The sequence below is a fragment of the Vibrio variabilis genome, from assembly GCF_003263785.1.
GTDB classification, from domain to species: domain Bacteria; phylum Pseudomonadota; class Gammaproteobacteria; order Enterobacterales; family Vibrionaceae; genus Vibrio; species Vibrio variabilis.
The window spans coordinates 1-49089 of the sequence record NZ_JYJK01000003.1; the positions used below are offsets into that span (position 1 = coordinate 1).

The 49089-nt window shown below is 46.5% G+C and carries 34 protein-coding genes, 13 pseudogenes, 1 riboswitch and 1 other annotated feature; of the genes and pseudogenes, 30 read left to right on the top strand and 17 right to left on the bottom strand.

The genetic code is table 11. The annotated features are described in order from the left end of the window. Nucleotides 1-25 precede the first annotated feature (25 nt). Both TZ48_RS00430 and aat read right to left on the bottom strand, forming a co-directional pair. A pseudogene (locus TZ48_RS00430) lies at nt 26-253 on the bottom strand (arginyltransferase); the annotation flags it as partial. Beyond that, nucleotides 250-977: pseudogene (gene aat, locus TZ48_RS00435) on the bottom strand (leucyl/phenylalanyl-tRNA--protein transferase). The pseudogenes aat and TZ48_RS00430, both read right to left, overlap by 4 nt. A 192-nt stretch (nt 978-1169) precedes the next feature. Here aat and aroA point away from each other — a divergent pair. Beyond that, nucleotides 1170-2450 (top strand): 3-phosphoshikimate 1-carboxyvinyltransferase, encoded by a 1281-nt coding sequence (gene aroA / locus TZ48_RS00440; protein ID WP_112477849.1) that lies wholly within the window; start codon nt 1170-1172, stop codon nt 2448-2450. A 114-nt stretch (nt 2451-2564) separates the two neighbouring features. Here aroA and TZ48_RS00445 read toward each other — a convergent pair whose 3' ends face one another. Beyond that, nucleotides 2565-2810: a YciN family protein gene (locus TZ48_RS00445; RefSeq protein ID WP_112460458.1), complete on the bottom strand. Its 246-nt coding sequence runs from the start codon at nt 2808-2810 to the stop codon at nt 2565-2567. A gap of 334 nt (nt 2811-3144) precedes the next feature. On the opposite strand from TZ48_RS00445, the gene topA reads away from it, so the two are divergent. Then, on the top strand, nt 3145-5781 hold the full coding sequence (topA, locus tag TZ48_RS00450) for a type I DNA topoisomerase (RefSeq protein ID WP_112477850.1): 2637 nt from the start codon (nt 3145-3147) through the stop codon (nt 5779-5781). A gap of 165 nt (nt 5782-5946) precedes the next feature. On the opposite strand, the gene TZ48_RS24550 is transcribed toward topA, so the two are convergent. Beyond that, nucleotides 5947-6114, bottom strand: coding sequence for a hypothetical protein (locus TZ48_RS24550; RefSeq protein ID WP_239670621.1), 168 nt, complete (start codon nt 6112-6114; stop codon nt 5947-5949). Nucleotides 6115-6529: 415 nt separating this feature from the next. Between TZ48_RS24550 and htpX the strand changes: the two genes are divergently transcribed. From htpX to TZ48_RS00500, 9 genes are all read left to right on the top strand, one after another. Next, nucleotides 6530-7405 (top strand): protease HtpX, encoded by an 876-nt coding sequence (htpX, locus tag TZ48_RS00460; RefSeq protein ID WP_112477852.1) that lies wholly within the window; start codon nt 6530-6532, stop codon nt 7403-7405. A 186-nt stretch (nt 7406-7591) separates the two neighbouring features. Then, nucleotides 7592-8011: a nuclear transport factor 2 family protein gene (locus TZ48_RS00465; protein ID WP_042501824.1), complete on the top strand. Its 420-nt coding sequence runs from the start codon at nt 7592-7594 to the stop codon at nt 8009-8011. Between the two features lie 4 nt (nt 8012-8015). Continuing rightward, on the top strand, nt 8016-8741 hold the full coding sequence (locus TZ48_RS00470) for an SDR family NAD(P)-dependent oxidoreductase (RefSeq protein WP_112477853.1): 726 nt from the start codon (nt 8016-8018) through the stop codon (nt 8739-8741). A gap of 21 nt (nt 8742-8762) precedes the next feature. Then, nucleotides 8763-10061: an NAD(P)/FAD-dependent oxidoreductase gene (locus TZ48_RS00475; RefSeq protein WP_112477854.1), complete on the top strand. Its 1299-nt coding sequence runs from the start codon at nt 8763-8765 to the stop codon at nt 10059-10061. After that, entirely contained in the window at nt 10061-10834 is a 774-nt protein-coding gene (locus tag TZ48_RS00480; protein WP_112477855.1) for a DUF1365 domain-containing protein, read from the top strand. Before TZ48_RS00475 ends, TZ48_RS00480 begins: the two co-directional genes overlap by 1 nt. A gap of 11 nt (nt 10835-10845) precedes the next feature. Beyond that, the gene (locus tag TZ48_RS00485; protein ID WP_112477856.1) at nt 10846-12102 is read left to right on the top strand and encodes an SAM-dependent methyltransferase; all 1257 of its coding nucleotides are present in this window, start codon (nt 10846-10848) and stop codon (nt 12100-12102) included. Between the two features lie 26 nt (nt 12103-12128). Continuing rightward, the gene (locus tag TZ48_RS00490) at nt 12129-12644 is read left to right on the top strand and encodes a DUF2878 domain-containing protein (RefSeq protein ID WP_112477857.1); all 516 of its coding nucleotides are present in this window, start codon (nt 12129-12131) and stop codon (nt 12642-12644) included. Beyond that, the gene (locus TZ48_RS00495) at nt 12634-13185 is read left to right on the top strand and encodes a chalcone isomerase family protein (RefSeq protein WP_112477858.1); all 552 of its coding nucleotides are present in this window, start codon (nt 12634-12636) and stop codon (nt 13183-13185) included. Before TZ48_RS00490 ends, TZ48_RS00495 begins: the two co-directional genes overlap by 11 nt. 12 nt (nt 13186-13197) lie before the next feature. Then, nucleotides 13198-13734: a DUF3833 domain-containing protein gene (locus tag TZ48_RS00500; RefSeq protein WP_112477859.1), complete on the top strand. Its 537-nt coding sequence runs from the start codon at nt 13198-13200 to the stop codon at nt 13732-13734. Nucleotides 13735-13882: 148 nt separating this feature from the next. On the opposite strand, the gene purB is transcribed toward TZ48_RS00500, so the two are convergent. From purB to mnmA, 3 genes and pseudogenes are all read right to left on the bottom strand, one after another. Continuing rightward, nucleotides 13883-15253 (bottom strand): adenylosuccinate lyase, encoded by a 1371-nt coding sequence (purB, locus tag TZ48_RS00505; RefSeq protein ID WP_112477860.1) that lies wholly within the window; start codon nt 15251-15253, stop codon nt 13883-13885. Between the two features lie 186 nt (nt 15254-15439). Next, a pseudogene (gene hflD / locus TZ48_RS00510) lies at nt 15440-16056 on the bottom strand (high frequency lysogenization protein HflD). Nucleotides 16057-16091: 35 nt separating this feature from the next. Beyond that, entirely contained in the window at nt 16092-17201 is a 1110-nt protein-coding gene (gene mnmA, locus TZ48_RS00515; RefSeq protein WP_112460464.1) for a tRNA 2-thiouridine(34) synthase MnmA, read from the bottom strand. 250 nt (nt 17202-17451) lie between these two features. Here mnmA and TZ48_RS00520 point away from each other — a divergent pair, with 250 nt between their 5' ends. Beyond that, nucleotides 17452-18756 (top strand): inosine/guanosine kinase, encoded by a 1305-nt coding sequence (locus TZ48_RS00520; RefSeq protein WP_112477861.1) that lies wholly within the window; start codon nt 17452-17454, stop codon nt 18754-18756. A 52-nt stretch (nt 18757-18808) separates the two neighbouring features. Here the strand turns inward: TZ48_RS00520 and TZ48_RS00525 are convergent, their stop codons facing one another. Then, a complete protein-coding gene (locus tag TZ48_RS00525) occupies nt 18809-19216 on the bottom strand; it encodes an H-NS family histone-like protein (protein WP_112477862.1) in 408 nt (135 codons plus the stop codon). 561 nt (nt 19217-19777) lie between these two features. Then, nucleotides 19778-19960, top strand: a riboswitch (Lysine riboswitch). 118 nt (nt 19961-20078) lie between these two features. Between TZ48_RS00525 and TZ48_RS00530 the strand changes: the two are divergent. The 9 genes and pseudogenes from TZ48_RS00530 (at nt 20079) to hisIE (ending at nt 29300) form a co-directional block, all read left to right on the top strand. Continuing rightward, nucleotides 20079-21679 (top strand): annotated as a pseudogene (locus tag TZ48_RS00530) (Na+/H+ antiporter NhaC family protein). A gap of 230 nt (nt 21680-21909) precedes the next feature. Then, nucleotides 21910-22046 (top strand) — a sequence feature (His leader region). Between the two features lie 42 nt (nt 22047-22088). Next, complete coding sequence (gene hisG / locus TZ48_RS00535; RefSeq protein WP_112477863.1) at nt 22089-22985, top strand: ATP phosphoribosyltransferase; 897 nt, start codon at nt 22089-22091, stop codon at nt 22983-22985. A gap of 3 nt (nt 22986-22988) precedes the next feature. Then, nucleotides 22989-24286 (top strand): annotated as a pseudogene (gene hisD / locus TZ48_RS00540) (histidinol dehydrogenase). A gap of 25 nt (nt 24287-24311) precedes the next feature. Beyond that, a complete protein-coding gene (gene hisC, locus TZ48_RS00545) occupies nt 24312-25364 on the top strand; it encodes a histidinol-phosphate transaminase (protein ID WP_112477873.1) in 1053 nt (350 codons plus the stop codon). Between the two features lie 31 nt (nt 25365-25395). Next, nucleotides 25396-26469 (top strand): bifunctional histidinol-phosphatase/imidazoleglycerol-phosphate dehydratase HisB, encoded by a 1074-nt coding sequence (gene hisB, locus TZ48_RS00550; protein ID WP_112477864.1) that lies wholly within the window; start codon nt 25396-25398, stop codon nt 26467-26469. Then, nucleotides 26469-27084: pseudogene (hisH, locus tag TZ48_RS00555) on the top strand (imidazole glycerol phosphate synthase subunit HisH). Before hisB ends, hisH begins: the two are co-directional and overlap by 1 nt. Before the next feature lie 85 nt (nt 27085-27169). After that, entirely contained in the window at nt 27170-27907 is a 738-nt protein-coding gene (gene hisA, locus TZ48_RS00560; protein WP_112460470.1) for a 1-(5-phosphoribosyl)-5-[(5-phosphoribosylamino)methylideneamino]imidazole-4-carboxamide isomerase, read from the top strand. After that, on the top strand, nt 27889-28662 hold the full coding sequence (gene hisF, locus TZ48_RS00565; RefSeq protein WP_112460471.1) for an imidazole glycerol phosphate synthase subunit HisF: 774 nt from the start codon (nt 27889-27891) through the stop codon (nt 28660-28662). The genes hisA and hisF overlap by 19 nt, the downstream gene beginning before the upstream one ends. Beyond that, the gene (hisIE, locus tag TZ48_RS00570) at nt 28659-29300 is read left to right on the top strand and encodes a bifunctional phosphoribosyl-AMP cyclohydrolase/phosphoribosyl-ATP diphosphatase HisIE (RefSeq protein ID WP_112477865.1); all 642 of its coding nucleotides are present in this window, start codon (nt 28659-28661) and stop codon (nt 29298-29300) included. The genes hisF and hisIE overlap by 4 nt, the downstream gene beginning before the upstream one ends. A 72-nt stretch (nt 29301-29372) precedes the next feature. Here the strand turns inward: hisIE and TZ48_RS00575 are convergent, their stop codons facing one another. The 3 genes and pseudogenes from TZ48_RS00575 to TZ48_RS00585 form a co-directional block, all read right to left on the bottom strand. Further along, nucleotides 29373-29468 carry a MetS family NSS transporter small subunit gene (locus TZ48_RS00575; protein ID WP_112477866.1) on the bottom strand — a complete coding sequence of 32 codons (96 nt, stop codon included), beginning with the start codon at nt 29466-29468 and terminating at the stop codon, nt 29373-29375. Between the two features lie 2 nt (nt 29469-29470). Continuing rightward, nucleotides 29471-30966: pseudogene (locus tag TZ48_RS00580) on the bottom strand (sodium-dependent transporter). A gap of 471 nt (nt 30967-31437) precedes the next feature. Continuing rightward, on the bottom strand, nt 31438-32040 hold the full coding sequence (locus TZ48_RS00585; RefSeq protein ID WP_239670622.1) for an outer membrane protein: 603 nt from the start codon (nt 32038-32040) through the stop codon (nt 31438-31440). A gap of 156 nt (nt 32041-32196) precedes the next feature. Between TZ48_RS00585 and cydH the strand changes: the two genes are divergently transcribed. The 4 genes and pseudogenes from cydH to TZ48_RS00605 all read left to right on the top strand — a co-directional run bounded on the left by cydH (nt 32197) and on the right by TZ48_RS00605 (nt 36020). Then, complete coding sequence (cydH, locus tag TZ48_RS00590) at nt 32197-32289, top strand: cytochrome bd-I oxidase subunit CydH (protein WP_112460475.1); 93 nt, start codon at nt 32197-32199, stop codon at nt 32287-32289. Nucleotides 32290-32297: 8 nt separating this feature from the next. Further along, nucleotides 32298-33486, top strand: a pseudogene (locus tag TZ48_RS00595) (patatin-like phospholipase family protein). A 260-nt stretch (nt 33487-33746) separates the two neighbouring features. Further along, nucleotides 33747-34963 (top strand): annotated as a pseudogene (mlc, locus tag TZ48_RS00600) (sugar metabolism global transcriptional regulator Mlc). Nucleotides 34964-35081: 118 nt separating this feature from the next. After that, nucleotides 35082-36020 carry a chemotaxis protein CheV gene (locus TZ48_RS00605; protein WP_112477867.1) on the top strand — a complete coding sequence of 313 codons (939 nt, stop codon included), beginning with the start codon at nt 35082-35084 and terminating at the stop codon, nt 36018-36020. Between the two features lie 301 nt (nt 36021-36321). Here the strand turns inward: TZ48_RS00605 and TZ48_RS00610 are convergent, their stop codons facing one another. Genes TZ48_RS00610 through imuA form a run of 3 tightly spaced genes read right to left on the bottom strand, consistent with a single transcriptional unit; the run spans nt 36322 to nt 41576 of the window. Next, entirely contained in the window at nt 36322-39399 is a 3078-nt protein-coding gene (locus TZ48_RS00610; protein ID WP_112477868.1) for an error-prone DNA polymerase, read from the bottom strand. Nucleotides 39400-39431: 32 nt separating this feature from the next. Further along, nucleotides 39432-40874 carry a Y-family DNA polymerase gene (locus TZ48_RS00615; protein ID WP_239670626.1) on the bottom strand — a complete coding sequence of 481 codons (1443 nt, stop codon included), beginning with the start codon at nt 40872-40874 and terminating at the stop codon, nt 39432-39434. Between the two features lie 6 nt (nt 40875-40880). Further along, on the bottom strand, nt 40881-41576 hold the full coding sequence (gene imuA / locus TZ48_RS00620; protein ID WP_112477870.1) for a translesion DNA synthesis-associated protein ImuA: 696 nt from the start codon (nt 41574-41576) through the stop codon (nt 40881-40883). Nucleotides 41577-41817: 241 nt separating this feature from the next. On the opposite strand from imuA, the gene TZ48_RS24555 reads away from it, so the two are divergent. The 4 genes and pseudogenes from TZ48_RS24555 (at nt 41818) to glpQ (ending at nt 45684) form a co-directional block, all read left to right on the top strand. Further along, complete coding sequence (locus TZ48_RS24555; RefSeq protein ID WP_239670623.1) at nt 41818-42372, top strand: patatin family protein; 555 nt, start codon at nt 41818-41820, stop codon at nt 42370-42372. 29 nt (nt 42373-42401) lie between these two features. Continuing rightward, nucleotides 42402-42989: a DUF6363 domain-containing protein gene (locus TZ48_RS24560; RefSeq protein WP_239670624.1), complete on the top strand. Its 588-nt coding sequence runs from the start codon at nt 42402-42404 to the stop codon at nt 42987-42989. Nucleotides 42990-43214: 225 nt separating this feature from the next. After that, a pseudogene (gene glpT / locus TZ48_RS00630) lies at nt 43215-44607 on the top strand (glycerol-3-phosphate transporter). Nucleotides 44608-44626: 19 nt separating this feature from the next. Then, nucleotides 44627-45684 (top strand): annotated as a pseudogene (glpQ, locus tag TZ48_RS00635) (glycerophosphodiester phosphodiesterase). 97 nt (nt 45685-45781) lie between these two features. Here the strand turns inward: glpQ and TZ48_RS00640 are convergent. Next, a pseudogene (locus TZ48_RS00640) lies at nt 45782-46524 on the bottom strand (YciK family oxidoreductase). Between the two features lie 85 nt (nt 46525-46609). Between TZ48_RS00640 and sohB the strand changes: the two are divergent. Next, on the top strand, nt 46610-47671 hold the full coding sequence (sohB, locus tag TZ48_RS00645) for a protease SohB (protein WP_112477871.1): 1062 nt from the start codon (nt 46610-46612) through the stop codon (nt 47669-47671). Between the two features lie 117 nt (nt 47672-47788). Here the strand turns inward: sohB and TZ48_RS00650 are convergent, their stop codons facing one another. Continuing rightward, entirely contained in the window at nt 47789-48175 is a 387-nt protein-coding gene (locus TZ48_RS00650; RefSeq protein WP_239670625.1) for a hypothetical protein, read from the bottom strand. Between the two features lie 184 nt (nt 48176-48359). After that, nucleotides 48360-49089, bottom strand: a pseudogene (locus tag TZ48_RS00655) (SpoVR family protein); the annotation flags it as partial.

The following is a 49089-nucleotide window of genomic DNA, read 5'->3' on the forward strand; positions in this document are numbered from 1 at the left end:
TTTGGATCTTTGGGTTGGCTTAAATCGGCACGGAGACACGCAGGGCTTGGCATGCCTGACATGTATCGCACTGCGGTTTGTACAAGGTATTACCGCTGCGACGAAACCCATTAGCGAGCAGCATTTCGAAATTGTCGCTATTGTGCATCTCTTTTTCCAGCACGATAGCGACACGCTCTTCCTTGGTTGTAATGTAACTGCAAGGCTGTTTGCGGCTAAGCCCAATTCGGATTTGTTGCACGGCCATTGTCATTGATTCTCACCTCTGTCTATAGCCAATGATAGCGTTTGCGGTGAAAAACAGGAAAGATCCATGGCAGATTGTTGATGTTGCTGCAAACGTGACAGGAACTCATCACGACTCATTTCTATCGCACCGAGGGACTCCAAGTGTGGGTTCATCACTTGGCAGTCAATCAGCTTCCCACCAAGCTGAGTGAAATGATGACAGAAATACCAAAGGGCGATTTTTGATGCATTGGGGCAAGGGAGAACATGGATTCACCACAGAAAACTTGGCCAATTGAGAGTCCATAAAGTCCGCCAATGAGTTCATCGTCTCGCCATACTTCAACCGAGTGACAGTAGCCCATCTTAGCCAGTGTGATATAGGCGGCACGCATGTCGTCGTTGAGCCATGTTTCCTCTAGTGGGCGGGTGCTTGAGCAGTAGCCGATGACCGCTTCGGTATTATGGTTGATAGTGACGCGATACTGATGCTTGCGCTGAAACTTTTTAAGGCTTTTTGATGGCTTGTAAATTTCAGGCTTAAATACAGCACGTGGAGATGGGCTCCACCAAAGCAATGGCTCATTGGGTCCAAACCACGGAAATACACCATTCTTGTAAGCACTGATTAGACGCTCTGGGCGTAAATCGCCGCCAAATGCAAGCAGTCCGTTGGGCTCGTCTAATGCTTCATATGGCGAGGGGAAGCTTAGGTCTTCGACATCCAACTCGGGAAGATAAATGGTCATACGAAAGTGGCTCTGTGTTCTAGGTTTTTGCTATGTACTAGTTAACTAGTATTTGTTTGGTTGTTTTTTGACCCCTAATGGTATGATTAGGGGTAGCGCTTGGTCACTATTTTCGATAGTCTGCCAGTACGAAGAATTATAGAGGATACTTCACGTTAGGATCGAAGTATCGACAAAGGATTAAACACCCCAATGGAAAGCTTAACATTACAACCTATTCAGAAAGTATCGGGAACCGTTAATCTTCCTGGTTCGAAAAGCGTTTCCAACCGTGCCTTACTTCTTGCAGCACTTGCTGAAGGCACGACAACACTGACTAACCTACTCGATAGTGATGACATCCGTCATATGCTTAACGCGCTTACTAAACTTGGCGTTGAGTATCAGTTATCTGACGACAAAACTCAATGTGTGGTCAAAGGTTTAGGTAAGGCGTTTACCGTAGATGCAGCCACAGAATTGTTTTTGGGCAATGCAGGTACCGCAATGCGCCCCCTTGCTGCAGCTCTGTGTTTAGGACAAGGTGAGTTTGTACTTACTGGTGAGCCTCGCATGAAAGAGCGACCAATTGGTCACTTAGTCGATGCGCTTGTCGAAGCGGGCGCGGATATTACTTATCTTGAGAGCGAGCATTACCCTCCGTTAAAAATTAACGGCACTGGATTAAAAGGTGGCCACGTTAAAATCGATGGATCTATCTCAAGCCAGTTCCTGACCGCCTTTTTGATGTCAGCGCCTCTTGCGAAAGCGGATGTGACGATTGAGATTGTTGGTGACTTAGTGTCTAAGCCATACATCGATATTACTCTACACATCATGAAGCAGTTTGGCGTTGAAGTTGAAAACCAAAACTATCAGCAATTTGTTGTGAAAAGTGGTCAACAATACCGCTCACCGGGTCAATTCTTGGTGGAAGGGGATGCATCATCGGCCTCTTACTTTCTTGCTGCTGCGGCAATCAAAGGTGGTGAAATTAAAGTCACAGGTATTGGTAAAAATAGTATCCAAGGTGACATTCATTTCGCTGACGCGCTGGAAAAAATGGGCGCAGACATTGAATGGGGTGATGATTACATTTTGTGCCGCAAAGGTGAGTTAGTCGGCATTGATATGGACTACAACCATATCCCCGATGCTGCGATGACTATCGCGACAACGGCGCTATTTGCAAAAGGCACCACGGCCATTCGCAATGTTTACAACTGGCGTGTAAAAGAAACCGATCGACTTGCTGCGATGGCGACAGAACTACGTAAAGTAGGCGCGAAAGTCGAAGAGGGGGAAGACTACATTATTGTCGAACCGACATCGGAGCTTAAACATGCCGCCATTGATACTTATGATGATCACCGTATGGCGATGTGTTTCTCGCTGGTCGCATTGAGCGACACACCAGTGACGATCAATGATCCTAAATGTACGTCAAAAACCTTCCCGGACTACTTTGACAAACTAGCCGGACTTAGCCAGTAATTTTTAAAGCGCCTTATCGAAAGATAGGGCGCTTTGGTTTTGAAGACCGAGTTTTAAAGATCTCGTTTTTGAAGGCCTAGATTTTGAAGAACTCGTTTTTACAGATGCCGACAATTATTTGAGCGTGAACTCTTTAGAAAGATGGTGAGCTAGGTATTTAAACATATTGAAAACTGCCGTCGTTTTCTCAGTCGGTAAACCATTGTCATCCAAAAAATAGTTGCCTTTAAAGACCAATACTCCGTCTTTCTCCTCTACGCTATCAGCGCGCATGCCATCTAGGTAGTCGTCATGCTCTTGGATGACTTGGTTAGCAATTAACAAAAGGTCGAATGGTGAGATAGGCGTTTTTTGTGACATATTGATGTCCTCTATATATATGGCTTTGCCGTAGTGTATGAGCGACACCGCATTTTGCAAGGGTAAATATCTCAGCTATAGTTAGCAGCAATTTGTGATTTGCGACAAACTTTGCTTAATGTTGCTGGTCAAGCTGGGTAAATGACGTTTAATATTGCGCCATTTTTCAAATAGCGAGCCTGTATCGATCGGACATTTGTCGACCAATTAGCTTCTGATTGTAAAAAAACAGGTTGATCTTCTTTTGTTCTCGCTCAATAGTAAAAAAAGAAGCATACATTTCGAACATCGTGCGATTAAATGTCGCAATGTGATATAGGACGTTAGTGTCATTATGGGAAAGTCACTAGTTATAGTGGAGTCACCTGCTAAAGCTAAAACCATTAATAAGTACCTCGGTAAAGACTTTATTGTTAAGTCGAGTGTGGGTCACGTTCGTGATTTGCCAACTGCCGGTCAGAGTACAGGTAAAAAAGCGGCTGCGGTGTCTACCAAAGGCTTAAGTGCTGAAGAAAAAGCACGAATTAAAAAAGAAAAAGACCGTAAGGCACTCATCAAAAAGATGGGTATCAACCCATTCGACGATTGGGCGGCAAACTATCAAGTGCTACCTGGCAAAGAAAAGGTAGTCGCTGAGCTGCAAAAGCTTGCCAAAGACGCTGACCACGTTTATCTCGCAACCGATTTGGACCGCGAAGGAGAAGCTATCGCATGGCACCTTCGTGAGATCATCGGCGGCGATGAAGAGCGATATAAGCGTGTGGTCTTTAATGAAATTACTAAAAATGCTATCCAACAAGCGTTCCAGGATCCTGGCGAGCTGAATATGGATGGTGTTAATGCTCAGCAAGCGCGTCGTTTCCTCGACCGAGTTGTGGGCTTTATGGTGTCTCCGTTACTTTGGAAAAAAGTCGCTAGGGGCTTGTCTGCTGGCCGCGTACAGTCGGTTGCCGTTAAGCTGCTGGTAGAGCGTGAGCGTGAAATCAATGCGTTTATTCCAGAAGAGTTCTGGGATATTCATGCAGACACCAAAACAACAGACAAAACTGACTTCCGTTTACTTGTTGCTCAGAAGCAAGGCAAGGCATTTAAGCCTGTTAACGAGGCGGAAGCGAAAGCGGCGGTCGCAACACTCGATAAGGCCGTATACGAAGTTTGCAAACGTGAAGATAGACCAACACAGAGCAAACCGTCAGCGCCATATATCACGTCAACACTGCAGCAGGCGGCAAGTACGCGTCTAGGCTATGGTGTGAAAAAGACCATGATGCTCGCTCAAAGGCTCTATGAGGCGGGTTACATCACATATATGCGTACTGACTCGACTAACCTCAGTGCAGAAGCTGTGGATGCGGTACGTGGCTTTATTGATAGTGAATTCGGTGACGCTTACCTACCGGCTAAGCCAAACTTCTACGGTAGCAAAGAAGGGGCGCAAGAAGCGCACGAAGCGATCCGTCCATCAGACGTGAATGTTAAAGTTGACGATCTGAAAGGGATGGAAGCGGACGCTCACAAACTGTATGCGTTGATTTGGAATCAATTTGTTGCGTGTCAAATGACGCCAGCGAAATACGATTCGACGACCATCAGTGTTAAAGCGGATGACTACACGCTAAAAGCGAAAGGCCGAATTCTTAAGTTTGATGGTTGGACTCGCGTGCAGCGTCCAATGGGCAAAAATGAAGATGCGATTCTTCCAGCCGTTCAACTGGGTGATAAGCTCGACTTAGTCGCACTGGATCCAAAACAGCACTTCACTAAGCCGCCAGCGCGCTTTACTGAAGCTGCATTGGTTAAAGAACTTGAGAAACGTGGCATTGGCCGTCCGTCGACCTATGCTTCTATCATCTCTACGATCCAAGATCGCGGTTACGTGAAAGTGGATCAGCGTCGTTTCTACGCAGAGAAGATGGGTGAGATCGTTACAGACCGTCTGGATGACAGCTTTACCGATTTGATGAACTATGACTTCACTGCTCGTATGGAGCAGAAGCTAGACCAGATCGCAGAAGGTGAGACCAACTGGAAGCAAGTTCTGAATGACTTCTTTGCCGAGTTCACCACCGACCTTGGTAAAGCGGAGCTTGATGAAGAGCATGGCGGTATGAAGCCAAACCACATCGTTGAAACTGACATCGAGTGTCCAACATGTGGTCGCCCAATGGGCATCCGTACAGCGTCAACAGGTGTATTCCTAGGTTGTTCTGGTTATGCGCTGCCGCCGAAAGAGCGTTGCAAAACGACCATCAACCTTGGTGACGAAGAAGGCATTATCAACGTTCTAGAAGAAGACGTTGAAACCGCTGCACTTCGCGCTAAGAAGCGTTGTCCAATCTGTGAAACGGCGATGGACGCGTACCTGATTGACGACAAGCGTAAGCTTCATGTGTGTGGTAACAACCCGAACTGTGAAGGTTATGTGGTAGAGCACGGCGAGTTTAAGGTGAAAGGCTATGATGGCCCAACCGTTGAATGTGATAAATGTGGCTCTGAGATGGTATTGAAAAATGGCCGTTTTGGTAAGTACATGGATTGCACCAGCGAAACCTGTAAGAACACACGTAAGATCCTTAAGAACGGTGAAATCGCACCGCCTAAAGAAGATCCTGTGCATTTCCCTGAGTTGCCTTGTGAAAACTCAGATGCGTATTTTGTATTGCGTGACGGTGCTTCTGGCCTGTTTATGGCGGCAAGCAACTTCCCTAAATCACGTGAAACCCGTGCCCCGTTGGTGAGTGAGCTTGCTCGCTTTAAAGAGCGCTTATCACCTAAGTTTGTTTACTTAGCTGACGCGCCAACAGAAGACCCAGATGGTCGCCCAACGGTTGTTCGCTTCAGTCGTAAGACCAAAGAGAACTACATTCGTTCAGAGATTGATGGCAAGCCATCTGGTTGGACAGGCCTCTATGTTGATGGCAAGTGGGAAATCACTGACAAACGCAAGAAGCCTAAAGAGTCGAAAGCGTAACAGCGCTTAGTGACCCTAGAGTGTTAATAAAACCTGATGTGTCGTTTGATACATCAGGTTTTTTATTAGTTTGAAAACATCCTGCTATTTACAACAAAACACAAAAAGCAAAAGAGCCGCATCACTGCGGCTCTTAAATGTCTTTCGCTTGTCTTTCGAGCGGGGTTACTTGTCTTCTGACAAACCCACAAGCGCCGACTGAGTTTCCATAATATGAGCATCGATATCACTGCTATCGCTGATACCCAGTTGCTCGCGAGCCTCATCTTCACTGATTCCCAAGTGGCAGCACAGCAAATCGATGGCCATCTGAAAGTTGTTGTTTTCTACCATGGTGGTTTCCTTTTCCTATGGGCTTTGACCTGCTTGGACTTTATCTTGTCAGTGCCAGAGTCACAATAAGACCAAAGTCTAAGGCCTCAAAGCCCGATCTCCTCACACAACAATGTTGCATTGCATCTCTCCAGCGGCACATAATGAGCGTGCTGGAGATTGCTTCACTATTTCAATACGTTATTCTTTATAAAGTAGTCAAAAGATTAATGCTTTGTTGCAATTTAAAGCTTAACCTTGAATTTCAAATCCACGACACTATGTATATATTGAATGTGAAAAATGCCACTTGGATCTCAAAGTAGTGTTGATACTGCGAGCAAGATAACAATCACCAAGAGAAAAACACAAAGGCATGATGCTCAAGTAACATTGAGTAGATAGAAAAATAGCTTCTTAATCTGGAGAAATGTAAATGAAGCGAGTAGCACTCTTTTTAGCGACTAACCTTGCGGTAGTTTTGGTATTGAGTATTGTCCTCAATATCGTCTACGCGGTGACAGGTATGCAGCCTGGTAGCCTATCAGGGTTACTCATTATGGCTGCAGTATTTGGCTTTGGTGGCTCGTTTATCTCTTTGATGATGTCAAAGAGCATGGCGCTGCGATCAGTCGGCGGAATGGTGATTGAAAGTCCACGCAACGAGACAGAGCATTGGTTACTGGAAACAGTGAGCCGTCAGTCACAGCAAGCAGGCATTGGTATGCCAACGGTTGCGATCTATGACTCGCCTGACATTAATGCATTTGCAACGGGTGCAAAGCGTGATGATTCGCTCGTTGCGGTATCTTCAGGTCTGCTACACAACATGACTCGTGATGAGGCAGAAGCGGTTCTGGCGCACGAGGTAAGTCACATTGCCAATGGTGACATGGTTACCATGACGCTGATGCAAGGCGTGGTGAACACCTTTGTTATCTTCTTGTCGCGTTTTATTGCCAATATCGTCGCATCAAACAACTCCGATGAAGAAGGCGAGGGTGGCAGTAACATGATGGTTTACTTCGGTGTGTCGTTTGTTCTTGAAATGGTATTTGGCTTCCTAGCAAGCTTTATTACCATGTGGTACAGCCGTCATCGTGAGTTCCATGCTGATGCTGGCGCGGCAAGCCTGGTTGGTAAGCAGAAGATGATTGCGGCGCTTGAGCGTCTGAAAATGAGCCAAGAATCTCAGCTTGAGGGCTCAATGATGGCATTTGGTATCAATGGTAAGCGTTCTATCACAGAACTACTGATGAGCCACCCACCGCTAGAAAAACGTATTAATGCACTACGTAGCGAACAGTACTAGTACTGAACCTTAAACAACCCGAACCTATTAAAAAGCTTGGAAAATTTTCCAAGCTTTTTTTTGATCTTTTCAAAATTGCGACCCGTAGTAGTTATACAAAAAATTGAAAATGCAAAAACTTGTATAAGTTTTGGGATGTACTAACTTGTACAGTAGGAATAAATGTATAACTAACAAAGGGTTGTTATGAATATCGAAGCCGTCAGTGAGGTTTACGGAAAACTGAGCAAAGACAACCTGTATTTGCTCGAAGACATTTATCACAAGGACGTGGTGTTTGAGGATTCGGCTCACCGTTTCGAAGGCTGGGATCAACTCTCTGCGTATTTCGACTCTCTTTATACCAACGTCATTCAATGTGACTTTCATATTCGTCATCATCAGCAAGTTGAAGACACGGGTTTTCTGACTTGGACAATGAAGCTTAAGCACCCAAAACTCAACGGGGGACAGCCTGTAGAGGTTAACGGGGTCAGCCAGATCCGCTTTAGCGGCGACCGCGTGATCTACCATCGCGACTATTTCGATTTAGGCGAAATGCTGTATGAGAACATACCGCTACTTGGTGTGGTCATCAGAAATATCAAGCAAAGGCTAGGGAAGTAGCACCATGGAGCATCAGTCGGTATTCATCACAGGCGCCTCTTCGGGCATAGGACGGCAATTGGCTGAAGATTATGCCGCAACGGGTATACATGTCTACGCGTGTGGGCGCTCGGAAATGAAACTCGAGGAAGTGAAAGCAGGGCGAGACAACATTACTACTTTGAGCTTTGACGTGACTGACAAAGAGCAGGTGAACCAAGCCATCAGCGTTTTAACTGAGGCACCGACGCTTTGGATAGTGAACGCTGGGGACTGTGAGTACATTGATAATGGCGAGCTTGATGCTGCGCTGATCGCGCGAGTAATGGACGTCAACGTCAATGGCAGCGTGAATGTATTAGCAGCTATCCAAGACAGACTGGATGAGCGTCACCACGTTGTTGTCGTGAGCTCTATTGCCGGTGAACTGGCTCTGCCACGCGCCGAAGCGTATGGCGCATCGAAAGCCGCGATTACCTATTTAACCAGAACATTACAGCTTGATTGGCAGCATAAGGGCGTATTGGTGAGTTGTGTGTTTCCTGGCTTTGTCAAAACGCCGCTCACCGACAAAAATGATTTTGATATGCCAATGATCGTCTCGACAGAAGAGGCGTCTGTGGCAATACGCGAAGGGATTGAGAAGCGCCAAACGACGATTTATTTCCCGAAAAAGTTTACCTCTATTCTCAGGGCAATTGCAGCTTTGCCCTACCGTTGGCAAACCAAAATAGTGGCTAAACTTCTATAAAAGAAACTAAGGATAATAATAATGAAGATTGCAATTGTAGGAACCGGAATATCAGGCTTAACGTGTGGCTATTATTTACATAAAGACCACGAAGTCACGTTATACGAAGCGAACGATTATATTGGTGGTCACACCGCGACTATTGATATCGAACACGAGGGCAAGCACTACGCCGTCGACACTGGCTTTATCGTCTATAATGACCGCACTTATCCAAATTTCATCAAAATGATGAACGAAGTTGGGGTGAGAGGTAACCCAACTCAAATGAGCTTCAGTGTCAAGAACGCAGCGAATGGGCTTGAATATAACGGCCACACTATCCCGACTCTGTTTGCACAAAAACGCAATCTACTTAACCCGACCTTCTACCGCTTCATCTTCGAGATTTTAAGGTTTAACAAACTGGCTAAAGCGTCTGCCGATGACGACAGCTTAGTAGAGCAAACTCTGGGTGAGTTTTTGCAATCGAACGATTTTTCGGACTACTTCACTCAAAACTATATCTTGCCAATGGGCGCCGCGATTTGGTCTTCGACGTTAGCGGACATGCGCGCGTTCCCGCTTCGCTTTTTCCTACGTTTCTTCTTGAACCACGGGTTACTTGACGTGGTGGATCGCCCGCAGTGGTATGTGATTGAGGGTGGCTCGCGTGCCTATATTGAACCGTTAACTCAAGGCTTTGCGAATTGTATTCGACTGAACTCACCAGTCAGTCGTGTTGAACGTGATGATAACGGCGTTAGTGTCACATCAAACGGTGCGACTGAACGTTTTGACAGAGTCATCTTCGCTTGTCACAGCGATCAGGCTTTGGCGATGATTGATGATGTTTCAGATGAAGAGTGCGAAATTCTCGGTGCAATGGCCTACCAAGATAATGAAGTCGTTCTGCACCGAGACACTAGCGTACTGCCAAAGCGTCAAGCGGCTTGGGCTTCATGGAATTATGCCTTAGATGGTGGCGAAGACGAGCAGCAACGCTTGCCGACGCTAACCTACAACATGAACATCTTGCAGCATATCGATTCAGACACCACCTTCTGCGTGTCACTCAACTCAGCAGAAAAAATCCAGCAAGACAAGATACTGCGTACCTTTAATTATAGCCATCCAGTATTTACTACTGAGAGTATCGCCGCTCAGCAGCGACGTGAGGAGCTTTGGGGCAAGCGCAATACTTGGTTCTGTGGTGCTTATTGGTACAACGGTTTCCATGAAGATGGCGTTCGCAGCGCACTAGATGTGGTGAACGGAATCGAGCAAGAGGTTTTGCAAACCGCGCCCGCTGACGAAACGTTGGCGCGAGGAGCGGCGTAATGTCTGTTTCAAGCCGCTTGATGATTGGTGAGGTCGGGCATCGGCGATTTACACCGACTAAGCACCACCTCAGTTATCCGCTGTTTATGCCCGCTATCGATCTCGACGAGGTCGATGAACTCCAACGAAGAGTATGGGGCTTTGGACGTCGCTGGTGGCATTGGGCTCGGTTTAAGCGTGACGATTACATTGGTGATGGTGACTTAAAGTTAGCGGTGCAAGACAAGGTTTTTGAACTGACTGGTGAGAGGCTCAGTGGCAAAGTCATTGCGGTCTGTCACCTTCGCTACCTAGGTTTGTATTTCAGCCCAGTCAACTTCTACTATTTATATGATGATCAAAACCAATGGCGATATTTACTGGCAGAGGTGAGTAATACGCCCTGGAATGAAAGGCACTATTACGCCATTGCCGCTGAATCTGGCGATGAAAACGTTAATTGGCAGCATGACAAAGCGTTTCACGTCTCACCGTTTAATCCGATTGACCAACGTTATCACTGGAAGCTGAAACCTTTGAGTGACAGGGTATTTGTTCATTTAGAGTGTCATAAACCCAATAAAGTCTTTGACGCGACACTTCAAATGAAAGCGCAGCCGTTCACGTCATCTTCTTTGTTAAAACAATTGGTCAAAACACCAATAATGGCCGTAAAAGTGGTGGCTGGAATCTATTGGCACGCCTTTAAGCTTTGGCGAAAAGGGGTGCCAATATACGACCACCCAGGAAAGAACAATAACGAATTTTCGCAGCAATCGAATTCTAAGAATTAGGGAGAATTCCAATGTTACAAACCACGTCCCTAGACGTGCCAAAGACGCTCACTGGCTTACAAAAAACCGCTAAAGGTGTGGCTTTTAGTTGTTTACAGAAACTGGAAATTGGCACATTAACCATCATCGAGAGCTTTTCTAGCGACGGTGAGAGCAATCGTCAGGTGGAGGAGCGTTTCGGTGCACCGCGTTCTAACGAGCCTGCTGCGGTGATCGAAGTCAAACACCCCGAGTTTTACCGACGCTTACTTCAGGGCGGGAGCATTGCCGCCGGCGAGGCATATATGGATGATTGGTGGGAGAGCCCAGACCTTTCTGCACTAATGGAGTTGATGGCGCTCAACCTTGCCGCGTTAGACTCGATCGAAGATAAATCGAGCCTGCTGACCCGTATTATGTACAAACTCGGTCACTGGGTGAATCGCAACACGGTCTCTAAATCGAAAGAGAACATTGAGGCGCACTACGACTTGGGGAACAGCCTTTATGAAACCTTCCTCGATGAGCGAATGCTGTACTCCTCAGGCATCTATCAGCAGGATACAGATACCTTAGAGCAAGCGCAGATCAACAAAATGGAGCGTTTATGCCAGCAGTTAAAACTGCAACCCAGTGACCATGTGATCGAAATTGGCACGGGTTGGGGCGGAATGGCGATTTACATGGCGAAAAATTATGGTTGCCGTGTCACCACGACCACGATCTCGGAAGAGCAGTATGCGTACGCCCAACAAAGAGTGGCTGAAGAGGGACTGGCGGATAAAATCATCCTGCTAAAACAAGACTATCGCCTACTAGAGGGGCAATTCGATAAGCTGGTGTCCATTGAAATGATTGAAGCGGTGGGTAAGCAGTTTTTAGTTTCCTACCTTAAAAAGTGCCAATCGCTACTAAAACCAAAAGGTTTGATGGCGATACAAGCGATTACCATCGCGGATCAGCGCTACGATTATTATTCTGACAATGTCGACTTTATTCAGAAATACATTTTCCCAGGTGGCTTCTTGCCTTCCATAACTGCGCTAACGTCAAACACCACCAAGCACACGGATTTGATCGTCCGCGACTTATTCGACATTGGTCAAGATTATGCGAAAACTCTTGTGGATTGGCGCCTTCGTTTCGAAGCGGCGTTAACACGGGTGCGTGAGCTTGGATACGATGAGCGCTTTATCCGTATGTGGCGTTACTACTTCTGCTACTGTGAAGGTGGCTTTAGAGCGAAGAGTATCAGTACCGTCCATATCACGTTTCAACGCGGCCAATAGTTAGAGCTAAATGGAGTAGAGCGGTCATGAGTCGTGGTTGGAAGCTGTTAATAGTGAGTACTTGGTTCGAGCTGATGTGGGCGCTATCTGTATTGGGTCAGGAGCGGTTTCAATGGCTCGCACTTGCGCTTGCTGCAATTACTGTTGTGACCACCTTTAACAAGCTCAACCTGTCACTGCCCATCTGGGGTGCCATTGTTGGCCTTGGTTTAATTGTGGATAGCACAAATGCACTGACTGGCGTGTTGGTCTTTGATTCAGCGCTGCTTCCAATTTGGCTGGTGGCTCTATGGCTTATTTTTGCTTGGTATGCGTACTTTCTTGCTAGTTTTCTGACTTCTTATCCGATTTCCATCGTAGTAATAGTGGGTGGTGTGGCCGGAGCGCTGAGTTACTTCGCAGGGTTTAAACTCGGCGCTGTGGATACACACCTTTCTATTTTTACGATGATGGCGCTACTTTTCTTGCAATGGGTTGCCATCGTGTTCGTTGTGCTTCGATTGAGCACATACTCGGAGCGGAAGGTGAGTCATGAAAGCTAAAGTATTACTTGGATTATGTTTAGCGTTGGCGGTAGGTAACGCCTCTGCAACCAGCGATAGACCGGTGAGTTATGAAGGTTGGGGACAATGGAAAGTCGTCGGCGAGGCACAGCTGTCATGGCTCTTCTTTGATATTTACCGCTCACAGCTGCTTGCGCCTCAAGGCACTTATGCGTTGGGCAACGATGTATCCCCTCATCCTATCGCGCTGCGCATTGAATACCAGCGTGACATTAGCCGAGAGCAACTTTTAGAAGCGACGCTCGACCAATGGGAGAAAATGGGTGTCGACAAAGCGACTCGGAGCCAATGGATCGCCAAGCTGTATGATATTTTCCCAAGCGTTGCTGATGGTCATCAGCTTATCTACGTGACCGACGGTTCAACAGGTAATTTCTACTATTTGAACAGTGACAAACCGATGCAGAAAGTAGGGCGTATTGAGGACGAGTCACTCAATGATGGCTTTCTGTCTATTTGGCTAGGCAATAATACTCAATATCCTAAGCTGCGCGCCCAGCTGATAGGTATGAATCGTTAATAAGGAATAATAATGAAACGTATGCGGTGGTTGGCTTCATCTTTGATGCTTCCTTTTATCCTACTGCTCAGTGCTTGCAGCGCGGATTTAAAGGACTATCAAGGTTCTAATCCTGAATTCAATTTGTTTGAGTATTTTGAAGGTGAAACTAAAGCTTGGGGGATGGTGCAAGATTACACCGACAAACAAACTCGCCGCTTTGAAGTCGTGATCGTTGGAACCGTGCAGGGAGACCAGATCACTCTGATTGAGGACTTTGTGTTCGACGATGGCGAGTTCGATCAGCGTATTTGGACGATAGACAGACTGGCTGACGGAACCTACAAAGGCCGCGCGGATGACATCATCGGTGAGGCGACTGGAGAGGTAGTCGGTAACGCGCTGCGATGGCAATACGATTTTGAATTGGAAGTCGACGGTTCAACGTACACGGTGGCGTTTGACGATTGGATGTACCGCCAAGATGACAAGCATTTATTTAACCTAACTAGCATCCGCAAGTTCGGTATGGAAGTGGGTACGATAACCCTGTTTTTTCAAAAGCAGTAGTTTTTCAAGAACAGAAGCTTTTCAAAATCTGTGGCTCTGTCACTATAAGAGGCTAGTGCACAAACGTAAAAACGGCGGCGACATCACTATCGCCGCCGTTCTGTTTTGCACTCTAACTAGCGCTATCGCTAAGCTGAGTCGGCAAGCCTTACAGCTTGTCAGTTAGCTCGATAGCTTGACCGATGTAGTTCGCTGGTGTCATCTGTTTTAGACGCTCTTTCTCGTTTTCTGGAAGCTCTAGGCCGTCGATGAAGTTACGCATCGCTTCACCGTCAACACGCTTACCACGAGTCAGCTCTTTTAGCTTCTCGTATGGCTTCTCGATGCCGTAGCGACGCATCACTGTTTGTACAGGCTCTGCCAATACTTCCCAGTTGTTGTCTAGTTCAGCAAGAAGCGCTTCACGGTTTACTTCTAGTTTGCTAATGCCTTTAAGCGTAGATGTGTAAGCGATGATCGCGTAGCCACAGCCAACACCTAGGTTACGAAGTACTGTTGAGTCAGTAAGGTCACGCTGCCAGCGCGAAACAGGCAGTTTTTGTGCTAGGTGAGCGAATACTGCGTTTGCTAGACCTAGGTTACCTTCTGAGTTTTCAAAGTCGATTGGGTTAACTTTGTGCGGCATGGTTGAAGAGCCGATTTCGCCAGCGATGGTCTTCTGCTTGAAGTGGCCAAGTGCGATGTAACCCCAAACGTCACGGTCGAAATCGATCAGAATTGTGTTGAAACGTGCAATTGCATCGAATAGCTCAGCGATGTAGTCGTGTGGTTCGATCTGAGTTGTGTATGGGTTCCAAGTTACGCCAAGAGACTCAGTGATGAACTCTTCGCTGAACTTGTGCCAGTCTAGCTCAGGGTATGCAGAAAGGTGAGCGTTGTAGTTACCTACTGCGCCGTTGATCTTACCTAGGATTTCTACAGACTCGATTTGCTTGTATTGACGTTCCATACGGTAAGCAACGTTCGCCATCTCTTTACCCATGGTAGTCGGAGATGCTGGCTGGCCGTGCGTACGAGAAAGCAGTGGAATATCACGGTACTCTTCAGCGAGTTTGCTGATAGCGTCGATGATGTTACGGATTTCAGGAAGAACAACGGTGTCACGAGCTTCTTTAAGCATGAGCGCGTGAGACGTGTTGTTGATGTCTTCAGAAGTACAAGCGAAGTGGATGAACTCGTTTACAGCGTGAAGCTCTGGTACACCCGCTACTTTTTCTTTTAGGAAGTACTCAACCGCTTTAACGTCGTGGTTCGTTGTACGTTCGATTTCTTTAATGCGAGCTGCGTCTTCTTCGCTGAAGTTAGCCGCTAGTTCATCAAGAAACTGGTTCGCTTCTGCACTGAATGCTGGAACTTCTTTGATTGCATCCGTTGCTGCGAGTTTTTGCAACCAACGAATTTCAACGATAGAGCGGTACTTTAGTAGGCCAAACTCACTAAAGATGCTGCGAAGTGCAGTTGTCTTACTACCGTAACGGCCGTCTACTGGTGAAACAGCAGTCAATGCTGACAGTTCCATGATGTTCTCCTGAATTGGGTTTCTAAATTTCGTGAGCTTTATACCAATAACTGCGGCATTTGTCACGAACATTGCGCAAACGTTTGCGCTAAATGTATTTTGGTAGAAAAAGTAAACTCGCACAGGGTGCGAGTTTACAGTGATTCGTATGAGTAATAGTGACTCGAGTCGCTATACCGTTGTCTATTACATACGAGCAAGCAGAATCTGTGCTTGTTCAATCATTTTCTTGCGTCCGAACACTAAGTGTCTGCGCTTACCACCTACTTGGCGCCATAAAACAGCACTACGAATGCCAGACAGTAGCAGAGCGCGTACTTTCTGTTGAGTCGAGGTTTGCTGAAGTACCGCTGGAGTCCCGGTCACTTGAATGCGAGGTCCAATTGGCTGATGACGTCTAAGTAAACGCTGGCGAGGTTGCTGATCATTTGCTCATCGAGTAGCTCGTAGTGATCAAGTTGACGCTCAACCATTTGCAAGCGATCACCAAGCTGCGCCATAGCATCGTTGCGAGAGTTTAGTTTACGCTCTAGAGCCATCAAGCTAATGATATAGCGGGTGATTTCGCTGCCCGTAGGGGTGCTGTCGATCCCATTCACTAGACACTCGAGTCCAATTTTTAGATCAGACTCGATCCCGAACACGTCGAGTGTACTCGACGGGTTCATGTTAGTGATCGCTTTGATTGAGGTTTCAAACGCGTCTGAATCACAGTAACCGTCTTTAGCAACACGTTGAACGAGGGCAACGGCTTGGCAAATCCCTGCAAACGCTATAGTACGGTCATAAAGTGTATTAGCCACGTAGTTCTCCTAAGAAAATAATCTGCGAATTGTGTTTAGATGCGCTCTTCGATGATGCCGCCACCGAGACAAACATTGCCGCTGTAGAATACCGCAGATTGACCTGGGGTTACTGCGACTTGTGGCTCATCAAAGATCACTTTAATGTTTTCATCGTCGATAGGAATGATAGTACAAGGAATATCCTGTTGACGATAACGGGTTTTCACTGTGCATTGTAACGGCTGCGTGATCGCTTGACGATCGACCCAGTGTAGTTGCGAAGCGCGAAGTCCATTAGATTTTAGCAGTGGGTGATCAGCACCTTGTACCGCGATAAGGACATTACGTTTCAGGTCTTTCTCTGCAACGTACCAAGGCTCTTCGTTACCACCGCCGCCTTTTTGGCCGCCAATATGCAGGCCTTTACGTTGACCAAGCGTGTGGTACATAAGACCTTGGTGTTCACCGATTTCTTTGCCTTCAGGCGTTTCAATTTTACCCGGTTGTGCTGGCAAATAGCGAGACAAGAAGTCTGTAAATTTGCGCTCACCGATAAAACAAATACCCGTAGAGTCTTTTTTCTTGGCCGTAATCAGACCTTGCTCTTCAGCAATGCGTCGTACTTCAGGTTTCTCAAGCTCACCTACTGGGAACAAGCTGCGAGCAACTTGGTCGTGGCTTAGCGTATAAAGGAAGTAGCTTTGGTCTTTATTGCTGTCTAGGCCACGTAACATTTGTGGCGCTTCACCGTTCTCAGGGAAGGTGCGGCTTACATAGTGCCCCATGGCAATATAATCAGCATCTAGCACTTCATCTGCAAACTCTAAGAACGCTTTAAACTTGATTTCTTTGTTACAAAGAATGTCTGGGTTTGGCGTACGACCCGCTTTGTATTCGGCAAGGAAGTATTCGAAAACATTGTCCCAGTATTCAGCCGCAAAGTTGATCGTATGCAGGTGGATACCTAGCTTGTCACAAACCGCTTGTGCGTCGGCAAGATCTTCCGCTGCTGTGCAGTATTCCTCGTTATCATCTTCTTCCCAGTTCTTCATGAACAGGCCTTCTACTTGGTAGCCTTGCTGTTTCAGAAGATAGGCAGAAACAGAGGAGTCTACACCGCCGGACATCCCGACAATCACTTTCTTTTGGCTGTTATCAGACATGTATAAATACCACCTAATTAAATTGGACGCCGATTCTAGCAGAAACCAAACCAGCAATACAGTTCCGCGAACTGAATCACACTTTTATAAACACCTGAAGTGCGTCCTGATTGGGAGAAAAACAAGGCTTATGACAAAAAAATTGATACGTAAACGTTTGCTAAAATTGCGTATGTTGCCGAGGTAATCTATACAGAGGTAGAATCGCCGCCCTTAACCCTTCTTATTTACTTATGACGAAGACAACCGTATGAAATTCCCAGGCCAAAGAAAGTCAAAGCACTACTTCCCTGTCCATGAGCGAGATCTGCTAGTTAGCCAATCGCAGGTCAGTAAAAAAATGTCCCGCACGCACATCATTGGTATTGACCAAACATTAGTAGACATTGAAGCAAAAGTTGACAGCAGTGTGATCGATAAGTTTGGCCTAAGTAAAGGGCATTCGTTGGTGATTGATGACCAAGCGGCGGAAGCTTTATATAACGAGCTGAAGGAAAAAGAGCTGATCACTAATGAATACGCTGGTGGAACCATTGGTAATACTTTGCACAATTACTCTGTCTTAGCAGACGATAAATCGGTACTGCTTGGTGTTATGAGTGCTGATATTAAGATTGGTAGCTATGGTTACCGCTATCTTTGTAATACGTCTAGCCGAATGGATCTTAATTATCTTCAAGGTGTGGAAGGGGCAATTGGTCGCTGCTTTACCTTGATCACTGAAGATGGCGAGCGCACTTTTGCTATCAGTGAAGGGCAGATGAACCATCTTCGCGCAGACAGTATTCCTGAAAAAATCTTCAAAAAAGCGTCGGCTTTGGTTTTAACCGCGTATTTGGTGCGCTGTAAAGATGGCGACCCAATGCCAGAAGCAACGATGCAAGCCATTGAGTACGCCAAAAAATATAATGTTCCTGTTGTATTAACGCTCGGTACACGCTTTGTTATTCAGGACGATCCTGAATATTGGCGCGATTTCTTGAAACAGCATGTTTCTGTTGTTGCAATGAATGAAGATGAAGCGGAAGCGCTCACCGGTGAAAAAGATCCACTAGCCGCTTCAGATAAAGCGCTTGATTGGGTTGATTTGGTACTTTGTACTGCGGGTCCTGTCGGATTGTACATGGCGGGTTACACAGAAGATGCATCTAAACGTGAAACGAGTTTGCCTCTTTTACCTGGTTGTATTGCTGAATTTAATCGTTTTGAATTTAGTCGACCAGCGGTTAAAGATGCCTGTGATAATCCTATTAAAGTTTATTCACATATTGCGCCTTATATGGGCGGCCCAGAAAAGATTAAGAATACTAATGGTGCGGGTGATGCTGCGTTGTCTGCATTGCTACATGATATGGCAGCTAATAAATACCATAAAGAAAATGTGCCAAACTCAAGCAAGCACCAGCATACTTTCTTGACGTATTCATCGTTCTCACAAGTGTGTAAGTACTCGAACCGTGCAAGCTACGAAGTATTGGTTCAGCACTCACCACGCCTTTCTAGAGGTTTACCCGAAAGAGAAGACAGCCTTGAAGAGGCTTATTGGGAAAGATAAAAAAAGCGCCAATTATTGGCGCTTTTTTTATAAATGACTAAAGGGCTTTGAATTAAATTTCAAAGTCTTCTAGAGATTTGCCTGCGTCTAGTGCTGCTTGGATAACAGAAGGTGTACGACCTTGACCTGTCCAAGTTTTTTCTGCACCAGTTGCGTCTACATACTTATATTTAGCAGGACGTGGAGCACGCTTAGCTTTTGTTTTGCCTTTAGACTCACCAGAAAGCGCTGCAATAAGATCTTCAACGTCGATACCATCTTTAGCAATCATTTGTGCGTATTCGCTAAGTTTCGCTTCACGAGCTTCTTTTGCTGCACGCTCTTCTGCTTCCGCTTCTTGTCTTTCACCAACAACAGTGGTGAGTTTTTCTAGTGCTTCTTCCAGTTGCTCAAGAGTAAGTTCACGAGCAAATGCACGCAGGCTACGAATATTAAGTAGAGTTTTAGTTAATTCAGACATGACATTCCCATGAGTTATTTATTTGGTTTCGATTAATAATAAACATCAAATTTAAAATTGACAATATTTTCATCGTGTCAAAACAATAAAAATAAGAATTCTTACAAAAACTTGATAATTGATGATGATTAACGTGCTCAAAACCTGGCGCTCGGGAAAGATTGGCGCAATATTGATTCAATTGTGAATCTTTCTTCATAAAAGCCATTAAATTTTTGGACTTTGTTGCATATTGTACTAGAAGCTCGATTTGTAGAGTGTATCAATAGAGATAAAGTAATTATTCAACTTACAACTGATGTATTTATGACTGCAATGTCATTGAAGAGTTTATAAAACAATATGGATTACGTCGCATAAATCGCTAGTAGTGTGATTGAGCTTGCTAAAATGCATCGAGATAGCTTTGATACTGCGATGTTCACAAACAGAGTCAATTCTTTACCAAGTTGTAACATCATTCATGTTGCAATTGACGATTTCATAAGTACAATGGCTCGCACCTAATGCAAGAGAAAGCACATTATTTCACTCTAGTTGCTCTGACTAGTGAATGATTTCTCTTGATGTAGAGGCGCGATAATGATCAGTAACCATCGTTGGGGTGATACCAATGAACGGTGATGAAAGGCATTGTCGCCGAAGTGAGAAAGACCATCAATCTTCCTCGCTGGGGTTGTCTTCGAAAGGAACAACACTGCCATAGTCTATTATATTGTTAAACTATGGAGCGCTACTGTAGGGTTGGGTGAAGTGTTCGCTTCCCTTTCGCTTAGTTCAACGTTTGCGTCTGGACTTCTCGTCTATTGACGCATGTCTGCAGTAGATCTCTGACCATAATAAAAACTGGTTTTTGAAGATCATGAATTTAATCGATTTTGCTACATCACCATTATCACTGCTACCGCCGATCGTAGCATTGAGTTTGGCTATTATTACCCGTCGCGTTTTACTGTCTTTGGGTGTTGGTATCGTTTTGGGTGCCTTCTTACTCAATGACTATTCTGCAGTCAACGCTGCTGGTTATGTGTTCGACACCGTTTCTGGTGTGGTTATTGAAGATGGTGGCCTGAATACTTGGAATATGAGTATTGTTGGCTTCTTATTGCTATTGGGCATGATGACTGCGTTGCTGACGCTGTCAGGTGGCACTAAAGCTTTTGCTGAATGGGCGCAGGCTCGTGTGAAAAGCAAGCGTGGTTCAAAGCTACTGGCAGCATTTCTAGGCGTATTTATTTTCGTTGATGATTACTTTAACAGCCTAGCAGTCGGTGCGATCTCTCGTCCTGTTACTGACCGTTTCTACGTATCACGCGCGAAGCTCGCTTATATTCTTGACTCTACTGCCGCGCCAATGTGTGTGCTCATGCCAGCATCAAGCTGGGGTGCGTACATCATGACTATCGTTAGCGGTATCTTGGTCGCTCACGGTATTACAGAATACTCCGCAATTGGTGCTTACGTTCGCCTTATTCCGATGAACTTCTACGCGGTATTTGCTCTCTTGATGGTATTTGCCGTTGCTTGGTTCCAACTTGATGTGGGTCCAATGCGCAAGCATGAGCTGAACGCGAAACAAGGTCTTGGTTTCGACAAGGATAAAGAGAACGACGCAAAAGAAGCGCATGAACTGAATGAAGAGCTGGATATTAAAGAAAGCGATTTTGGTTCTGTTTCTGACCTAGTACTGCCTATCTTAGTTCTAATCGGCGCTATGATTGCTGCGATGATATACACCGGGGGCCAAGCTCTGGCTGCGGATGGTATTGCATTTAACTTACTTGGTGCATTTGAAAATACCGATGTAGGCACTTCGCTTATTTACGGTGGTTCTGCAGGTCTTCTAACGGCGGTATTTACGGTTGTTAAACAAAAACTGTCTGCTGCTGATATCGCAACGACCATGTGGATTGGTGCAAAATCCATGTTTGGCGCCATTCTTATTCTATTCTTTGCTTGGTCTATCGGTTCCGTTATCGGTGACATGAAGACAGGTGCGTACCTATCGTCAACAGTACAAGGCAACATCAATGTACATTGGCTACCAGTTATCCTGTTCCTGTTGTCTGGCCTGATGGCGTTCTCTACAGGTACATCTTGGGTACATTCGGCATCATGCTACCAATTGCAGGTGACATGGCAGGCGCAACAGATATTGCAATGATGCTGCCTATGTTAGGTGCGGTACTCGCGGGTTCTGTGTTCGGTGACCACTGTTCGCCAATTTCAGATACAACGATTCTCTCTTCAACGGGCGCACGTTGTAATCACATTGACCACGTATCGACGCAGTTGCCATACGCGCTATCTGTTGCGTTGGTATCATGTGTTGGCTTTATTACGCTTGGTATGACAACGTCAGTCGCGATTTCTTTTGCGGCGGCTACAGTGACGTTTATTGCTGTATGTTTCGTGCTGTCTGCACTTTCTAAGGCAAGAATGGCGAAAGAAGCAAACGTGTAAGCAAATCATTTGATTTCTCAAGGAGCCCAAAAATTGGGCTCCTTTTTTTTATTTATTGCTTAGGGACATCCCGTAAGGGCAGTTATTTCCATACTAATTAGCGAGTACAAAAAAAAATTAGCACGATCTGGAAAATAGGGGTTGAAAATCGGCATGAGCTTAGTTAGTGTGAGGGTACAGATACAAAGGAACCCAGTAATAAGTATGCAAAACTTTGATATGAAAATTCATCATCATTACCATCACCCAGCTTAGTCTTTCGGGAGATGTCTGCATACCCGAGAGCTAGGTAAAACTCTCGGAGGTTCGATTTAAGATTTAAAGAATGAAACCCTCGGGAGACCAAAACTCCCGAGGGTTTTTTTCGTTTTATAATTTCAAAATCAATAATTTGCACAGGGATACAGCAATGCAAACACAACGCCTAAGAATTGCGATTCAAAAAAAGGGTCGCCTAAGTAAAGAGAGCCAAGACCTGCTGAAAAAGTGTGGTGTTAAGTTCAACGTGATGGGTGAACGTCTTGTTGTACACTCACTAAATATGCCAATCGATCTTCTGCTTGTTCGAGATGATGACATCCCTGGCTTAATTATGGATGGCGTGGTGGATCTTGGCTTCATCGGTGAGAACGAACTGGAAGAAGTGCGCCTTGACCGTAAAGCACTGGGTGAGGCAAATGAGTTCAAAACACTTCGCCGTCTAGATTTTGGTGGTTGCCGCTTATCTATCGCCATTGATAAAGACGAGACCTATAACGGCCCTCAAGATCTTGCTGGTAAACGTATCGCCACCACCTACCCACAACTTCTTAAAGCGTACATGGATGAGCAAGGCGTCGACTTTAGTGCATGTATGCTAACTGGCTCTGTTGAGGTTGCGCCGCGTGCAGGCCTTGCGGACGCGATTGCAGACTTAGTTTCAACTGGGGCGACGCTTGAAGCGAACGGCCTAAAAGAGGCTGAAGTCATCTTCCGCTCGAAAGCGACACTTATTCAGCGTATGGGCGAGTTTGATGCTGACAAACTTGCACTTATCGACAAGCTTCTGACTCGTATGCAAGGTGTTCAACAGGCGAAAGAGTCTAAATACATCATGCTGCACGCGCCAGTTGAGAAATTAGAGCAAATTAAATCATTGCTTCCTGGTGCAGAAGACCCAACTGTCTTGCCACTATCGACAGATAAAGAGCGCGTAGCGGTTCACCTAGTGAGCACAGAGAACTTGTTCTGGGAAACGATGGAGCAGCTTAAAGAACTGGGTGCAAGCTCTATTCTTGTCCTTCCAATTGAGAAGATGATGGGGTAATCGATGAGAATGGTAGTTTGGCAACACTTAAGTCAATCTCAGCAAGAATCCGTGCTTGAGCGCCCGGCTATTACTGAAGGTGCAAACATTACGGCCGCCGTGACTGAGGTCATTAATCAAGTTCGTAGTGAAGGTGACAAAGCGCTGCTTGATCTTACTGAGAAGTTTGACCGCGTGCGTCCGGAATCGATTCGAGTTTCTGCTGAAGAGATTGAAGCGGCGTCTGGTCGCTTATCTGAGAAGATGAAGCAAGCACTTGAACAAGCCTATTCCAATATTGCTAAGTTTCACAAAGCGCAGCGCCCAGAAGCTCTGCGTGTGGAAACACAACCAGGTGTAGTTTGTGAGCAGGTGACTCGACCTATCAATAAAGTCGGTCTCTACATTCCAGGTGGCAGTGCACCGCTTCCATCGACGGTATTAATGCTTGGCGTACCAGCGCAGATTGCAGGATGTCGTAAAGTGGTACTTTGTTCGCCTCCGCCAATTGCAGATGAGATTTTGTACGTTGCTAAGCTATGCAAAATCGACGAAGTGTACAATGTCGGTGGCGGCCAAGCTGTTGCCGCTATGGCGTACGGTACCGAGACCGTGTCTAAAGTCGATAAGATCTTTGGTCCTGGTAACGCTTATGTGACCGAAGCGAAGCGTCAAGTGAGTAATGACTTCCGTGGCGCGGCGATTGACATGCCAGCAGGCCCTTCAGAAGTTCTTGTTATCGCGGATGAAACGGCGGATCCAGATTTCGTAGCATCGGATCTATTGAGCCAAGCTGAGCACGGCCCAGATTCTCAAGTAGTACTGGTGACCCCATCACCAATCATTGCCGACCAAGTCACAGAAGCGGTGAAGCGACAACTCAAGCAACTATCTCGTGCTGACATCGCTGAAAAAGCATTGGGTTCTAGCTTAATTATCATTGCAGAGTCGCTGACGCAATGTGTTTCGATTTCCAACTACTATGGCCCAGAACACCTGATTGTTCAGACTAAAAGCCACGTGAGCTTTTGCCTCTGCTGGACAATGCTGGTTCTATTTTCTTAGGTGACTGGTCTCCTGAGTCTGCAGGTGATTACGCATCAGGCACTAACCACGTTTTGCCGACCTATGGCTACACTCGCACCTACTCAAGCCTCGGCTTGGCGGACTTTTCAAAGCGCATGACGGTTCAAGAGTTAAGTGCTGATGGCTTACTAGGTTTGGCACCTACCGTTGTGACTATGGCGGAAGCTGAAGGCCTAGACGCCCACAAACGTGCTGTGACGATTCGTGTAGAGAAGCTCAACGCGCAAAAAGCCTAGTTTGGAGAGTACTGGAGAGTGGATGATGGAAAAACTAGCTCGTAAACAAGTTCAACAATTGACGCCTTATTTGTCTGCGCGTCGAATCGGCGGTAGTGGTGATATTTGGCTGAACGCCAACGAATCGCCGTTCAACAATGAATACAAAACTGACTTTGCTCGCCTTAATCGCTACAGCGAATGTCAGCCAAAGCAGCTTATTGAAGCCTACGCCAATTATGCAGGTGTTAAGCCAGAGCAAACGCTAACATCACGTGGCGCCGATGAAGGCATTGAACTGCTGATTCGTGCTTTCTGTGAGCCTGGCGAAGACAGCATTCTCTACTGTCCGCCGACTTATGGCATGTATGCCATCAGCGCAGAAACCATTGGTGTCGAGCGCAAAACCGTGCCGTTAACCGCAGATTGGCAGCTCAATCTCCCAGAGATTGAAGCAAACCTAGATGGCGTTAAGCTGGTGTTCGTTTGTAGCCCAAATAACCCGACAGGCAACTTAGTTAACCGAGAAGACATCGTCTCTCTTCTTGAGATGACTAAAGACAAGGCCATCGTGGTCATGGACGAAGCATATATCGACTTCTGTCCTGAAGCGTCAACGGTTGATCTTCTGGCTAAATACCCAAACCTCGCGATTTTGCGCACACTGTCAAAAGCATTTGCACTAGCGGGTCTTCGTTGCGGTTTCACATTGGCGAATGAAGAACTCATCAACGTGTTACTTAAAGTAATTGCACCATATCCCGTGCCAATTCCTGTTGCCGAAATTGCGCAGCAGGCGCTTTCTGAACAAGGTTTAGCTCGCGCTAAGTTCCAAGTGTTGGATCTCAACGCCAATCGCGCGTATTTGCAGGCCGGTTTATCAACGATTTCCGGCGTGACGGTATTTGAAGGCTGGGGTAACTATTTGTTGGTCAAATTTGACAACGGTGATGCGCTATTTAAAGCCGCATGGGACACCGGCATTATTTTGCGTAATTCACCCATCGAAAATTGTGTACGTATCAGTGTGGGAAATCGCGATGAGTGTGAAAAAACTTTGGCATTCATCCGCAACCAATTAGAACAAAGTGCCGCTTAAGCACTGGTGCAATAGAAAAAGGATTTATAGAGTGAGCAACCAACAGAAAATTTTATTTATTGACCGCGACGGCACGTTAATTGTCGAGCCGCCAGTGGACTTTCAAGTTGACCGTCTAGACAAGTTGAAACTTGAGCCATACGTCATTCCAAGCCTACTAGCACTGCAAGATGCAGGCTACCGCCTAGTGATGGTGACCAACCAAGATGGTCTGGGTACTGACAGTTACCCACAAGCTGACTTCGATGCTCCGCATAACATGATGATGGAGATCTTTGAGTCTCAAGGCGTTAAGTTTGATGATGTGCTGATTTGCCCGCACTTTGACGAAGACAACTGCTCGTGCCGCAAGCCTAAGCTAGGGCTTGTTAAAGAGTATCTACAAAGCGGCAAGGTAGACTTCAAAACCTCAGCAGTGATTGGCGATCGTCAAACGGATCTTCAACTTGCGGAGAACATGGCGATTCGCGGTATTCAGTACAACCCTGAAACCATGGGCTGGAAGCAGATCCTAAAAGATCTCACTGTGAAAGCCCGTACAGCGGAAGTGGTACGCACCACGAAAGAAACCGACATCAAAGTGTTCGTAAATCTTGATGAAGCAGGTGGTAACGAAATTTCTACCGGTATGGGTTTCTTCGACCACATGCTGGATCAAATTGCCACACACGGCGGCTTCCAGATGAAGTGTCTTGTGAAAGGCGATCTGCACATTGATGATCACCACACTATTGAAGATACGGCACTGGCATTAGGCCAAGCGCTAAAAGAGGCACTTGGTGACAAGCGCGGTATTGGCCGTTTTGGTTTCAGCCTGCCAATGGACGAGTGTCTGGCGCAGTGTGGTTTGGATCTGTCTGGCCGCCCTTATCTTAAGTTTGATGCGCAGTTCTCTCGTGAGCAAGTGGGTGACCTGTCGACAGAAATGGTCGTACACTTCTTCCGTTCACTGACAGATACGCTAGCGTGTACGCTGCACCTGTCTTCTTCTGGCGACAACGACCATCACATCATTGAGAGTCTCTTTAAGGCGTTTGGCCGCACACTTCGTCAAGCGATCAAAGTGGAAGGCAATGAGCTACCAAGCAGTAAAGGAGTCTTGTAATGACCACCCAGAATGTTGTCATTATCGATACTGCTGCGCCAACGTTTCTTCGGTTAAGTTTGCGATTGAGCGTCTGGGCTATCAAGTCGTTATCTCCAAAGAGCCAGAAGTGGTTTTAGCGGCAGATAAACTGTTTTTGCCAGGCGTCGGCACGGCTAGTGAAGCAATGAAAAACCTCGAAGAGCGTAATCTCATCGAGCTAGTTAAACAGGTTGAAAAGCCTGTACTTGGTATCTGTCTTGGCATGCAGCTGCTTGGTAAGCTTTCTCAAGAGAAAGGCCAAAAGGCCGATGAGCTTGTAGAATGTCTAGGTCTATGTGAAGGCGAAGTAAGACGTCTAGAAACAGGTGACTTGCCACTGCCGCACATGGGCTGGAATACCGTGACAGCGACTCCGGGAAACCCACTTTTTGCCGGTATTGAAGAGGGCGAGTACTTCTACTTTGTCCATAGCTTCGGTATGCCAGTGGGCGACTACACTATCGCGGAGTGTGATTACGGAAACCCGTTTAGCGCAGCGATTCAGAGCGGTAACTACTATGGCGTTCAGTTCCACCCAGAACGCTCTTCGAAAGCAGGTTCAAGCTGATTCAGAACTTCTTAGAACTGGTATAACGCCGCTTTTGCCAAGCAAGTGCTTTGCATTAAATAGAACAGATATATGACGCCTCACAAGGCAGTGAGGCTAAAGGATTGAAACGTGATTATTCCTGCATTAGACCTTATTGAAGGACAAGTAGTGCGTCTTTACCAAGGCGACTATGGCCAAGTGACCGAGTACAAAGTGGATCCTGTTGAGCAGTTCAACTTGTACCACCAAGCGGGTGCAAACTGGCTGCACCTTGTAGATCTGACCGGTGCTAAAGATACGACGGCACGCCAGCTCGATCTTATCGCGAAATTGCTCGCGGGTACGCCGGCTAACATTCAAATTGGCGGCGGCGTGCGAAGTGAACAAGATGTTGTCGACCTGCTTGAAGCGGGTGCGCAGCGCGTCGTGGTGGGCTCTACGGCCGTGAAACAGCCTGAGCTAGTTAAGGGCTGGATGGAAAAATACGGTGCTGAGCGTATTGTGCTTGCGCTGGATATTAATATCGATGAGAACGGTACTCGAAAAGTGGCGATCTCTGGTTGGCAAGAAGACTCTGGCGTCACTATTGAAGCACTGATTGATGATTACCTAACAGTGGGTCTTAAGCATGTATTGTGCACGGATATTTCTCGTGATGGCACGCTAGCGGGCAGCAATGTTGAGCTATACGTTGACCTATGTAAGCAATACCCACAGGTTCAGTTCCAATCATCGGGCGGCATTGGCAGTCTAGCGGATATTGAAGCGCTGAAAGGCACTGGCGTATCGGGTGTGATTGTTGGCCGTGCTCTATTGGACGGTAAGTTCACCGCAGAGGAGGCATTCCAATGCTGGCTAAGCGAATAATTCCTTGTTTGGACGTCCGTGACGGACAAGTGGTTAAAGGCGTTCAGTTTCGCAACCACGAGATCATTGGTGACATCGTACCGTTAGCCGCTCGCTACGCGGAAGAGGGCGCTGATGAGCTGGTTTTTTATGACATCACCGCATCTAGCGATGGCCGCGTGGTTGATAAAAGCTGGGTCGCGCGTGTTGCGGAAGTGATTGATATCCCTTTCTGTGTTGCTGGTGGTATTAAATCGGCAGAAGACGCGGCGCGCATTCTTGAGTTTGGCGCTGATAAAGTGTCCATCAACTCTCCAGCGCTTGCTAACCCTGAGCTTATTACCGATTTAGCTGATAAGTTTGGTGTGCAGTGTATCGTTGTGGGTATCGACTCATATTTCGATAAAGAAACGGGCAAGTATCAGGTTTACCAGTTTACGGGCGATGAAGCGCGCACTAAAGCGACTAAATGGGAAACTCGTGATTGGGTTCAGGAAGTACAAAAGCGCGGTGCGGGTGAAATCGTTCTGAATATGATGAACCAAGATGGCGTTCGCAATGGCTACGATATTGAGCAGCTCAATATGGTGCGCGAGGTGTGTAACGTACCGCTTATCGCATCAGGTGGTGCGGGTGCTATGGAGCATTTTGCAGAAGCCTACAAAAAAACTAACGTTGATGGCGCACTGGCGGCATCGGTATTCCACAAGCAGATCATCAATATTGGTGAGCTAAAGCAGTATTTGAAACAACAAGGTGTGGAGATCAGATTATGAGCCAAACAGCCGTTCTTGCAGAAAATAGCCCATTAACACAGCGTATCGACTGGGAAAAAGTAGACGGTATGGTTCCAGCGATCGTCCAAGACTTTCAGTCTAGCCAAGTTCTTATGATGGGTTACATGAACCCAGCAGCGCTTGAAAAAACGTTGGATACCGAGCAAGTGACGTTCTTTTCACGCACCAAATCTCGCCTTTGGACTAAGGGTGAAACGTCAGGAAATGTCCTTCAGTTAAAGAACATTTCTTTGGATTGCGATAATGACACCTTGCTAGTCAAGGTCGATCCAATCGGCCCTACGTGCCACACCGGTACGACAACGTGTTTTGATGGCGATCCTCAAGAGGAGTCGCAAATGGTGTGGCTTCATCAGCTTGAGCAACTTCTTGCCGCTCGAAAAGATGCGGATCCGGAATCTTCTTATACCGCGAGCCTCTATGCCCGCGGCACCAAGCGTATATCGCAAAAAGTGGGCGAAGAAGGCGTTGAAGTCGCGCTTGCGGCAACGTCGGGTGACAAGGATGAGCTAGTGTGTGAATCTGCCGATCTTATCTATCACTTGATGGTGCTGTTACAAGACCAAGGCTTGTCGATGAATGATGTGGTAAACAAGCTTAAAGAGCGTCATAAGTAGCAACTTTAAAGACCAATCAAAAAGGCCAGCGATTCATTCATCGCTGGCCTTTTAACTATTAATGCTTATCCATTACTGTTTACTCATAGCCTTTCGAATACAGTAGGACGCGCCGCCCCAAGTAATGCCGAGGCCTAAAATCATCATAAAGATTGCACTTGCGGTCATGACTACGCTCCTTGCTTTTTAATTTGCTTCGATGTTGTGTTGCTGCTAGTGATGTTAATGACAATGCCAACAACAGCGAGAAGTGCCATTAATCCCCAGCCTAAAAGCAGTAGATCAGATTGTGCATAGCCACCGTAGCCCTCGGAAATGAGAGTGGCAAATTTGGTCGCAACAATGATGGCTAAAATCACTGGCGTGATAAAGCGAAGGCAAACGTCAAACCAAGTGCCGATAGTAAAATCAGAGATCTTATTCACGTAGTCACGTACATCGGCGATCTTGAGTAGCCATGCCATTAGGACGATTTCAATTAGGCAACTGGTAACAATGCCTACGTTGTTGGCAAAGTGATCGACAAGGTCTAGCAACAGCAAGCCGCCATTGGTAGCAAACGCCATCGAGATAATAAACCCACCACCACAGATAATGGTCGCAGCCTTGTTGCGACGCCATTTTAGCTTGTCAATGACAGCAGAAGTCACGGCTTCCATAATAGAGATGTGTGAGCTTAGTCCCGCGATCACCAAGCGAAGAAGAACAGTGGACCTAAGATGTAAGGCGCTGGAAGCAAGTTGATTGCAGCCGGCAAAGTGACAAATGCCAGACCGACACCAGCTGTAACCACTTCCGTCAGTGGCTTACCTTGTTCTTGTGCCATATAACCGAGTACGGAGAAGATCATGATACCTGCCAGAATTGAGAAGCCACAGTTAATCAGCACCGTCATAAAAGCGTTGTTGGTAATATCAGACTTCTCAGGAAGGTAGCTAGAGTAGGCAAGCATAATGGCAAAACCGATACTCAAGGTGAAGAAAATCTGTCCATACGCGGCTGCCCAAACTTTTACATCCCAAATCTTGGTAAAGTCGGGCTCAAACATGTAGTTAATACCGTTTAGAGCACCAGGAAGGAAAGCCATACGAGCGATAAGCAGCAGTACCATGATGAATAGAATTGGCATCATAATTTTTGCTGCACGTTCAATACCAGACTTCACGCCACCGGCAATAGCGGCATAGGTAATTGCCCAAGCTATCGCCATCGAACCGGCAATCTTCCATTGAATAGAACCCAGGCTCGTTGGTGAGTTGTCGCCGAGCTGCAAATATTCGCTAAAGAAGAAAGCGTTGGTGTCTGTTCCCCAGCTTTGAGTAAATGACATGCCAAAATAGGAAATGGCCCAGCCAATAACTGCGACGTAATAGACGGCAATGGTTGCGGCAACGCCAACTTGGAACCAACCTAACCATTCAAATTTAGAATGAATTTTTGCGAGGGTTTTGGGAGCCGATCCGCGGTATTTTTGACCCATGCTAAACTCAAGGATCATAAATGGAATACCTGCGGTGATCATGGCAAATAGGTAGGGAATAAAAAACGCACCCCCACCATTTTCATAGGCCATATATGGGAAGCGCCAAATGTTCCCCAAACCGATTGCGGATCCTACTGCCGCAAGTATGAATCCAGCTCTGGATCCCCACTGTTCACGTTTCATAGTGAATTCCTTTGTGTCATCTGTAATCTTGTGTCTGTCAAATTCAGAATAATTCACCAAGCAAAGTGTTTAGCATCAATTTTCATTCCTTCCAGAGGATAATGTTGAATTAAATTATTATGTTGAAGCAATATTTTTACATTGGTGGTAAATCTGGTCTTTCCTATTGGTAATAGTTATTTTTGAATGGATATATTGAAATAAATATCTACTCATTAAGAGGTAGATTAACGGTGCAAATTATTAATAGCAATAAAGTTTGTGTGGTTACTAGGTGGTGTGGATAGAGTTATAAGCTTCAATATATAGGTTTAGTATTGATATATCCTGTGGTGGCGAGTGCGAACAGCGACAGGCTACGGCAGTTAATATAAAACCTGGTGCAAAGGTCTAATTTTAGTAAATAGTACTTTGTTTTTAATATGTTACGCAATTGTGCTGTAAATGTGCGTTATCTCGATTGCAGGTTCGTCAAAATTTGACATTTAAACCAAGGTTCGTCTGCACTTGATTCATCCAACTGGTTTTAAACGCGATAAAACAGCTCTGATCATCAGTCGGCAGGTTACAAATAGACACGGAGTCATTACTGACTACCGTGCCTTGCCAGCGAAGCTGCCCATTTATGGCTAGGTTCTTGGTTAGGTAATATTCAACACCACCAAAGATGCTTGCTGCAAAACCTGTATGTGATTTTGTCCATTGCCCAGAGGTGTGAGAGGCGCCTAATCCGGCACCTATATAAGCTTGAGTATTTTCTCCGACCTGATATTCGGCACTGCTTTGAAATTGCAGATATTGGATAGTGGTATCAAGATTGAGCGTATCAAGTGATGAGTCTTGCCTTGAATAGAAAGCGCCCATTCTGCCATTTCGAAATGGGAACTCGACAGCTAATGCTAAGTTCGCTGAAGGGGAAATGTCATAGCTGGTGCCATCGGCGGTTTCTGCCGCGCCTCCCAACGAGTAGCCAATAAAAGGCGTCACCATAACGCTGGCGTTGCTGTTGATGCTAAATATCGCTGCGGTAAACATCATCGCTTTCGTCGTTAGTGCAACTCGGTATGAATGCATTTTCTTGCTCCTAAACAGAATATCTGTTTTTCAAATCACATTTCTTCTACTAGTTTTAATCATAGTGTGACCCTAACGCCATAATTTTTAGATGGTTATTTTAAGATTGTAAATATGTGTCACAATGGTAACTGAAATGTTACAAAAGGAGAGGTTATGGAGTACGATCTAAAGTTAGCACTCACCATCACAACTATTGCGTTTAGTACGATTATTGCTTTTGGTGCTATCGCTATCTTGTCAGTTTAGACAACGATATGGCGAACGCAGGCTTAGTAACCAATGCCCGCACCGTCATCGACTATCAACAATTTGGTAAATATGTAGACGGGAAAACGGCGTTAGTGGCACAAGGTGGAGGTCAACGTGGCATCTTCACCTCAGGTGTGCTCGACGCCTTTTTGTTGTCTAATTTCGACCCTTTTGATGAGTTTTACGGCACGTCAGCAGGGGCGTTAAACATCTGCGCATTCCTTTCCCGTCAAGCCGAACTTGGTAAGTCATTCATCCTCGACTTAACAACAGCCCCTGAGTTTTTTCATTTATTTTCGCTTTATGCGTCGTAAGCAATACCTCAACCTGAAATGGGCACTGGATAAGATTTGTGATTATCCATACAAACTCGATATCGATATGGGGCGACGAGTCGTGGGGCATCGGCGCGCTTTTGCGGCGACCACCGACGTGAATACGTTAAAAGATCACTATCTGCCCATGCTTCAAGAGGATTGGTACCAAGTTTTGATGGCCACCAGCGCCATTCCTACTTTGTTTGAAGGCACCGTCGCTCACCAAGGAAATGAGTTTATTGATGGGGGCGTTTCGGCTTCCATTCCTGTTCAAGAAGCATGGCGACAAGAGTGCCGCAGTATTATCGTTATTCGAACTGAGCAGTATGTTACTGAAGAGCCAAAGCTTGTTGAGGACGAACCTGTTGCCATAGAATCGCCCACTTGGTTTAGAGGTTCGTTGAATAACCTGCAACTTCAATGGCAGGATAAAGTCGATCAATGGTCAGGTGATTGGGGAGCGTTTTTTGAAAGTCGTAAGGTAAAAGCCAGCTCACTCAAGCACGCAGAACAACTTAAACTTCTTAATGGCGGCCGTTGGCTATTTGGATCCGGAGATATCTATCGTCTTAGCCACTGGTTTGGTGAACGCTTTGATTCAGGTCTTGCGGACATGCTGATGGTGCACTACCAGACGTATTCGTTAACCAGTGAATTTATAAAAAACCCTCCTGATGATTGCTTTATCTGGCAAATAGCGCCTGATCAACCATTAAAAACGTCCTCGCTTCTTAGTGATGTTGATGACATACTGCATGACTATCAAGTCGGTTTAGACGCCGGTTTCCGTTTTGTAGAAAACTATAATTTTGCAAAGCAACACAAAGCACTGACCAGTAGCAATAATGATCTTTGGCAACCACACCAAGCCAGCTAACCCATTTGGGTATTGACAAATTCGTAAGTTATTAATTGGTGCTAAATAAGTGCCATCTAACGCAACAAGCCATTAAAAACATTTGGTTAACAATTGAGCAGTTATACCGCAAACTGTGACGACCCCTGTGAGTGTAACTTGATACGTGCCCCAAAGTTCCATCGATATGCGTGATATTTGTCACGGCAATCTTATAAACTGCTTCACAATTACTTCGCAAAGTAAAAAAATTAACAGGTTGTTGTTTTTTGGAGTTCAAAATGTACATGGCTCAACCCGGGCACATTGATCATATCAAGCAGATCAATGCTGGTCGTGTGTATAAACTGATAGACCAATTTGGGCCTATTTCGCGTATCGACCTATCTAAATTAAGTGATTTAGCCCCTGCGAGTATCACAAAAATTACGCGAGAACTCATTCAAGCACATCTAATTCATGAGACGGCGGTTCAAGAAGCAACCAGCCGAGGCCGCCCTGCGGTTGGTTTACAGACCAACAATCAAGGTTGGCAATTCCTCTCTATGCGTCTAGGCCGTGGTTACCTATCTATCGCGCTGCACGAGCTTGGCGGCGATGTTCTTATTGATACCAAAATAGAAATTCATGAAGTGGATCAAGAAGACGTGCTTGCTCGTCTGCTGTATGAGATAGAAGACTTTTTCGAAAGCTACAGCGAGCAGCTCGATCGTGTCACCAGTATCGCACTTACGCTTCCGGGCTTAGTGAACTCTGACAAGGGTATCGTTCTGCAGATGCCGCATTACAACGTTAAGAACCTTAACGTTGCCGAAGAGATATTCAAAGTCACTGGATTGCCCGTCTTTGTGGCAAATGACACCCGAGCTTGGGCGCTGGCTGAGAACTTATTTGGTCATTCTCAGGACTGTGATAACTCAGTGCTGATTTCCATTCACCATGGTCTTGGTGCAGGTATTATCCTAGATGGTCGTGTCTTGCAAGGGCGTCACGGTAACATTGGCGAGTTAGGCCATATCCAGATCAATCGCCAAGGCAAGGATTGTCATTGTGGCAATACTGGGTGTCTTGAGACGGTCGCGAGTTCTCAGGCAATCCGCGACGAAGTGACTCAGCGACTGGCAAAAGGTGAAGCATCGATATTATCCGAATGTGAAGAAATATCGGTAGAAGCGATTTGCGAAGCGGCAGTAAAAGGTGATGCTCTTGCCATCAATGTGATTGAAAAGCTTGGCGAGCACCTAGCAGTGCGATTGCGATTGTGATTAACCTGTTCAACCCAGAGAAGGTGCTGATTGGTGGCGTCATCAACCAGGCAAAAGACATTCTCTATCCTGCCATTGAGAGCTGCATCGCCAATCAAAGTTTGCCGGTTTATACCGAAGACCTGCAATTGGTCGAGTCACGTTTTTATAAGCAAGCGACGATGCCAGGAGCGGCTTTGGTGAAACAAGCACTGTACGATGGCCTGTTGCTAATGAAAGTTATTGAAGGGTAAGGCTTTTCACACTCTTTGCTGACGGTCATATTTTTGTTTGTTCAGACAGTAAACTTCTTGTGCTTCCTGCCGATATCATGAGATAAGAAATTGTTATCGTTTTTGCCAAGGAAGCCTCATGTCGAGTGTATTGAGTTCTGTTGACCAGCGTACCCAGTTAGTGGGTGAGAATAGACTTGAGCTGTTGATGTTCACGCTGAACAGTCGCCAGACTTTTGCTATCAATGTTTTTAAGGTTAAAGAGGTGCTTAAGTTGCCTCCTTTAACTCAGCTTCCTGGCTCACATCCCAGCATCCGTGGTGTTGCCTCCCTACGTGGTGAATCCCTGCCGGTCATTGATTTGCGTCGTGCGATTGGTTTTCCTACTTTACAGGAAGAGGCTGTACAAAACCTTATTATCACCGAATATAACCGCACTGTTCAGGGCTTCCTCGTCGGTGAAGTGAAGAATATCGTTAATACCGCTTGGACTGAGATCCAACCGCCACCGCGCACCGTCGGACGTTCTAATTACCTCACCGCGATCACTAAAGTTGAAGAAGCGGATAGTGTAAGTCTGGTCGAAATCATTGATGTTGAAAAAGTGTTGGCTGAGATCATCGACTACGATATTGCCATTTCCGAAGAAACCTTAGATCGTGCTCTATTACCCCATTTGGCGGGTAAGAAAATCTTGATTGTTGATGACTCATCCACGGCTCGTCATCAGGTCAAAGCGACGCTGGCTCAGCTTGGTGTGGAAATTATCGAGTGTTTTGATGGTGCTATGGCACTGAAGTTACTTAAGCAGTGGAGTGATGAAGGTATTGATGTGTGTAGTGAACTTCTGATGATGATCACCGACGCCGAAATGCCAGAAATGGATGGCTACAAACTCACGCATGAAGTGAGAAGCGATCCACGCATGAAAGATCTGTTTATCACCTTAAATACGTCACTCAGTGGTAGCTTCAATGATGCGATGGTGGAGAAAGTAGGCTGCGATCGTTTCATTTCTAAATTCCAACCGGATTTGCTGGTGGATGTGGTTCAGCAGCGTATTCGTCGCGACCTATAATTTCGCGTTGTAAATTAATGTACGACATACGGTAAGGTTTGGTCTATAATTACATGATATCTAATGGGGTCTACTCTTAGATACGCGCAATATAATTTACTACCAGCTAAAGGTTGTTCCATCAGAATGATTTGGTTAACTTCTAAGGTCGTAATGACTTTGAGTTTACTCATCTACAGGGAATGGAAGAAAAGACGTACGGAAGCGGCAGTAAAAGTGGATGTTTAGTCCATGCGATTTAAAAAAAGCGGGAACGTCGGTTCCCGCTTTTGTATTTTTGCTTTCTGTAAAAAGCGCTGGACTAGTGAAATTCACGAGACTGTACTTTTAGCTCACTTAACTGCTCTGTCATGTCAATAAGTCGACCCGCAATGACATGCGTGACCTCGCCTTCACGCTCTAATATGCCTTTCACCTTGAGGATCTTTGAGGTGAGATAGGCCTGCTTTTGTGCCCTAGCGGTGGCTTGCCATACTACGACGTTAATGTTCCCAGTGTCGTCTTCTAACGTGAAGAAGGTGATGCCAGCTGCTGTACCCGGTGATTGCTTACCTGTGACCATCCCCACTACCGTGACCAGAGTTTGATGGTCTTTGTTGACTAGTTCTGTCATTCGGGTGAAGCGGCCAAGCCTGCCTGCTTCATCGAGCAGGGTGATAGGGTGTTTGTTCAGTGATACATTCATCGATGAAAAATCTTCAAGCATATCTTCAATGGCTGAAGGCTTGTAAGGTAAAGGATCCGCAATTGCCGATTGAGCACTGTGCTGGAATAGGGGTAAGTCATCTAAGCTGTCCATCATTGCCCAGCGTGTGGCGTAGCGATCTCCCGAGATACATTGGAGTGCATTGGCTGAGGCCAGAGTTTCCAGCTCACGCCGATTGAGTCCGAGTTGCTTGATCTGCGTTGGAGTTCGAAAACCCTCTGGTGGCCTATGCTGCAGAAGTTTTTGAATGCTCTGCTCACTTAATCCATTGATCTGCCTAAATCCCAGCTGCAGTGTCAGCCCTTTGGCAGTCTGTCTTAGATAGTGATGATACGTCGAGCGATTGACACAGACTGGCGCGATATCGACCTGATGTCGCTTAGCATCTTGAATCAATTGTGAAGCGCTATAGAAGCCCATAGGAAGGCTATTCAGCAGAGAGGTGTAAAAGGCCTCAGGATAGTAATACTTCAGCCAAGCGCTGCAATAGGCCAGCACCGCAAATGACGCAGAGTGACTTTCTGGAAAGCCATATTCACCAAAACCACAGATCTGGTCAAACAACCGCTCGGCAAAGTCGATTTGATAGCCGTTTTGCTGCATGCCGTCGATCAACTTGTGGCGAAACTTGGCCAAGTTGCCATTCTTCTTCCAAGCGGCCATCGCGCGGCGCAGTTTATCAGCCTCACCACCGGTAAACCCTGCTGCGACCATTGCCAATTTGATCACTTGCTCTTGGAAAATGGGCACACCTAATGTGCGTGAGAGTACGGCTTTGACTTCCTCAGAGGGATAAGAAACGGGCTCTTCTCCATTACGACGTTTCAGAAACGGATGCACCATATCGCCCTGAATGGGGCCTGGCCTAACGATGGCAATTTGAATCACGAGATCGTAATAGGTTGCTGGCTTTAGGCGTGGCAACATACTCATCTGCGCGCGGGATTCAATCTGAAACACCCCAACAGTATCGGCACGTTGCAGCATGCCATAGACATTGGGGTCGTCTTGAAGTCTGGTAATATCAGCGATGCTCAGCTTGCGGCCGTAATGCTTCTCAACCAATTGGAAGCATTTACGAATGGCGGTAAGCATACCTAAAGCGAGCACATCGACTTTAAGGAGCCCTAAGCTCTCTAGGTCATCTTTATCCCACTGAATGACGGTACGCTCAGCCATCGCGGCGTTCTCTACCGGCACGAGCTCATACAAAGGGCCAGAGGCAATCACAAAGCCACCGACATGTTGAGATAGGTGTCTAGGGAAGCCGGTGATGTCGTTGACGAGCTCAATAAATTGCTGCCCTTTGAGAGAGTCAGGTTTTAGTCCTAGTTCGACCAATTGCGCTTGCCACCCTTGTGAACGGTCGCGGCGATTGATGTTTTTAATAAAGTAATCAAGCTGAGTCTCACTAACGCCTAACGCTTTACCCACATCGCGTACCGCACTTTTAAACCGGTAAGAGATCACCGTAGCCGCTAGCGCGGCGCGCTCACGGCCATATTTTTGATAGATGTATTGAATAACCTCTTCACGGCGTTCGTGCTCAAAGTCGACATCAATATCAGGTGGTTCATTACGTTCTTTACTGATAAAACGCTCGAACAGTACCGAGATCTGTCTTGGGTCGACGGAGGTAATTTCGAGGCAATAACAGACCACGGAGTTAGCTGCAGAGCCACGACCTTGATAAAGGATCCCTTGCCGTTTAGCGAACATGACGATGTCATGAATAGTCAAAAAATAGAATGGGTACTTAAGATCTTCAATAAGAAATAACTCTTTCTCGATCGTTTGCTCAACTTCCGTAGGCACCCCTTCAGGAAAGCGCAGTCGTTTACCGTGTTCGACCAACTCCCTTAAATAGCTCATAGGTGTTTTGCCATTGGGGATCAGCTCGCTAGGGTACTCATATTGGAGCTCTTTTAACTTGAACTTACATAGGCTGGCAATGTAGATACTTTCTTCTAGCCACTCTTCACGATACAGCTTAGTCAGCTTGGCCTTAGGGCGTAAGCTACGCTCGGTATTTGCCAGTAAGTGACCACATACTTTATCGATAGACGTGTTGAGTTTAATAGCGGTTAAGGTGTGCTGCAGTGGCAAGCGTGTCGCGGTGTGCATCAATACACCACCACACGCCGTGATAGGGCGCTGCAGTTCTACGGCCAGTGATTCACAATGAGCAAGGTATTTATGTTCATGAGAATTAAGGTGACGCTGCACACCAATCCAAAGCCTATGAGCGTGATATTGCTCAAGCCAGCGCCCCCATCTGAGGTCGCGTTCATCGCCACAAGGCAGCCAAATGATTAGACAGTGACGCAGCGACATCACGTCCCATTCTGAGAGTTGATACTCGCCCTTCTCACAGCGACGCCTCGCGTTCGTAATGATGCGGCACAGCTCAGCGTACGCCTCACGACTAGGGCACAGTAATAGAAATTGGCACTCACTATTGAGCCAAAACATGCTGCCGACAATCTGCTTAATCGATAAGTCGTGCTGCTTAATGGCCGTGTGAGCGCGTACCACGCCCGCAACCGAGCATTCATCGGTTATCGCGATGGCGCTGTATTGTAAAAAATCGGCCTGCAGCACCAACTCCTCCGCATGGGAGGCGCCGGTAAGGAAGGAAAAATTGCTCTGACAAAAAAGCTCAGCGTACTTCATGGTTAACGGTCTACTGATTGACGAATTAAGGATTAACTAAATTGCCCGTGGATAAACCACTGCTTGTCTTCGGTGCGAAACACCCAAAGCCATTGGCCTTGTTCGCTGCGTGCCACATAGTAATCACGCTTTACTGGGTTGCCATCCCACCAGCCGCTGACAATACGCTCGGGTCCAACGACCACACTGACTTTTTGTTCCAGTGGCATTGGCGAGTTAAACATCAGGCTTGGACGCAGCTTAATCGGTAAGTGAGCGTTTACCTTAGGTGATTCCGTCGCGGTCGGGGCGCTGGGTTGGGTGGCGTATTCCGGTCTTGGATCATCGGTGAGCGTTAATGAGGTGACACTATGTTGCCCAAGCTTTGCTTGCAGTGTGGAGATAAGCTCCAGCGCTGTTTGACGACCTTTTACTCCGCTAAACAGATCGTGTTCATGCACCTGCACTTCATCAGCGCGTACTATGCTCAGAGTCAAACCGCTCACCGCGCCGTCTAGTTGAATGCTTTCCAAAGTGAGGGCGGATAAGGCTTGCCATTTCTCAGCCAGATAATCTCCTTGCGCCGAGTGAAAGCTCACCGATTTATCACCGTGATCACGTTGATGCAGCGTCAGTGACAGTTCAAATGCGACCTTGTCCCTTAGCTTAAGAAATACTTCTAATTGTCGGAATAAGCGCGTTAAAGGCTTCTGCAGCCAGTCGACGTTCTCGATATCAAACAGCAGTTCTAAGTACTGGCGAAAATGTTCTGGTGGATGATAGAAATCAACCGGGTGTTTAAATTGCCCAGTAAGCCTGCCGGTATAATTGACTAAGTCGATATCAAAGCGCTTGGCAATATCAGGGAGTGGCAGCCCGAGTAGATCTTGAATCGTTTGGATCCCTACGCGCTGTAATTTTTCGACCTGCTTGGTTGGCAGTTCAGAGCAGGTTAGTGGATAGCGTGCGAGTGCCTCATTGAGCTTGTCTCGGTTGGACTCTATCCAGTTACGCCCCTGTTTTGCCATGAGCATCGCCGCATAGGGCGATACGCCGGTTGAGTAGTGCGTCTGTACCTCTAAATGCGCGAGGTGCGTCTGTAAAGCGTGCCAATAGTTTTCGATGCCGTCGTAAAGTGACAGCATATTGGTGACTTTAAGCAGCAGACCATTGGGAGGGCACAGGCAGATATCCGAGGTGATCATATAGAGCCACTGCGCAATGTCTTGCAGGCGGCGCGCTTCAACATCGCTGTCATAAGGGTGCACTTGTAGGTCTTGGCAAAGCGCCGCAGCGCTGCCAAGTCCCATGCCTAATGTCACGCCTTGCTCTAATGCGTGTGTATTGGCTTGTACAACGGTATGCCGACGACCATCGACAATAGCGACAGCGAGTACTTCTTGTAGTTTATCCGCCGCGTTAGGTTGCGCCTGCTTAAATGATGCGAACAAAGTATCGAGCTGCAAGGTCGGAAAATGTAGGTATAACCACAACAACATCGACTATCCTTGCTGGCGCATTGGAAATGCAACCACGGTTGAAGGGCTAGTTTGGTGAGTGCGAGTAAGCTCTGGCCAGCGGTCGTGCATATTAATCACGAACTGGTCGCGTACAAAACCACCTTTACGCTTGGTAATGGAAACCGACAGCCCCATATCGTGTGGGGCTAGAGTCAGACTGAGCGAGACAGGCAAAGAAAAGACCTGTGAATCACCTTGGTTGAGTTCAGGTTTAAACAGAAACTGTAGACAGTGACCAATGTCACTTGCCACTTGAAGGCGCTTCGCTTGATGGATCTCAATCCCGCTATGCCATAGACAGACGCCGCAACATGCGCCACTTTTTAAGCATTGCTCTGCAGCCCAAAGCGCGTGTTGAGGAGAGTTTGGATAGATCAAAAGTACTTGCGACGGAGCGATGCCCTGAGCATAGAGATACTCGGCACACAAATAGCCCGGAGGATTAATCAGTACGAACAGTCGTTGTGCCGCGTGTTTCTGTACATAAGGCATCAATAATCTAAGCTCGCCAATACCTTGCTGTGATTGAATATCAATAACGCCAGAAGTCGGAAAGCCCCCACCAAGGCGTTGGTCGAGTTCGGGAAAACCGGTCGCTTGATACTCGCCGGGAGAGTCGACTCGGTTTCCTTTCCAAATCAGTTGCTTGCGTTGTAAATCACTAATCAATTCATGCATAATAAAATACCTGTATGTATATACAGTATATAAGAATTCATCGCCGCCGCAAGCCTTGATGAAGACACAATGACGCTGTTTGATTACAGAGCGAGCAGAAACAAAAGGTTAGTGACAAATAAGAGATAAGAGCCAACAAAAAAATAGTGTAAACAGTAGAGCAAATATTTTAATCTCAACCTATGACGACCGTTTATAGCTGAATAGAGCGGAGAACTAGGACGTGGAGAAGCAGGACGTGATGAAGCAGAATGTGGAGAAAGCTGGCGTGTTCAATCAACAACAAAAATACTCGCTGATAGTACAAGGTGGCGGGCAAAAAGGGGCATTTGCTTCTGGCGTGCTAGATAAGTTTATCGACGCCGATTTCGATCCATTCTCGCTCTACATTGGCACCTCAGCTGGGGCGTTGAATGTCTCTTCGTTTGTTGCGAAACAGCGTGGGATCGGGCTGGATTTTATTCTCAACTACACCACCCGTGAGCGCTTTTTCGATATGAATAAGTTCTTACAAAAGCAGCAGCCAATGGATCTGGATTGGGCGTTTGAGTTCGTCAATAGTGGTGAATTTCCGCTCGATCTGGAAAGAGGAAAGCAAAACCTTGGTGATGATCGTGTCGCCCTTGCTTGTATTACCGATGTGGAAGAGCTTAAAGATTACTACTATCCGATCTTTGCGGATAATTGGTTTGATGTACTGCGAGCAACCTGTGCGATCCCAATGCTCTATTACCATGATATTGAGTTTGACGGTAAGAAGTGGGTTGATGGTGGGTATCGGCGACGATTCCAGTAGAGGAGTCCTATCGTCGTGGCATCAATAATATGGTCGTGATCAGCACCATCCCAGAGCCCAAAAAGCCCGTCACCGTCATGTCACCGGTGCGAGAATCACTGGAAAAGTGGAAGAAAGAGCTGGAAGCCGGTCTTGAGACCCATATTCGCCATCTTAAAGTGTCTGGTACCAAGGAGAAGCTGACTGAGTTTCAAAAGCAGTTCTCGGAAAAAGTCGCCAATATGAAGGCCGATTATCAGCGTCTGACTGAGTCTCGCTTGGCGTCTTACCGAGAGCAGTATCAATTGATGGCAGGGGACAAACTGAACTTAAAGCAGTGGATCCAAGATAACGAAAAACTGGCTCAGCTCATTGATATTCAGAACAAGCGCACCCCGTTTAGTCGCAGCAGCACCAGTCATCTTGATATGTTGGTCTCACACTATGCCAACCACGCAGAAGTTGAGCAGTTTTTATTATCCCCACCGGAAGATGTCAATCTCTGGCACATTCAACCAAGACACGAGCTCTCTTCGAAGGGCTTGTTGAGCCAAAAAGACCAAATATTAGAAGACTACGAACACGGCTCTGCTGTCGCTGCTGAGTTTTTAGCACAGCATCATTTCACTCGCTCATAGCGATCTAAGTCCGCCGTTGAATTGGATAGTAACTAAAACTAGTGAAAATTGAACGGCGATCCAAATACTTAACCTTACTTATATGGTTTTAGTTGAGTATTTACTTGCTGCGGCTTGGGTCACAGATATTCTTTTTCGCTTCCCATACACTCGCGATAAATTTCGAACGAGCATTAATTTGTTCGTTCGAGCGTTGTTGTTATATCGCTCAATAATGAGGTAGCTATGTTCGGAATATTTAAGCCCAAGGTACATATTGAACGTTTGGCGGGCGACCAAGTCGACCGCACCTATTCACGTTTAAGATGGCAGTTGTTTATCGGCATATTCGTTGGTTACGCCGGTTACTACCTAGTCCGTAAAAACTTTAGTTTGGCCATGCCATACTTGATCGACCAGGGTTACAGCCGGGGTGATCTTGGTGTGGCGCTGGCGGCCGTATCGATAGCTACGGACTTTCCAAGTTCCTGATGGGCAGCGTATCCGATCGCTCAAATCCGAGATACTTTTTGAGTGCTGGCTTGTTAATGTCGGCGATCGTGATGTTCTGCTTCGCTTCATGCCCTGGGCGACGGGCAGTATTACCGCCATGTTTATTCTGTTGTTCCTCAACGGTTGGTTTCAAGGCATGGGATGGCCTGCTTGCGGGCGCACTATGGTGCATTGGTGGTCACGCAAAGAGCGGGGTGAAATCGTCTCGGTATGGAATGTGGCGCACAATGTGGGCGGTGGATTAATTGGTCCGCTGTTTATTCTCGGCCTATGGGCGTTTAACGATGATTGGCGCACCGCTTTTTATGTTCCTGCTTTTTTTGCCACTCTCGTTGCTATCTTTATCTGGTTTACTTTGCGTGATACGCCGCAGTCATGTGGTTTGCCGCCTATTGAAGAGTACAAGCAAGACTACCCAGATGACTATGACAACTCACACGAGAAGGAGATGACGGCGAAAGAAATCTTCTTCAAATATGTGTTCTCGAACAAGCTTCTGTGGTCGATTGCGATTGCTAACGCCTTTGTCTATTTGATTCGCTACGGAGTGCTCGACTGGGCTCCGGTTTACTTGAAAGAAGCCAAAGACTTCTCGGTAGATAAATCATCTTGGGCGTATTTTCTGTATGAGTGGGCGGGTATCCCAGGAACACTTTTGTGTGGTTGGATATCGGATAAGCTATTTAAAGGCCGACGCGCTCCAGCAGGCATCTTGTTCATGGCGCTCGTCACTGTTGCCGTCATGGTTTATTGGTTTAACCCAGCGGGCAATCCAGCCGTGGATATGATGGCCCTCGTCGCGATTGGATTCTTGATTTACGGACCCGTGATGCTCATTGGTCTTTATGCTCTAGAGCTAGCACCTAAAAAGGCAGCCGGGACAGCGGCAGGCCTGACAGGGCTATTCGGTTATCTAGGCGGCGCAGTGGCGGCCAATGCCGTACTTGGTTATACCGTGGATCACTTCGGGTGGGACGGTGGTTTCATCTTGCTAGTGGGTTCGTGCATTGTTTCTATCATCTGCTTAACGTACGCGTTATTGGGCGAAAAAGCGCACCATGAGGCTAAGCTTAAGGAGTCACAGCAACAAGAAGCAAAACTGGAAGAAAAACAGGCGCTGTCATAGAACCAAAAAGGAAGTTTTGATGAAAACCAATACGTTCATTGTCTCTGCCGCTGCGCTTTGCTTATCGATGAGCGCTGTAGCGAAACCCTTAGTGATCGCCCATCGTGGTGCGTCAGGTTACTTACCGGAGCATACGTTAGAAGCCAAGGCGCTCGCTTATGCGATGAAACCGGACTATATCGAACAAGACGTCGTAATGACAAAAGATGATCGCTTAGTGGTATTGCATGATCACTATCTAGATCGCGTCACCGATGTGGCCACTCGTTTTCCGAATAGAGCAAGAAGCGATGGCCGCTATTACGCCATTGATTTTACTCTGGCCGAGATCAAAACCTTACGAGTGACGGAAGGTTTTAAGATTGATGAGCAAGGCAACAAAGTTGCGGGTTACCCGGATCGATTTCCAATGTGGAAGTCTGACTTTACCGTGCCAACGCTTGAAGAGGAAATTGAGTTGATTCAAGGGCTCAACAAAACCTTGGGCTACGACATTGGCATCTATCCTGAGATCAAAGCGCCGTGGTTTCATCGCCATGAGGGGAAAGATATCTCTATAGCGGTGCTCAATGTACTCAAGCAATACGGTTATGACTCGGTCGACGACAAGGTGTACTTGCAGTGCTTTGATGCGTTAGAGCTTAAACGTATCAATGAGCAATTACTTCCGAAGATGAACATGGATGTGAAGTTGGTGCAGCTTATCGCTTATACCGATTGGAACGAAACTATGGTTTATCAAGGCGATGTGAAGCAGCCTATAGTTATGACTGGATGTTCGAAACGGGTGGCATGGAGAAGGTGGCGTCTTTTGCTGATGGGATTGGCCCTTGGAAGCCTATGTTGGTGGACTCGTCATCAACACGCGACAACATTATTGTTAAGCCATTAATGGCGAGTGCGAAAAAGGCCGGGTTGGAAGTGCATCCCTATACATTTCGAGCCGATAAAGGACGTATTCCGGCCTATGCGAATGACTTTAATGACATGATGGACATTTTCTATCATCAAGTGAAAGTCGATGGTTTGTTTACTGACTTTCCTGACAAAGCAGTAGAGTTTCTAAACCAGCATTAAGCTAGGTTTAATGACGGAAAAAAAGCGGTGCACCCTATGTTTTTTACTAGAAAAACTTGAGGTAAACCGCTTTTTTATTGGTCTTGGTTATTGAGAGTTAGCGCTTAGGCTGGGCGTCAATACACTGACCGTTGACATCCGTTACGCTTGGATCCATAAGATGCACATAAAGCGGCACAATATCCAGCGGTGTTTTTAGGGTGTTGGCATCTTCACCTGGGTAGCTTTTTCACGCATACGAGTACGTGTCGCACCGGGGTTGATCGCATTAACGCGAACAGCGGTATCGCTTAGCTCATCAGCCAGAATTTGCATCATGCCTTCTACCGCAAACTTGGAGATTGCATAGGTTCCCCAGAACGCACGGCCTGAGTGACCAACGGTTGAAGAGGTAAAGACGATGCGAGCCGCCTCTGCTTTTTTCAAGATTGGCAGTAAAGCCTGCGTCATCAGAAACTCCGCCTTGACGTTAATTTGCATCACGTCATCAAACGTCTCTTCATCGATTTGGTCGAATGGGCTTAGCGTGCCAAGTACGCCAGCATTATGCAGAACGCCATCGAGTTGACCGAATTGGCTTTCAATTGTCTCTGCCATGTCGACATAGTTTTGTTTGGTTGCGCCTTTTAAATCGAGCGGGATGATAGCGGGCTGAGGATAACCACGCTTCTCGATTTCATCGTAAACCAACTCTAGGTTGTTAACGTTACGGCCTAGCAAAATTACCGTGGCACCATGTTCTGCATAGCTTAATGCGGCCTGGCGACCAATACCGGCACCCGCGCCGGTAACCAAAATCACTTTGCCTTGCAAAGCGTTAGGAGCGGTTGAATATTCCACGTGACACTTCCTTGGGTATAATTCTTGTTGGTAATCGTGACAAGTTAGTTACAATACACTAATTCGTCGTACAGGGGATAAGACATTGGAATTTTTATTAGACTACGGATTATTTTTAGCCAAGATCGTGACAGTGGTCGTCGCGATTGTGGCGTTAATCATTGTTGCTAAGTCGGTAGGTGGGCGCTCAGGCGCCGCGAAAGGTGAGCTGGAGGTGACTAACCTCACTGAACAGCGCAAACACACCGTTGAGCATCTAGAGCATCACCTTCACGATGACGCGTTCCTTAAAGCACGCAACAAAGCGGAAAAGAAAGCGCAAAAAGAGAAAGACAAGCAGCGTGAGAAAGAGGTGAAGAAAGCCGCCAAAGACGGCGCGCTAGAAAGCCAACGCGAACCGCATCTGTTTGTACTGGACTTTGTCGGCAGCATTGATGCCAAAGAAGTGGCCTCGCTACGTGAAGAAGTGAGCGCTATTTTGGCGGTTGCTAAAGAAGGTGACGAAGTATTGGTACGCCTTGAGTCTGGTGGCGGTATGGTGCATGCCTATGGCTTGGCATCTTCTCAGCTCGATCGCATCAAAGCGGCGAACCTGCCACTGACCATTGCGGTAGATAAAGTAGCGGCAAGTGGCGGTTATATGATGGCTTGTATCGCCGATAAAATTGTCTCAGCTCCGTTTGCGGTTGTGGGTTCTATTGGTGTGATTGCTCAACTGCCAAACTTCAATAAGCTTCTGAAAAAGAATGATATTGAATTTGAGCAGCTAACAGCGGGTGAGTACAAACGTACACTGACCATGTTTGGTGAAAACACCGATAAGGCGCGCGATAAGTTTAAGCAAGAGCTGGAAGAGACTCACGGTCTGTTCAAAGACTTTATTCGTGAACACAGACCTGAACTTGATCTTGATAAAGTAGCGACAGGCGAACACTGGTTCGGTACTCAAGCGAAAGAACTTGGTCTGGTTGATGAGATCAAAGCCTCTGATGACATCGTTATCGAAGCGTGCAAAGACAAAACCGTATTGGCGATTTCTTATGTACAAAAGAAAAAGCTGACCGATAAGCTGTCTGGTGTCGCGGGTGATGCGGCGGATAACGTACTGATGAAGCTGATCAACCGAGGTCAACGCCCGATTGTTTAATCAAGGTGATTGTTTAACCAAGGTTATCTTGGCAGCTCAATGAAAGCGAGAATGAAAAACAGCGACGATGACGTCGCTGTTTTTGTTTGTGTTCTGTCGTTTTTCTGTTTAGTGCAGCTATCGCGTGTAATTGGCTTCTAAGCTGATAAACCAGCGCGCAAGCTGTCCGTTCCCTTTATCTGCCCAAACATCGTTATGAAACTGATGAATACGACCACGCAGTGATATCTGTACGGTTTGATCGCCAGTGACCGTGATCTTAGCAAACTGATCTGACGTGACCAAGAACGGTGCTTTCTCATCTAAAGGGTGTTCTCCGGCGACAATAAAGTAGGCGAACTTACTGTTGGCGTCAGGATCGGTAGAGAGCACACGATAGGCCTGAACCGTAAACTCATCATTGAGTGTAACGATATTGGTTTGAGAGCCAAGACGTTCATGATTGGGAATGAAAACCCAAGCGAGTAGGGCGATCAGAGCAGCAAGCAGCGCTGTCACAGACAAAAATATTTTCTTCATACTAATCGTAAATGAGTGAACCTAGTTGTTACCTTCGCCTTTATATCACGTATACTCCCATATCGCTTATACTAAAAGTCAGGCCGAAAAAATTAAGCGGATTACTGCAAAGCAGTAATCGCTTAGGCTCAGGTCACGTCCTAAGGGGAATAAGGGGTTACCTGATTCGTTAAATACTGGCGTTATATGGCTCCCGTTTAGGGCATGTCCCCAGTATTTCTCGTCGGCCTGAATCTTTCACTTCTTCCAAAATCACGTCGAAGCCCCACAAGCGGTATAAATGCTTCAACACCTCTTCGTGCCCCTTATCAAGAGGAATGCGATTGTGTGGAACGTGCTGTAAAGTGAGAGAACGGTCGCCTCGAACATCCACATTGTAAACTTGGATGTTCGGCTCTAAGTTGCTTAAGTTGTATTGTGCAGCGAGTTTTTCTCGAATCTGTCGGTAGCCCATTTCGTCATGAATCGCGGACACTTCAACGAAGTTTTTACGATCATCATCGAGTATCGAGAAGAACTTGAACTCACGCATCAAACGAGGTGAGAGATACTGGCTTATAAAACTCTCATCTTTGAAGTTGTGCATAGCAAAATGCACCGCCTCTAACCAGTCGCTTCCCGCGAGATCAGGGAACCACTCTTTGTCTTCGTCTGTTGGATCTTCACATATGCGTTTAATGTCCTGGAACATGGCAAAGCCAAGCGCATAAGGTTGATACCGCTAAAGTATGGGCTGTTGTATGCAGGCTGCGCGACAACGCTGGTGTGACTATGCAGAAACTCAAGGATGAACTTGTCCGACACTAAACCTTCATCGTAGAGATGATTCAAAATGGTGTAGTGCCAGAATGTTGCCCAGCCCTCGTTCATTACTTGGGTTTGCTTTTGTGGATAATCAA

Coding starts and splice junctions, on each gene's coding strand:
- aroA (WP_112477849.1), top strand. CDS start 1,170: ATGGAAAGCTTAACATTACAACCTATTCAGAAAGTATCGGGAACCGTT.
- TZ48_RS00445 (WP_112460458.1), bottom strand. CDS start 2,810: ATGTCACAAAAAACGCCTATCTCACCATTCGACCTTTTGTTAATTGCT.
- topA (WP_112477850.1), top strand. CDS start 3,145: ATGGGAAAGTCACTAGTTATAGTGGAGTCACCTGCTAAAGCTAAAACC.
- TZ48_RS24550 (WP_239670621.1), bottom strand. CDS start 6,114: ATGGTAGAAAACAACAACTTTCAGATGGCCATCGATTTGCTGTGCTGC.
- htpX (WP_112477852.1), top strand. CDS start 6,530: ATGAAGCGAGTAGCACTCTTTTTAGCGACTAACCTTGCGGTAGTTTTG.
- TZ48_RS00465 (WP_042501824.1), top strand. CDS start 7,592: ATGAATATCGAAGCCGTCAGTGAGGTTTACGGAAAACTGAGCAAAGAC.
- TZ48_RS00470 (WP_112477853.1), top strand. CDS start 8,016: ATGGAGCATCAGTCGGTATTCATCACAGGCGCCTCTTCGGGCATAGGA.
- TZ48_RS00475 (WP_112477854.1), top strand. CDS start 8,763: ATGAAGATTGCAATTGTAGGAACCGGAATATCAGGCTTAACGTGTGGC.
- TZ48_RS00480 (WP_112477855.1), top strand. CDS start 10,061: ATGTCTGTTTCAAGCCGCTTGATGATTGGTGAGGTCGGGCATCGGCGA.
- TZ48_RS00485 (WP_112477856.1), top strand. CDS start 10,846: ATGTTACAAACCACGTCCCTAGACGTGCCAAAGACGCTCACTGGCTTA.
- TZ48_RS00490 (WP_112477857.1), top strand. CDS start 12,129: ATGAGTCGTGGTTGGAAGCTGTTAATAGTGAGTACTTGGTTCGAGCTG.
- TZ48_RS00495 (WP_112477858.1), top strand. CDS start 12,634: ATGAAAGCTAAAGTATTACTTGGATTATGTTTAGCGTTGGCGGTAGGT.
- TZ48_RS00500 (WP_112477859.1), top strand. CDS start 13,198: ATGAAACGTATGCGGTGGTTGGCTTCATCTTTGATGCTTCCTTTTATC.
- purB (WP_112477860.1), bottom strand. CDS start 15,253: ATGGAACTGTCAGCATTGACTGCTGTTTCACCAGTAGACGGCCGTTAC.
- mnmA (WP_112460464.1), bottom strand. CDS start 17,201: ATGTCTGATAACAGCCAAAAGAAAGTGATTGTCGGGATGTCCGGCGGT.
- TZ48_RS00520 (WP_112477861.1), top strand. CDS start 17,452: ATGAAATTCCCAGGCCAAAGAAAGTCAAAGCACTACTTCCCTGTCCAT.
- TZ48_RS00525 (WP_112477862.1), bottom strand. CDS start 19,216: ATGTCTGAATTAACTAAAACTCTACTTAATATTCGTAGCCTGCGTGCA.
- hisG (WP_112477863.1), top strand. CDS start 22,089: ATGCAAACACAACGCCTAAGAATTGCGATTCAAAAAAAGGGTCGCCTA.
- hisC (WP_112477873.1), top strand. CDS start 24,312: ATGGAAAAACTAGCTCGTAAACAAGTTCAACAATTGACGCCTTATTTG.
- hisF (WP_112460471.1), top strand. CDS start 27,889: ATGCTGGCTAAGCGAATAATTCCTTGTTTGGACGTCCGTGACGGACAA.
- hisIE (WP_112477865.1), top strand. CDS start 28,659: ATGAGCCAAACAGCCGTTCTTGCAGAAAATAGCCCATTAACACAGCGT.
- TZ48_RS00575 (WP_112477866.1), bottom strand. CDS start 29,468: ATGACCGCAAGTGCAATCTTTATGATGATTTTAGGCCTCGGCATTACT.
- TZ48_RS00585 (WP_239670622.1), bottom strand. CDS start 32,040: ATGCATTCATACCGAGTTGCACTAACGACGAAAGCGATGATGTTTACC.
- cydH (WP_112460475.1), top strand. CDS start 32,197: ATGGAGTACGATCTAAAGTTAGCACTCACCATCACAACTATTGCGTTT.
- TZ48_RS00605 (WP_112477867.1), top strand. CDS start 35,082: ATGTCGAGTGTATTGAGTTCTGTTGACCAGCGTACCCAGTTAGTGGGT.
- TZ48_RS00610 (WP_112477868.1), bottom strand. CDS start 39,399: ATGAAGTACGCTGAGCTTTTTTGTCAGAGCAATTTTTCCTTCCTTACC.
- imuA (WP_112477870.1), bottom strand. CDS start 41,576: ATGCATGAATTGATTAGTGATTTACAACGCAAGCAACTGATTTGGAAA.
- TZ48_RS24555 (WP_239670623.1), top strand. CDS start 41,818: ATGAAGCAGAATGTGGAGAAAGCTGGCGTGTTCAATCAACAACAAAAA.
- TZ48_RS24560 (WP_239670624.1), top strand. CDS start 42,402: ATGGTCGTGATCAGCACCATCCCAGAGCCCAAAAAGCCCGTCACCGTC.